General features: G+C 54.3%; 41 protein-coding genes, 1 pseudogene and 1 riboswitch (1 of these 43 cut by a window edge). Of the genes and pseudogenes, 25 read left to right on the top strand and 17 right to left on the bottom strand.

Going from position 1 to position 51,967, the window contains the following annotated elements; translation table 11 throughout:
• Positions 1-142: 142 nt before the first annotated feature.
• From ACZYUB_RS13840 to ACZYUB_RS13825, 4 genes are all read left to right on the top strand, one after another.
• Positions 143-1,672, top strand: a complete 1,530-nt coding sequence (locus ACZYUB_RS13840; protein WP_463948766.1) for a TerB N-terminal domain-containing protein — start codon at positions 143-145, stop codon at positions 1,670-1,672.
• A gap of 66 nt (positions 1,673-1,738) precedes the next feature.
• Positions 1,739-2,233 carry an N-acetyltransferase family protein gene (locus ACZYUB_RS13835; protein WP_463948765.1) on the top strand — a complete coding sequence of 165 codons (495 nt, stop codon included), beginning with the start codon at positions 1,739-1,741 and terminating at the stop codon, positions 2,231-2,233.
• A gap of 65 nt (positions 2,234-2,298) precedes the next feature.
• A complete protein-coding gene (locus ACZYUB_RS13830; RefSeq protein ID WP_463948764.1) occupies positions 2,299-2,646 on the top strand; it encodes a hypothetical protein in 348 nt (115 codons plus the stop codon).
• A gap of 537 nt (positions 2,647-3,183) precedes the next feature.
• Positions 3,184-3,510, top strand: a complete 327-nt coding sequence (locus ACZYUB_RS13825; protein ID WP_463948763.1) for a hypothetical protein — start codon at positions 3,184-3,186, stop codon at positions 3,508-3,510.
• A gap of 144 nt (positions 3,511-3,654) precedes the next feature.
• Here ACZYUB_RS13825 and ACZYUB_RS13820 read toward each other — a convergent pair whose 3' ends face one another.
• The 3 genes from ACZYUB_RS13820 to rdgC form a co-directional block, all read right to left on the bottom strand.
• The gene (locus tag ACZYUB_RS13820) at positions 3,655-3,966 is read right to left on the bottom strand and encodes a type II toxin-antitoxin system RelE/ParE family toxin (protein ID WP_463948762.1); all 312 of its coding nucleotides are present in this window, start codon (positions 3,964-3,966) and stop codon (positions 3,655-3,657) included.
• Positions 3,954-4,211: a type II toxin-antitoxin system Phd/YefM family antitoxin gene (locus tag ACZYUB_RS13815; RefSeq protein ID WP_463948760.1), complete on the bottom strand. Its 258-nt coding sequence runs from the start codon at positions 4,209-4,211 to the stop codon at positions 3,954-3,956. The genes ACZYUB_RS13820 and ACZYUB_RS13815 overlap by 13 nt, the downstream gene beginning before the upstream one ends.
• Before the next feature lie 174 nt (positions 4,212-4,385).
• A complete protein-coding gene (gene rdgC / locus ACZYUB_RS13810; protein ID WP_463948759.1) occupies positions 4,386-5,294 on the bottom strand; it encodes a recombination-associated protein RdgC in 909 nt (302 codons plus the stop codon).
• 155 nt (positions 5,295-5,449) lie between these two features.
• On the opposite strand from rdgC, the gene ACZYUB_RS13805 reads away from it, so the two are divergent.
• From ACZYUB_RS13805 to ACZYUB_RS13780, 6 genes are all read left to right on the top strand, one after another.
• Positions 5,450-5,950, top strand: a complete 501-nt coding sequence (locus ACZYUB_RS13805) for a GNAT family N-acetyltransferase (RefSeq protein WP_463948757.1) — start codon at positions 5,450-5,452, stop codon at positions 5,948-5,950.
• A 190-nt stretch (positions 5,951-6,140) separates the two neighbouring features.
• Positions 6,141-7,481, top strand: a complete 1,341-nt coding sequence (locus tag ACZYUB_RS13800; protein ID WP_463948755.1) for an exonuclease SbcCD subunit D — start codon at positions 6,141-6,143, stop codon at positions 7,479-7,481.
• On the top strand, positions 7,478-11,278 hold the full coding sequence (locus ACZYUB_RS13795) for an AAA family ATPase (protein WP_463948753.1): 3,801 nt from the start codon (positions 7,478-7,480) through the stop codon (positions 11,276-11,278). Before ACZYUB_RS13800 ends, ACZYUB_RS13795 begins: the two co-directional genes overlap by 4 nt.
• A gap of 146 nt (positions 11,279-11,424) precedes the next feature.
• Entirely contained in the window at positions 11,425-12,114 is a 690-nt protein-coding gene (phoB, locus tag ACZYUB_RS13790) for a phosphate regulon transcriptional regulator PhoB (RefSeq protein WP_460881338.1), read from the top strand.
• Between the two features lie 21 nt (positions 12,115-12,135).
• Positions 12,136-13,431: a phosphate regulon sensor histidine kinase PhoR gene (gene phoR, locus ACZYUB_RS13785; RefSeq protein WP_463948751.1), complete on the top strand. Its 1,296-nt coding sequence runs from the start codon at positions 12,136-12,138 to the stop codon at positions 13,429-13,431.
• A 200-nt stretch (positions 13,432-13,631) separates the two neighbouring features.
• Entirely contained in the window at positions 13,632-14,600 is a 969-nt protein-coding gene (locus ACZYUB_RS13780) for a PstS family phosphate ABC transporter substrate-binding protein (RefSeq protein WP_463948750.1), read from the top strand.
• 138 nt (positions 14,601-14,738) lie between these two features.
• On the opposite strand, the gene ansA is transcribed toward ACZYUB_RS13780, so the two are convergent.
• Together ansA and sppA are read right to left on the bottom strand one after the other, a co-directional pair.
• Positions 14,739-15,749: an asparaginase gene (gene ansA, locus ACZYUB_RS13775; RefSeq protein ID WP_463948748.1), complete on the bottom strand. Its 1,011-nt coding sequence runs from the start codon at positions 15,747-15,749 to the stop codon at positions 14,739-14,741.
• A gap of 108 nt (positions 15,750-15,857) precedes the next feature.
• The gene (sppA, locus tag ACZYUB_RS13770; protein ID WP_463948746.1) at positions 15,858-17,699 is read right to left on the bottom strand and encodes a signal peptide peptidase SppA; all 1,842 of its coding nucleotides are present in this window, start codon (positions 17,697-17,699) and stop codon (positions 15,858-15,860) included.
• Between the two features lie 156 nt (positions 17,700-17,855).
• Between sppA and ACZYUB_RS13765 the strand changes: the two genes are divergently transcribed.
• Positions 17,856-19,868 (top strand): oxidoreductase, encoded by a 2,013-nt coding sequence (locus ACZYUB_RS13765; RefSeq protein ID WP_463948744.1) that lies wholly within the window; start codon positions 17,856-17,858, stop codon positions 19,866-19,868.
• 4 nt (positions 19,869-19,872) lie between these two features.
• On the opposite strand, the gene ACZYUB_RS13760 is transcribed toward ACZYUB_RS13765, so the two are convergent.
• Positions 19,873-20,097, bottom strand: coding sequence for a hypothetical protein (locus ACZYUB_RS13760; RefSeq protein WP_463948742.1), 225 nt, complete (start codon positions 20,095-20,097; stop codon positions 19,873-19,875).
• Between the two features lie 58 nt (positions 20,098-20,155).
• On the opposite strand from ACZYUB_RS13760, the gene ACZYUB_RS13755 reads away from it, so the two are divergent.
• Complete coding sequence (locus tag ACZYUB_RS13755) at positions 20,156-20,704, top strand: NAD(P)H nitroreductase (RefSeq protein ID WP_463948741.1); 549 nt, start codon at positions 20,156-20,158, stop codon at positions 20,702-20,704.
• Between the two features lie 220 nt (positions 20,705-20,924).
• Positions 20,925-21,785, top strand: a complete 861-nt coding sequence (locus ACZYUB_RS13750) for a DMT family transporter (RefSeq protein ID WP_463948739.1) — start codon at positions 20,925-20,927, stop codon at positions 21,783-21,785.
• Between the two features lie 4 nt (positions 21,786-21,789).
• On the opposite strand, the gene ACZYUB_RS13745 is transcribed toward ACZYUB_RS13750, so the two are convergent.
• Both ACZYUB_RS13745 and xseA read right to left on the bottom strand, forming a co-directional pair.
• On the bottom strand, positions 21,790-22,803 hold the full coding sequence (locus tag ACZYUB_RS13745; RefSeq protein WP_463948737.1) for an ABC transporter substrate-binding protein: 1,014 nt from the start codon (positions 22,801-22,803) through the stop codon (positions 21,790-21,792).
• A 108-nt stretch (positions 22,804-22,911) separates the two neighbouring features.
• Positions 22,912-24,261, bottom strand: a complete 1,350-nt coding sequence (gene xseA / locus ACZYUB_RS13740) for an exodeoxyribonuclease VII large subunit (protein WP_463948735.1) — start codon at positions 24,259-24,261, stop codon at positions 22,912-22,914.
• Between the two features lie 174 nt (positions 24,262-24,435).
• Between xseA and guaB the strand changes: the two genes are divergently transcribed.
• Together guaB and guaA are read left to right on the top strand one after the other, a co-directional pair.
• A complete protein-coding gene (gene guaB, locus ACZYUB_RS13735; RefSeq protein ID WP_463948734.1) occupies positions 24,436-25,899 on the top strand; it encodes an IMP dehydrogenase in 1,464 nt (487 codons plus the stop codon).
• Positions 25,900-25,989: 90 nt separating this feature from the next.
• Positions 25,990-27,570 carry a glutamine-hydrolyzing GMP synthase gene (gene guaA / locus ACZYUB_RS13730; protein ID WP_463948732.1) on the top strand — a complete coding sequence of 527 codons (1,581 nt, stop codon included), beginning with the start codon at positions 25,990-25,992 and terminating at the stop codon, positions 27,568-27,570.
• 345 nt (positions 27,571-27,915) lie between these two features.
• Here guaA and ACZYUB_RS13725 read toward each other — a convergent pair.
• A pseudogene (locus ACZYUB_RS13725) lies at positions 27,916-28,651 on the bottom strand (ISAs1 family transposase); the annotation flags it as partial.
• 441 nt (positions 28,652-29,092) lie between these two features.
• Here ACZYUB_RS13725 and ACZYUB_RS13720 point away from each other — a divergent pair.
• Together ACZYUB_RS13720 and ACZYUB_RS13715 are read left to right on the top strand one after the other, a co-directional pair.
• A complete protein-coding gene (locus ACZYUB_RS13720; protein WP_463948729.1) occupies positions 29,093-32,791 on the top strand; it encodes an RNA-directed DNA polymerase in 3,699 nt (1,232 codons plus the stop codon).
• A gap of 8 nt (positions 32,792-32,799) precedes the next feature.
• Positions 32,800-33,234 carry a hypothetical protein gene (locus tag ACZYUB_RS13715; RefSeq protein WP_463948728.1) on the top strand — a complete coding sequence of 145 codons (435 nt, stop codon included), beginning with the start codon at positions 32,800-32,802 and terminating at the stop codon, positions 33,232-33,234.
• An 82-nt stretch (positions 33,235-33,316) separates the two neighbouring features.
• On the opposite strand, the gene ACZYUB_RS13710 is transcribed toward ACZYUB_RS13715, so the two are convergent.
• A complete protein-coding gene (locus ACZYUB_RS13710) occupies positions 33,317-34,447 on the bottom strand; it encodes a Fic family protein (protein ID WP_463948726.1) in 1,131 nt (376 codons plus the stop codon).
• A gap of 623 nt (positions 34,448-35,070) precedes the next feature.
• Here ACZYUB_RS13710 and ACZYUB_RS13705 point away from each other — a divergent pair.
• Positions 35,071-36,435 carry a leucine-rich repeat-containing protein kinase family protein gene (locus ACZYUB_RS13705; RefSeq protein ID WP_463948724.1) on the top strand — a complete coding sequence of 455 codons (1,365 nt, stop codon included), beginning with the start codon at positions 35,071-35,073 and terminating at the stop codon, positions 36,433-36,435.
• A gap of 123 nt (positions 36,436-36,558) precedes the next feature.
• On the opposite strand, the gene ACZYUB_RS13700 is transcribed toward ACZYUB_RS13705, so the two are convergent.
• The 4 genes from ACZYUB_RS13700 to argA all read right to left on the bottom strand — a co-directional run bounded on the left by ACZYUB_RS13700 (position 36,559) and on the right by argA (position 40,536).
• The gene (locus ACZYUB_RS13700) at positions 36,559-36,831 is read right to left on the bottom strand and encodes a DUF1289 domain-containing protein (protein WP_463948723.1); all 273 of its coding nucleotides are present in this window, start codon (positions 36,829-36,831) and stop codon (positions 36,559-36,561) included.
• An 8-nt stretch (positions 36,832-36,839) separates the two neighbouring features.
• Positions 36,840-37,160 carry a heavy metal-binding domain-containing protein gene (locus ACZYUB_RS13695; protein WP_460884299.1) on the bottom strand — a complete coding sequence of 107 codons (321 nt, stop codon included), beginning with the start codon at positions 37,158-37,160 and terminating at the stop codon, positions 36,840-36,842.
• 150 nt (positions 37,161-37,310) lie between these two features.
• A complete protein-coding gene (gene lysC, locus ACZYUB_RS13690; protein WP_463948721.1) occupies positions 37,311-38,663 on the bottom strand; it encodes a lysine-sensitive aspartokinase 3 in 1,353 nt (450 codons plus the stop codon).
• Positions 38,664-38,757: 94 nt separating this feature from the next.
• A riboswitch (Lysine riboswitch) is annotated at positions 38,758-38,930 on the bottom strand.
• A 277-nt stretch (positions 38,931-39,207) separates the two neighbouring features.
• Complete coding sequence (gene argA, locus ACZYUB_RS13685; RefSeq protein ID WP_460884301.1) at positions 39,208-40,536, bottom strand: amino-acid N-acetyltransferase; 1,329 nt, start codon at positions 40,534-40,536, stop codon at positions 39,208-39,210.
• Positions 40,537-40,881: 345 nt separating this feature from the next.
• Here argA and ACZYUB_RS13680 point away from each other — a divergent pair, with 345 nt between their 5' ends.
• Positions 40,882-41,352 carry a DUF4357 domain-containing protein gene (locus tag ACZYUB_RS13680; protein WP_463948719.1) on the top strand — a complete coding sequence of 157 codons (471 nt, stop codon included), beginning with the start codon at positions 40,882-40,884 and terminating at the stop codon, positions 41,350-41,352.
• 126 nt (positions 41,353-41,478) lie between these two features.
• Positions 41,479-43,920 (top strand): DNA polymerase II, encoded by a 2,442-nt coding sequence (locus ACZYUB_RS13675; protein ID WP_463948717.1) that lies wholly within the window; start codon positions 41,479-41,481, stop codon positions 43,918-43,920.
• Positions 43,921-43,938: 18 nt separating this feature from the next.
• On the opposite strand, the gene ACZYUB_RS13670 is transcribed toward ACZYUB_RS13675, so the two are convergent.
• A complete protein-coding gene (locus tag ACZYUB_RS13670) occupies positions 43,939-44,271 on the bottom strand; it encodes a stress response translation initiation inhibitor YciH (RefSeq protein ID WP_463948767.1) in 333 nt (110 codons plus the stop codon).
• 128 nt (positions 44,272-44,399) lie between these two features.
• Here ACZYUB_RS13670 and ACZYUB_RS13665 point away from each other — a divergent pair, with 128 nt between their 5' ends.
• From ACZYUB_RS13665 to tadA, 4 genes are all read left to right on the top strand, one after another.
• A complete protein-coding gene (locus tag ACZYUB_RS13665; protein ID WP_463948716.1) occupies positions 44,400-44,627 on the top strand; it encodes a FeoA family protein in 228 nt (75 codons plus the stop codon).
• Positions 44,624-46,894: a Fe(2+) transporter permease subunit FeoB gene (gene feoB / locus ACZYUB_RS13660; RefSeq protein ID WP_463948714.1), complete on the top strand. Its 2,271-nt coding sequence runs from the start codon at positions 44,624-44,626 to the stop codon at positions 46,892-46,894. Before ACZYUB_RS13665 ends, feoB begins: the two co-directional genes overlap by 4 nt.
• Positions 46,891-47,133: a FeoC-like transcriptional regulator gene (locus tag ACZYUB_RS13655; RefSeq protein ID WP_463948713.1), complete on the top strand. Its 243-nt coding sequence runs from the start codon at positions 46,891-46,893 to the stop codon at positions 47,131-47,133. The genes feoB and ACZYUB_RS13655 overlap by 4 nt, the downstream gene beginning before the upstream one ends.
• 162 nt (positions 47,134-47,295) lie before the next feature.
• Complete coding sequence (gene tadA, locus ACZYUB_RS13650; protein ID WP_463948711.1) at positions 47,296-47,865, top strand: tRNA adenosine(34) deaminase TadA; 570 nt, start codon at positions 47,296-47,298, stop codon at positions 47,863-47,865.
• A gap of 74 nt (positions 47,866-47,939) precedes the next feature.
• Here tadA and ppx read toward each other — a convergent pair whose 3' ends face one another.
• A complete protein-coding gene (gene ppx, locus ACZYUB_RS13645) occupies positions 47,940-49,430 on the bottom strand; it encodes an exopolyphosphatase (RefSeq protein ID WP_463948709.1) in 1,491 nt (496 codons plus the stop codon).
• A complete protein-coding gene (gene ppk1 / locus ACZYUB_RS13640) occupies positions 49,420-51,495 on the bottom strand; it encodes a polyphosphate kinase 1 (RefSeq protein ID WP_463948708.1) in 2,076 nt (691 codons plus the stop codon). The genes ppx and ppk1 overlap by 11 nt, the downstream gene beginning before the upstream one ends.
• 346 nt (positions 51,496-51,841) lie before the next feature.
• On the opposite strand from ppk1, the gene ACZYUB_RS13635 reads away from it, so the two are divergent.
• Positions 51,842-51,967, top strand: partial view of an ABC transporter permease subunit gene (locus ACZYUB_RS13635; RefSeq protein ID WP_463948706.1) — the 5' portion only. 2,112 nt of this gene lie beyond the right edge of the window; 126 of the gene's 2,238 nt are visible here — the first part of the coding sequence; it begins with the start codon at positions 51,842-51,844; its stop codon lies beyond the right edge, outside the window.

The following is a 51,967-nucleotide window of genomic DNA, read 5'->3' as shown; positions in this document are numbered from 1 at the left end:
AGCGAAGCGTAATCGCACGCATGTATTAACCAACTAGAAAGTCGGCAATAAATAGGGCTAATTACTACAAAATGGCTATCTGCTTTTATCGCAACACACTTGAAACCAATCTCATGAACATCATGAGTGATTAAGGTTAAATATGGGCATATTCGATTTTTTCCGGAAGAATAAGCCTGCTGAATCGCAGGTTGAAAAAACAGACGCGCCAATTAAAAACAAAGCAACAGAGATTGTTGTTCGTCAAAAGCCTGAGATTCGTATACATAACGATCTTGCTGGGTTGATATGGTTTGCTGATGGGCCTAATAAAAATTATGTTAATGAGAATGTCGCTAAGGATAGTTTTAATCTGGGTGGATTAACGTTCACAGTTCGCATGACCGGAGATGAAGAACCGAGCTTAATTTATGCCAGTCAAAAAATAACCATTCCAAATGATATATATTCAATCGAAAGACCTCCTTATTTTCCAACATACTGCGGATTAACTCCAGAGCAAAAAGGTGTTTACATTTCGTTTCTCAATAATCCATATGACGAACACATTGATATTGGTTTTGTTTTTATATTGTATTACGGGCTAGAAAGACACCTTCTTATCGGTGATTATGAAAGAGCATACAAGGTTATTCTTAAACTCAGAGATGTCCATTCAAATAAATCCTTTCAATCATATTCTGCTAATGCATTAGTTCTAACTAGCATGCTTCGCCAGAAAGGTGAAATTGCGCTTGAGTTTGTCAGGTCTCTAGATAAGTCATATGAGTATTTATTTTCTGATAACTTGTTTTTGCTCTGCTATTTTAGTTTTGGAATCCCATTAGGGGCAAATGATATAATGCGAATGGCTAGATCATTTGAGTTTACCAACATTAATTATATCAAGAAATATCCGGGTGTTTTTCAAGCTGCTGTATCGAATTTAATTATAGAAAAATATGGCAACAATACTGTGCTTTTATCTAACATTCTTTCAAGTTCGGAAATTTCAACGTTAACAACCCAAGATACACCTGTTTTCGCCAATAGCTCAATTCGAGATAAAAAATTTCCAGTCCCGCTTATGGTATCCAATCTAAAGCTAAAGGATACCTTTAATTCCATTTTAAGGTCAGCGCATATATCGGTTAAGCAAGAGATCGCTGAAATGAGACGGATGGGTAAACTTGAAGAAGTGAAAGCAGAAAAGAAAACAAAAAACCTGCCTGTTTTTAACTTAAAAGAAGAACAAGAGCTGCTAGATGCGCTTTGTGAGTCAGGGGATGATCTTGTGCAACGACATTTCATCTACATTAGCATTCAAGATTTTTATTATAAATATAGAGGTCTCGATGATAGATACTTGTCCCTCTGTATTGATTATTGCCAAAGAGACATTGAAAGCCTTCATGAAATGGAGGAGCAGTATATTCAAAAAGAGATAAACATAGAGAGGCGACGAGCAGGAGTTCTGGGTAATGAGTTTACCCATCAACAAGAAATTGAAATAAGAGCCACCGGTTTTATTGGTCGAATTCCTGCGTTTGGTCGCTTGGCAATAATTTTTGAAAAACAAAAGAAATATGAACAAGCTGTTGAGATATGCAATATTGCTATTTCATTTAAGCACGAAGCTGAAGAATATAAGAAAAGGAAAGAAAAGTTGCAGAAAAAGATGAGCTCGTTGTAACTATGTATTACACAGCACCCACAGCCATTAATAAATTGTTATTTTTTTTGAGAGTGCATTTAAATCATGATAACCATCAGAGAAGCAAAAATAGAAGATGCAGAAACAATATTAAAATTTGTAATTGAACTTGCTCGTTACGAAAAAGCGGAACATGAAGTAACTGCAACAGTTGATGATATAAAAAATTCATTTTTTGGTTTAAAAGTATCAACTTATGCGCTGATCTGTGAATACAATGATCTGCCTATTGGCTTTGCCGTGTATTTTTTCAACTATTCCACTTGGCAAGGTAAGAGCGGGCTGTATTTGGAAGATCTTTATGTAACACCAACAGCAAGAGGCCTTGGTGCTGGCAAAGCTCTTTTCCGTGAATTAGCCAATATAGCAAAAAACAATAACTGTGGCCGATTTGAATGGAGTGTGTTGGATTGGAATAAACCTGCTATTGAATTTTACGAAGCCCTTGGGGCAACGGCAAAATCTGAATGGCTTGGATATCGACTGGTAGAGCAACAATTTGATTCATTAATCACCACTGCGACCCTTGAAAGCAATTAGTCTTAATTGTAAAAGTGATAAGCAAATATTGTTCAACAAAAAATAACGTCAACAATGGATAATCTATGTACAAATTACCCCTGTTTTTGTTTATGGTGTCGACTCTTTGTTTTATTGTTATAGGTGTTCTCACGTTGATTTATCTTTCGAAAATTGTTTCTGTACAAAATCATTTAAAAAGAGAGCACGTTAAAGTATGGACTGAGCTAGGTAGCCCACATCTCATATGGAACAATGGCATATTATCAGGCCGCAGGTTTTTGAGGGTGATGAAAAACGGGGATCTAAAGGCATTAAATGATAGCAAATTAGATCAACTTGTTGCGGATGTTCTCTTGCTTAAAAAAACAATACCTATTTTATATGTAATAATGATAGCTTCATTTTCTTATGCATATTATCGGGCACCATAAATATCTATCCGGCATGACCCGATTGGGTTCGTCAGTGTAATTGGTCAAGCGTAATGACACGCGCACAGTATGCGTGCCATATCTTCCCATTATTATCTATGCGAGTTATTGGTTAAGCAGATCGATACACAAAATCGCATGTTGCGTAGGTGTTGATTGACTATAGATTCATCTTGATGGCTATCTCAAAATCAATCAAAGCTGATTGCTAGAGTCATGTCTGAGTAATTATTCTCCGTACCGCTTCTGCATGGTGCAAAGCCATGCGGGTTTATTAAAAATGAATAATTCATAAAATAAAGGGATCATATGCGCGTACGTTATCTGATAGCTGCTGCTGTAATGCTTATAACTGGGTGCAGTACTACGCACTATCAAGAACCAACATCCGGGCCTCGGGCTCGAGTCAGATTTGCAACAAATGGTCAAACCACTGTGTTAAGAACATACCAAGGCGAAGGTTGTTCGGGAGAGGAGACCGAGTGGTTACGCATTAGTGATGGGATTCAGCTATTTACCTCTACAAAAAGACTAGGCATGCCATTATTAAGAGATAATCAAGGTGCCGCTACTGAAATTTATGTCGATGCCAGCAAGCCTGTTCATGGCTTATTTGATGGGAGTAATATGATAGGCATAGAAACTCACCGCTGCGGTATTCCATTTGATTTCCAATTTGAAGATGGGAGCGATTACGAAGTGCGTTATTCATGGACTAATCAATACTGTGGTGTTCAGATCTTCAAGATATTAAAAGATGTAGATGGCTATTATCTATCTGACCCTGCAGGGGATTTCTCCTCTTACCTTGATGACAAAAACAAGGGCTGCATGGACGCATTCCATAAGGTCAGACTGTTCTGATTACGTCTAGGTGAAATTAACTTAAATTAGTTTCACCTAGTCTTTCAGGTCGGAAGTAAACATATAGAGAACCCCATCAATCTCAGAATAATAAGAGTTACTTGGTTATTTATTTGGCAGTTTATGGAGTTGGTGTTGTAATATTTAACCCGTGGCTCGCTCGTTTAAAATAAACTGCCTGAGTTCTCGTTCTTGTCGCATGATATAGATGATGAATACCTTGTCGTTTTCATATTTGTAAAATATACGGCATGGATTCTGGATCAGTTCCCGATAATACAGATGCTCAATTTCCGGTGGTTTCCGTTCAGACTCTGGGTGCACGGCTAGGCGTTCAGCCGAAGTAAAAATTGCAGCCACCAAATTTTTAGCGGCGGGTAAGTTGCTGACCGCGATATATTCGGCAATTTGATTCAGATCGGCGAGCGCATGTTCAGTCCAGATCACTTCAGCCATTTTTGCATTTTCTCTTTGGTGTCAGACTGGGAACAGGTTCTTCCTTCTCGAATATCCGTTTCACCTTTGGCAAGGCCTTCCAGGATCTGCATCCGCAATTGCATCAGCTCATAGTCCGCCACATCAATTAGATAAGCGGAAGGGAGACCATGCTCGGTGATCAAGATGGGCTCTTTGTTTTCATGCAAATCGGCCAGAATTTTAGTCGCTTGCCGTTTCAGTGAGGTCACTAGTTCAACTCGCATCTCAGGCTCCTATGGGGGCAATGTGTCACTATAGTAGCACTTGCTGCCGAGCGGCGAAATAACCGCATTGAATGGCCACTTATTGGGCCGATAACTTTCATCATCTCACCACCAAAAACTTCGCCGGGAGCTAGGCTCCCGGCGAATGGGGTGACACGAGAATACGCCCGAGGTTTAGTCGCGGTTTTCTCCGCCTAAGGCGGCGATAAGTTCGGGGATAAAGCGCGAGAATTCGCCGGTCATCAGCGCGAAGTCGGCGTCCAGACGGGCGGCTTTGTCTTCGGAGAGCACATCGTCGTTCTGCTCTTTCAGCTCTTCACTGAATTTCACCCGCTTGATGGAGAGATCATCACCCAGCAGGAAGCTCAGGCTATCGGACCAGTTGAGGGCCAGCTTGGTCACCAGCTTGTCGGCCAGCAGGTGGGCCTTCATCTCTTCGCTCAACAGATCCTGCTGCTTGGCGCGGATGATGCCGCCATGCTCCAGGGCGCTGCGCAGCTCGACTTCATCTTCCAGCTCGAAACCGGCAGGGGTGGCCGATTCGTTGAGCCATTCGGTCATGGTGATCTCCGGCGGGGTCTTGAGCGCCACCGGGATCACCGGCAGGGAGCCAATGCACTTGCGCAGCAGCGCCAGCACGTCATCGGCCTTCTTCGCAGAGCCCGCATCGACCACCAGATAGCCATCGGCCGGATTGATCCACACCGAGGTCTGGCTGTGGCGGGTGAAGGCGCGGGGCAGCAGGTTCATCAGGATCTCGTCTTTGAGTCCTTCCTTCTCCTTCTTCTTCAGGGCGCGGCCCTGCTCGGCTTCCAGGGCCTCGACTTTCTCTTGCAGCGCATCCTTGACCACGGTGGAGGGCAGCATCTTCTCTTCCTTGCGGGCGCAGAGCAGCAACTGACCTGCGGCCTCGTGCACCAGCGCCTGGGCCTGCTTGCCCAGTGGGCTGACCCAGCCGAATTTGCTCATGTCCTGACTACCGCACGGAGTGAAGGCAACGGTTTCCAGCATGGTTTCCAGCTGGTCGGCATCCAGCTCGAACGGACGGGTGAAACGATAGATTTGCAGGTTCTTAAACCACATGCGGACCTCGGTGAACGGCGAAAAATGGCGTCAGTCTACCAGAGTTGTGACCCTGACGGCATTTTGCCGGAAAAAAGCGGAGCTTGCTCACAGCCTCCGGGAGTCTCGCCTCGCGTCGACTATGGGCCTCTTACACTCGATGGAGGAAGAGGAGAATGACCATGTTGATCCGTCGCTGCGTTGCTGAAGATATGCCGCAACTGCTGGAAATCTGGCTGCAGGCTACCCTGCACGCCCATGATTACCTGCCAGCGGCTGTCTGGTGGCCGCGACAGGAGGCACTGCGTCAGCGCTTGCAACAAAGCGCCGATATCTGGGTGGTGGCCCGCAGCAGCGATGAGCACGAGGATCTGGCCTCCATCAAGGGCCCGATACCGCTGCCGACCCACACCGGGGTGGTCGGCTTCATGGCCATCCAGGAGGATGAGTTACTTGCGCTCTATCTGTTGCCGGAGCATCAGAATCAGGGCATGGGCAGTCTGCTGCTGGAGTTGGGGCAGCAATATCACGACTATCTGTTTCTCAATGTCTGCGTGCCCAATGGCGATGCCATCCGCTTTTATCAGCAACACGGCTTTCGCATCGTCCGCGAATCTCGGGATCCCCTGAACGCCTGTGACGAATATCGGATGGAATATCGCAAGCCTGCTCCATAGATCCCCGCTGATGCCTATCGACAGGGAAGCACAGCTTGTCGTGGGGGAGCGACTATTCGAAACCGCTCGCGAGTCAAGCCTTGATAACCGCAGGCGGAAACGCCATCTTGTAACGAATGCCGGGTGTGAGACCGGCATTTTTGTGGTTGCCACTTCTCAAGCGGCCTTTCTCTCTCATAACGGATTCTCTATGCGACTGTTACACACCGCAGACTGGCATCTCGGCCATCATCTGCATGGCCACGATCGAAGCTATGAACAGGGCTGTTTTCTCGACTGGCTGACGGATCTGATCCTGGAGCGCAGCATCGACGGCCTGTTGATTGCCGGGGATATTTTCGATACCGCCAATCCGGCCGCGGCCAGTTGGCAACTCTTCTACCGCTTCCTGGCCCGCCTGCGCGAGCGGGTGCCGCACCTGAATGTGATCGCCATCGGCGGCAATCATGATTCCCCCTCCAAGCTGGATGCACCCCACGAGCTACTCAAGGCCTTCGAGCTGCATCTCATCGGTGCCATCTCCCGGGATGCCCGGGGCGCACTGGAGCTGGAGCGGCTGATCGTGCCGCTCAAAGACCGCAGCGGGGCTATTCAGGCCTGGTGTGCGGCTGTGCCCTATCTGCGCAGTGCCGACTTGCGGCTTGAGGATGGGCTGGTGGATGAGCGTAATGCGGACGCGGGCAGCCCGGATGCGAATAGCTCGGATGCGGACAGCACGGACGCGGACAGCTTGGATGCGTCCAGCCATCCTGAGGAAGATCGTTTGATTGCCGGTGTGCGCGCCATCTATCGCCAGGTCATCGCTGCCATCGAGGCACGGCGCAGCCCCGGGCAGCCGATTGTGGCACTGGGCCATGCCTATCTGAGCCGCGGCGAGCTTTCTTTGCTCTCCGAGCGCAAGGTGCTTGGCGGTAACCAGCACGCCTTGCCGCTGGATATCTTCCAGGGCGCGGATTATGTGGCGCTCGGCCATCTGCATCTGGCCCAGGCCCTGACTCCGGCCAGCGGAAATCCGCTCGTGCACTACAGCGGCTCGCCCATGCCGCTCTCCTTGGCCGAAAGCCACTATAACCATCAGGTGCTGGAGCTGGAGGTTGGCCCCACAGGCGTGGCGCTGGCCCAGCGCCATCCGGTACCGCGGGTGGTGCCCATGCTGCGCTTGCCCCCCGAGCCGCTGCCGCTGGCCGAGGTCGAGGCCCACTTGCAGGCGCAGCCGTGGGCGCCGTGTCCGCCCGAGCAGCGGCCGTTTTTGGAGGTCCGGGTCAAGCTGGAGAAGCCGGAGCCACGGTTGCGGGAGCGGATTTTGGCGGCGCTGGCCGATCAGCCGGTGCGCTTGGCGCGGATCACCACCCACTATGCGGGGCAGGGGGAGGCGATGGCGGATCGTCTGGCGCGGCAACAGCTCGATGAGCTCACTCCCGAGCAGGTGTTTGCCTTGTGCCATCAGCGGGTCTACGCCACGCCGCCGGCGGCTGAATTGCAGAGTGCGTTTGCCGAGTTGCTGAACGAATACCAGGAGTCGTCATCATGAAAATTCTGGCATTACGGGGCGAGAATCTGGCCAGTCTGACCCGGCCGTTCGACATCGATTTTACCCAGGGCGTGCTGGGGCACAGCGGCCTGTTTGCCATCACCGGCAATACCGGCGCGGGCAAGAGCACCCTGCTGGATGCCATCTGTCTGGCGCTGTATGACCAGATGGCGCGCTTTGTCGCCAACCGCAAAAACCAGGCCGAGATTGGTCGCGAAGATGAGGCGGATCGGCTCAAGGCCAACGATGTGCGGCATATCCTCAGCCGCGGTAAATCCAGCGGTTTTGCCGAAGTCGATTTTGTCGGCACCGATGGCCTGCACTGGCGGGCGCGCTGGCAGGTGCGGCGCGCGCGCAATCGGGTGGATGGCAAGTATCAGAAGCAGGAGCGCTCCCTGGAGTGCCTCTCCAGCCAGCAGCTCCACGCCGGCACCAAGCGCGATGTGCAGGAGGTGATCGATCAGAAGGTGGGTCTGAACTGGGAGCAGTTCCGCCGCGCGGTGATCTTGCCCCAGGGCGAGTTTGCCGCCTTCTTGAAGGCCAGCGTGGATGAACGCTCGGCCCTGCTGGAGCGCATGACCGGCACCGAGCTCTACTCCGATCTCTCGGTGGCTGCCTTCGAGCGCGGCAAGCAGGAGCGGCAGAAGCTCGAATTATTGCAGAGCCAGCTCGAAGGAGCCGCCCCCCTGGATGCCGAGTCCCGGGCGGCACTGCAGGGGCAACTGGCGGCAGGCTTGCAGCAGTTGGCACAACTCAAACTGTGGCTGGAGCAGTGGCGCCAGCACGAGGCGTTGCAGCAGCAGGAGCATGAGCTGGCGCGCCATCTGCACGATGCCCGCCAGGCGTTGACCGAGCAAGAGCAGCAGTGGCAGGGCACCCACGAGGCCCGACTGCAACTGGCCCAGATCGAGAAGGCCCAGGTGGCGCGACCGCTGTTTGATGAGCTGGCGCGGACCCTGCTCGAGCTCGGTAGCATTGAAGCGGAAATGACCCAGCTGCAACAGCGCATGGAAGAGGCCAGTGGCGCCGATCAGCATTGGAGCCAGCAGTTGGCGTTCCAGCAACAGAAGCTGGTGCAGCTGGAGAGCGAGATCCGCCTGCGCCAGAGCGAGGTCAACGAGGCTCGCGAGCTCGATGGCCTGCTGCAGGAAAAAGAGCGGCAGTGGCGCGAGCTGGAGCCCCAGCAGCAGGAGCGGCAACGCCAGCTGACCGGAGTGCGGCTGACCCTGGAGGCCGGGCAGTTGCGGCAGCAGGAGCGGGTGCGTCAGCTCACCGAGCTCACCCAGTGGCTGGAGCGTCATCAGGGCACAGGCCGGGTGGCACACAAATGGCAGCCGCTATTCAATGTGCTGCGGGAAACCCTGCACGATCGGCGACGTCAGCAGCAGTGGCGTCTGGAGCTACGCGAGCTGGTGCGGCTGCAGGAAGATAAGCAGCAACTGCACACCCGGCTGGAGCTGGCCTGGAGCGAGGCCCAGGCGCAGCATCAGCTGCGCAGTGAACAACTGCAGCAGCTGGAGGCCGAGCATCCGATGACGGAGCTGGAAGAGGCGCAACTGAGTTTGCATCAGGCCCAGCGGTTGATGGAGCGCTCGCGCCACCTGCGCGAGCTGGCCGAGCAGGCCGGACAGGTGACCCGCTATTACCAGGAGCAGAAATTGCTGGCCAGCCATCTGGCGCTGCGTCGCCAGGAGCTGGCTACCCTGGAGCAGGAGTTGCAGCCGGAGTTGAGCCGCTTGCGCGAGCAACTGGCGCTGTCCGCCCATGAACTGCAGCAGGCCCATGCCAGCCAGAGCCTGCAGGATTACCGGGAGCATCTGATCGACGGCGAGTCCTGCCCGCTGTGCGGCTCGACCAGTCATCCCTGGGCCCATCAGCAACCGCAATCCGATAGCGTGCTGTTGCGCCTGATGGCCCAGCAACAATTCTTGCAACAACATGTCGAGCAACGGCAGCAGGCGCTGACCCAATGCCAGGTGCAGCGTCAGCAACTGGGTGAGCAGGAGCAACGCCAACTGCAACTGCTGGCGCAAACCGCGGCCCAACTCGAGCAGATGGCCCTGCGTTGGGAAGCGCTGCGCGAGGGATGCGAAGGCATTCTCCCGCCCTGGCCGGATCTGCATGCCGATTGGCTGACCCTGGTGGCGGTGCTGGCGCAACTGCAGCAGGAGAGTCAGCAGCGTTGGCAATTGCAGCGCGAGTCCTGGGAGCATCGCCGGCAGATCCAGGCCCAGCAGCAGCTCTTGCGTCAGCAGGTGGAGCAACTGCAGCAGCAAGCGCTGGCCGCCGAGCGTCATCTGCAGGACTTGTTGCGCCAGCAAACCGAGCTGCAAACCCTGCGCCAGGGGCTGGAGCAGCAATTAACCCATCTGGGGGAACGTCTGCTGCTCAACGAGCAGAGTCTGGATGAACAGCTGGGGCAATCGGAGTGGCGGGGCTGGTTGGAGCAGGCCGATGCCGAGCAGGCGATCCTGCTATGGCAGCAGGAGTGCCAGCACTACCTGCAGTATGAAGAGCAGTGGCAGCGTCTGGAGCAGAGCCAGCAACAGGCACAGCCGGAGCTGGCCGCCTTGAGTGCGCAACTGGAGGCCGGAACTCAGCAATTACAACTGCTGGAGCGGGATCTGAACCAGCTGCAGCAGCAGCGCCGGGATCTGCGCCTGCGACGGGAGCAGTGCCTGAGTGGCCGCGCCGTCAGCGAGGTCGAGGCCGAGTGGCAACTCAAGCTGGAGCAGTTGCGGGAGGCGGTGAGCCAGGCCCAGCGCCAGCGCCAGCAGAGCAGTGAACAAAAAGCCAGCGCCGGAGCCATGCTGGAGAGTCTGCGCCAGCGCCAGCAGCAGGTCACAGCCCAGCGCCGGGAGGCATTGCGTGGCTGGTTGCGTCACGAGCAGCAGTTAGGGATCCCCGAGTATGAGCTGCAGCGCTTGCTAAGCTTTCCGGTGGAGTGGATCCGTGAAGAGCGGCAGCGTCTCAAGCAGTGCGAGGAAGCCCGTCAGCAGGCGCAAACCCGGCTGGCCGAGCGCGAGCAGGCCCTGCAGCTGCAACAAGAGCGGACCCGGCAGGCGCTGTTGGCCTTGCCGGTTGCTGCGCAGAGGCCGGAAGGTCTGCAAGGAGCGGAAGGTGCTTTGAATCCGAATGGCACTTCGCCCGGTTGGCTGGCGTCGGTGCAACAGCAGCATCAACTGCTGGAGGCCGACGTTTTTGAATGGCGGCGGCAGCTACTGCAGGCCGATGAGGCACAACAAAAGCATCAACAGATCGCCGCACAGATTGCCAAACAACAGCTCGAAACCGATCGCTGGGGTGGTCTGGCCGAGCTTATCGGCTCGGCATCCGGCGCCAAGTTCCGCACCTTTGCCCAGAGTCTGACTCTGGAGCGACTGTTGCTGGTGGCCAACGAACATCTCAATGAACTGGCCCCCCGTTACCAGTTGCAGCGGGTTCCGGGAACCGATCTGGCGCTGCAGGCCATCGATCTGGATATGGGCGACGAGATCCGCGGCGTGGAGTCGCTCTCCGGTGGTGAGAGCTTCCTGGTGTCACTGGCCCTGGCCTTGGGGCTCGCCTCCTTGTCGAGCAAGGAGACCCAGGTGGAGTCGCTGTTTATCGATGAAGGCTTCGGGACTCTGGATCCGGAGAGTCTGGACACCGCGCTGGCCTGTCTCGATTCGCTGCAATCCAGCGGGCGGCAGATTGGCGTCATCTCCCATGTGCAGACGCTGATGGAGCGGATTGGGGTGCAGATCCGCATCGAGGCGCTGGGTGGGGGCGAGAGTCGGGTGCTGTTACCGGGGTAACCCTCGACTTCGCGGGAATGCTCGGCCTAAATGACTGAATGTGACAAAGAATTCGCGTATTGGCGGCGATGATCATAAAAGTGTCATGAAAAGTTCTAATAATGCCGCTAGCGAAAACAAGGAGCGTCACTTAAAAGGCTAACACCATGTCAAGAAGAGTATTGGTTGTCGAAGACGAAACCCCGATCCGGGAAATGTTGTGCTTTGTGCTGGAGCAAAAGGGGTTTGAACCCATTGAAGCCGCTGATTTCGAGCAGGGGCTGGCCAAGGTGGTGGATCCCTTTCCGGATCTGATCCTGCTGGACTGGATGTTGCCAGGCGGCAGCGGGATCCAGTTTATCAAGCAGATGAAGCAGGACGAGCTGACCCGCCAGATCCCGATTATCATGCTGACGGCCCGGGGCGAGGAAGAGGACAAGGTGCGCGGCTTAGAAGCCGGTGCCGATGATTACATCACCAAACCCTTTTCTCCCAAGGAGCTGACGGCGCGGCTCAAAGCGGTGATCCGCCGGGCCATGCCGACCTCCACCGAGGAGGTGATCGATGTCCAGGGGCTGAAGCTGGATCCGGTCTCGCACCGGGTCACGGCGAATGAACAGGCGCTGGATATGGGACCAACCGAGTTCCGCTTGCTACACTTTTTCATGACTCATCCCGAGCGGGTCTACAGCCGGGAGCAGTTGCTGAATAATGTCTGGGGTACCAATGTGTACGTCGAAGACAGAACCGTCGATGTGCATATTCGACGCCTGCGCAAGGCGATTGCCGACTCTGGCCATGATGTGTTGATTCAAACGGTGCGGGGATCCGGATATCGTTTCTCCACTCGTCTGTAAATCTGTCACTTAAGGAATACCATGCTGGAACCCTATTCCTGGGGCCGACTCATCAGAAAGAGTCTGTATGTCATCTACCCCCCATTTGTGTTGTTGGGGTTCATCTCGGGGCAGTGGGCTTATAGCTTGCTCACCGCCACCGTCTTGCACCTGATTTGGCTCTATTACTATCAGAAAAAATTGGCCGACTGGTTGTGGAAGGATCGCAGTCTGGTGCCGCCCCAGGGCCCGGGAACCTGGGAATATATCTTCAACGGTATCTACCGGCTGCAGCAGCGCCATCGCACGCGCCGTCGTGAACTGGCCAGCGTGATCCGTCGCTTTCGCGAGGGAGCTGAAGCGCTGCCCGATGCGGCCGTGGTGTGCCGGAATGATGGCAGCATCGTCTGGTGTAATCGGCTGGCGGGCCAACTGCTGGGATTTCGCTGGCCGGAAGATGCCGGGCAGAACATCAGCAACCTGATCCGCAGCCCGAGCTTTGTCGCCTATCTCAAGGGCAAGGAGTTCAATGACCCTCTCGAGATGCCATCCCCGGTCAACGAAGAGCGGATCCTGGAGTTCCGGATCATGCCCTATACCGAGGATCAGTCCATGATGGTGGTGCGGGATATCACCCACCTCAAGAGTCTGGATGCCATGCGCAAGAACTTCGTGGCCAATGTGTCCCACGAGTTGCGCACGCCGTTGACGGTGCTCAAGGGCTATCTGGAAATGGTGGAAGACGCGCCCTCGGCGGCGATGTGGGGCAAGATGCACCGGGTAATGCTGGAGCAGACCCTGCGCATGGATACGCTAGTGAACCAGTTGCTCGTGCTCTCCCGTATCGAGGCGGCGGCCGATATCGATCTCAACCGGGTGGTCGATGTGCCCGCCATGCTCAGTCTGCTGGAGCAGGAGGCTCGTGCCTTGAGTGGCGAGGCGGCGCACCAGTTCGAGTTCCGCGTCGACAAGAACTTGCGCATTCATGGTGATGGTGAGCAGTTGCGTAGCGCGCTGACCAATCTGGTCAATAACGCCATCAAGTACACGCCTCCGGGCAAGCGCATCCTGGTGGAGTGGCATAAAGAGGGGGGGCGGGCTGAATTTGCAGTCACCGATCAGGGTGAGGGGATCGCCAAGGAGCATCTGGGGAAATTGACCGAGCGCTTCTATCGCGTCGATCGGGCCCGCTCGCGGCAGACCGGCGGTGCCGGGCTGGGATTGGCGATTGTCAAACATGCCTTGAGCCACCATGACACCCACCTGGAAGTGAAGAGTGAACTCGGCAAGGGGAGTCGTTTCAGCTTCGAGATCCCGGCGCGCCTGATTGCCAAATAGGCGCTTGCGAGCGCTGGTTTCGATGGCCGTTTATGCAGGAATAAAGACAACAACGGTGGTTGCAAAACCACCGTTTTTTATTCATTAAAAATCGACCCGTCTGTCATACAACTGTCATCTAAGGTTATTAAATTTGTCACGTCAGCAGGCAATACTTGCTCACGTCAAACAAGGACATTCCGTTCTAGTGGAGAAAGTGGATGAAATTCAACAAGCTGGTTAGTGTTATTGGTTTTGCTGCCGCTGTGCTGTCAGCCAACAGCTGGGCTGCAGTTGATGCAGAGCTGCACGACTACGAAAAGGTTTCTGGTGTTTCTGGCAACCTCTCTTCTGTGGGTTCCGATACCCTGGCCAACATGATGACGCTGTGGGCTGAAGAATTTAAGCGTGTCTATCCGAACGTCAACGTTCAGATCCAGGCCGCAGGCTCTTCAACTGCTCCTCCTGCCCTGACCGAAGGTACCTCTCAGCTCGGCCCGATGAGCCGCAAGATGAAAGAGGGCGAAATCGAAGCCTTTGAAAAGCGTTATGGCTACAAGCCGACCGCTATCCCGGTGGCCATCGATGCCCTGGCCGTATTCGTGCACAAGGATAACCCGATCAAGGGTCTGACCATGCTGCAACTGGATGCCACCTTCTCCAGCACTCTGAAGTGCGGTGGTGCCATCAATACCGTGACCTGGGGCGATCTGGGCCTGACCGGTGATTGGGAGTCCAAGGACATTCAGCTGTTCGGTCGTAACTCGGTATCCGGCACCTACGGTTACTTCAAGGAGCATGCGCTGTGTAAGGGCGACTTCAAGAATACCGTCAGTGAACAACCTGGCTCTGCTTCTGTCGTTCAGTCCGTCTCCGCCTCGCTGAACAGTATCGGTTACTCCGGTATCGGTTATGTGACCTCTGGTGTACGCGCTCTGCCCCTGTCCAAAGATGGTGGCAAGACCTTTATCGAGCCGACCCATGACAATGCCATCAAGGGCACCTATCCGCTGTCCCGCTACTTGTACATCTACGTGAACAAGCAGCCGAACAAGCCGCTGGATCCGATGCAGCTGGAGTTCCTGAAGCTGGTGCTGTCCAAGACCGGTCAGGAAATCGCCGAGAAGGATGGTTACATTCCGTTGCCAGCCGCTGTGGTGAAAAAAGATCTGGAGCTGTTGGCCAAATAAGCGCGAGCGCTTGCAGGGGCAACACAACAACACAGGGAGGCGAAAGCCTCCCTGTGTTGTTTCTATTCCGTCGACGAAAAACTTGGTTGGACGGACTTTATCAGTGCGGATTACGGGGACAAGGTGGGAAGAGGCCGACTAGTCGGCGCTCAGCTCACCCCGTAAATCCTGCTGCATCAGCTCGCGGATCCGGGCGGCGTCATAGCCCTGGCTCAGCAAAAAATGCAACTTGGTCAGGGTCGCCTCTGTGGTCATATCGAAACCGGAAATCACGCCCGCTTCGGCCAAGGCATTGCCGGTGGCATAGCCGCCCATATTGACCTTGCCGCGCAGGCACTGGCTCAGATTGACGATGATGACACCCCGTTGCGACGCGGTGCGCAATTGACTCAGCAGCCGCTCATCCTGGGGGGCATTGCCAACCCCGTAAGTGAGCAGGATCAGCGCTTTCACCGGCTGTTGCAGCAGGTTGCCGATCACCTCGAACGAGATCCCCGGATACAGGGTGACCACGCCGATGGGCTGGGGCTGGATCGGATGCAAGGTCAGCGGCTGACTCTGGGTTTTGCCTAATTGCCCGGCGACCAGTTGAATATGGATACCGGCCTCCAGCAAGGGCGGAAAATCGGGCGAGTCGAAGGCATGGAAGCCGTCGGCGTGCACCTTGGTGCTGCGGTTGCCGCGAAACAACTGATTGTTGAAGAACAGGGTTACTTCATGGATTGGGTAATTGGCCGCCAGAAACAGCGCGTTGAGCAGGTTTTGCTGACCATCGGAGCGTAATTCGGCCAGCGGGATCTGGGAGCCGGTGATGATCACCGGCTTTTCCAATCCTTCTAGCATGAAAGAGAGTGCCGAGGCGGTAAACGACATGGTGTCGGTACCGTGCAGGACCACGAAGCCGTCATAGTCGTCGTAATGGTCGCGAATATCCTCGGCGATCCGTTGCCAGTCCGCCGGGGTCATATCCGAGGAGTCGATGAGCGGGGCATATTCATGGATATGGTAGGCAGGCATCTCGGCACGGTGAAACTCCGGCATTCCGGCCAGGCAGTCTTCCATGAAACCGGGCTGCGGTATATATCCTTGCTCCGAGCGCTGCATGCCGATGGTGCCACCGGTATAGGCGATATAAATTTTCTTTTTCATAGGGGAGTCCGAGGGGGAGCAAAGCTGAATTATATGCGGCCGCCGATAAAACAAAACCCCGGAATGCTCCGGGGTTTTGAGAAGGCCGTCACTCGTCCTCGGGCTTGCCTAAGGGGCAACCACCGGACTTAGAACATACTGTCCTTGGGGGTCATCCAGTCGGCTCAGCGGGGCCACCACCTGACGAGTCTGCCCGAACAGGGCGTTGAGCTGCTGCAGGGCTTCCGGTGCAAGAACATGAGCAGCCTTGGTAAACAGGCGTTGCATCAGCTGCTCGGAGGCCGAGAGCTCCGGCTCGACGCGCTCAATCTGATAGGATTTCAGCTTGGCCAATTTGGCGGCCGCCGCGAAGGCTTCGCGTTGGGAGCCCAGTTCATCCACCAGCCCCAGCTCCTTGGCATCGGCGCCGGTCCAGACCCGGCCCTGGGCGATCTTATCGACCGCCTGCGGGCTCATCTTGCGCCCTTTGGCAACCAACTCGATAAAGCGCTGATAGGTATTCTCGACGTTCATCTGGATGACCTGCTTCACGTGCTCCGGCAGGGGCCGACTGGGGTCGATACCGGCAAAATCTGTGGTGGCAATGCCATCGGTGTGCACGCCCACATATTCCAGCGCCTTGTCGAAGGAGGCGAAGAGGCCAAACACGCCAATCGAGCCGGTCAGCGTAGTGGGCTCGGCCAGGATCCGGTTGGCATCGGCGGCAATCCAGTAGCCTCCGGAAGCCGCCATGCTGCCCATGGAGACCACCACCGGTTTGCCTGCAGCCTTGATGGCCTGCAATTCAGCCCGGATCTGCTCGGCGGCAAAGGCGCTACCGCCAGGACTATCGATGCGCAACACCAGTGCCTTGATGGAGGAGTCTTTGGCCACGGCGCGCAGCAGCCGGGTCAGGGTTTCGCCGCCAATGCTGCCGGGGGTCTGCTCGCCATTCTGGATGGCGCCTGCGGCGACAATCAGGCCGATCTTGGGCTTATCCTGATCCGGGTATTGTTCTGGCAGAGTGCGCAGATAGTCGTTCAGGCTGACATGCCGATAGCCAACTTCATCATCGGCGGTACCGGCAAACTTGGCGATCACCTGGGTGCGCTCATCCTGGGTCGCCAGTTTATCGACCAGTTTCTGTGCCAGTGCATACTCAGCAGCATTACCGTTGGCGGCTTTCAGGCGACTGAGCAACTGCTCCTTGCTGGGGGAGATGGCATCCGCCGCGATTTTGCGTGCGGTGGCGGCATCCTGGACATAGGCCTGCCACAGTTGTCCCAACCAGCGGCTATTGGCTTCCCGGGCCTCGGGGGACATGTCATCCCGGGTGTAGGGTTCGACGAAGGATTTATAGGTACCGACGCGGAACACATGGGGAGTGATATTGAATTTTTCCAGCGCCGATTTGTAATAGAAGTTGTAGAGGCCCAGTCCCTGCAACATCACGGCCCCGGCAGGATCCAGCAAGATCTGATCGGCATGGGCTGCCAACAGGTACTGATGTTGGACGAAGTAGTCACCACTGGCGATCACCGGTTTACCACTGCGGCGGAAGTGATCCAGAGCTCGGTTGATCGGGGCTAATTTACTGAGATTGCTGGCCTCCAGATCTTGCAGTTGCAGCACTATGCCTTTGATTTTCGGATCGGTCGTGGCCTGCTCGATGGCATAGACCACATCACTGACCAGGGTCTCGGCCGGTTTTTCATCACCGGCCAGCCATTTTTTCAGAAGTTGGCTGGAAGGGTCGCTGACGCTGCTTTGCTCCACCAACTGTCCGGTCAGATTCAGGACCAGGGCCCCTTCCTTGAGTTGCAACTTGTCTTGTTCGTCCTGGCTCAACGCTACTATGACCACCAGGATGAACGCCAGGAAGAAGAGGTTAATCACCAATTGGCGGGTAAAATTCAACAGCCGCCAGATGGTCTGTAGCAACCATTTGAAGGGACGAAAAAGGGTAGCCATTCGTATCTTTCTCCGGAACAGTAAGAGCCCCATTATGGCGGCCTGGGTGGAAAATACCAAGGATGCGATCGTGACCACGATTGAGACCTGCTGTTTTGCGGTTATGGTCGGTGCCACCTATCCTCATGGGGCTACTGGATCTAATTCGGAGCCGTTATGTTTCATTTCCCCCATCTGTTTGCTCCGTTGGATCTTGGCTTTACCCAGCTGAAGAACCGCGTGCTGATGGGCGCCATGCACACCGGCCTGCTGGCGCAGTCTCATGGTGTCGAGCGTCTGGCCGCCTTCTACCGGCTGCGGGCCGAGCACGATGTGGCGCTGATCATCACCGGCGGCACGTCCCCCAATTTTCGCGGCCGTCTGCAGCTGGATGGCGAAGAGCTCAGCTCCTCCCGGCATCTGAAGCCGCACCGGGTTCTGACCCGCGCCGTTCATGAGGCGCAAGGCAAACTAGTGTTGCAACTGCTCCACGCCGGGCGGTATGCCAACCACCCCTTGAGTGTGGCACCGTCGGCGCTGCGCGCCCCGATTTCCGCCTATACCCCCCATGAACTGACTCGCGGACAGATACAGCAGCTCATTGCTGATTTTGCTCACTCGGCGAGTCTGGCGCGTGAGGCCGGCTATGACGGTATCGAGCTGATGGGCTCGGAAGGGTATTTACTGAATCAGTTTTTATGCCAGCACACCAATCAGCGCCAGGATGAATGGGGCGGTGAGCTTGCGAATCGGCTGCGGCTGATTGAGGCCATTATCCGGGCCATTCGTTTGGCGGTGGGTGAGGATTTCATCCTGATATACCGTCTGTCGATGCTGGATTTGGTGGCGCAGGGAGCGACGCTGGAAGAGGTGGTACAGATCGGGCAAGCGGTTCAGGCCGCAGGTGTCACGCTGATCAATTCCGGGATCGGGTGGCATGAATCTCGAGTACCGACCATCGCCAGTCTGGTCCCCAAGGCGGGATTCAGCTGGGTGACCGGTCTGCTGCGTGCCCAACTCAGCATCCCGCTGATCGCCTGTAACCGGATCAACTCTCCGGAACTGGCCGAGTCCATTCTGGCGCGCGGGGAGGCTGATCTGGTGGCTCTGGCGCGTCCATTTCTGGCCGATGCCGAATTTGCCAGTAAAGCGGCGCGAGGTGAGTCCAGCCGGATCAATACCTGCATCGCCTGTAACCAGGCTTGTCTGGATCGAGTCTTTATCGGGGAAGTCGCCAGTTGCCTGGTCAATCCCCAAGCGTGTCATGAAACCCTCCGGCTGCTGCCTGCGGTCTCGACCGCCAAACGAATAGCGGTGATCGGGGGGGGCCCGGCGGGGATGGCGTTTGCCGTTTACGCGGCCGAGCGGGGACATATAGTGAGCCTGTATGAACAGCTACCCGAGCTGGGGGGCCAGTTTCAGCTCGCTTGCCAGATCCCGGGCAAAGCCGAGTTTGCCGAGACGATCCGCTATTTCACCGGGCGCTTGCAGGAGTTGAAGGTCAAACTGGTGCTGGGGCAGGTTCAGGACGGCCATGCACTGTTGAGTCTACCGGTCGATGAGTACGTGGTGGCGACCGGGGTTACCCCGCGCATTCCGGATATTCCGGGCATGGATCACGCTAAGGTATTGACCTATCAGCAGTTGCTGCGTGAGGCTCCGACTCTGGGAAAACGCGTCGCCATCATGGGCGCTGGCGGTATCGGCTTTGATGTCGCCCATTATCTGCTGCAACCCCATGATCTCTCCCAAGAAGCCTGGTTGGCACAATGGGGAATTGATACTTCGGGACGGGAGCCAGGAGCCTTGTTGCCGGTGGAATGGCCGGCCTCATCTCATACCCTGTGGTTGCTACAACGCAAGGCCGGAAAACTCGGCGAGGGCTTGGGGCAGACTACGGGCTGGATCCAGCGTCTCCAATTACGGCGGGCAGGGGTACACCAATGGAGTGAGGTGCAATATCTGCAGGTGGATGATGCCGGACTGCATATCTTGCACAAGGGCGAACGCAAGATACTGCCCGCAGATCAGATCATTGTCTGCACAGGCCAGCAGCCTTGCGATGAACTCGCCACCTTGCTGGCGTTGTCCGGTCGTCCGGTACATCGGATCGGCGGTGCGCGAACCGCGATCGGTCTGGATGCTCGACAGGCCATCCTCGATGCTCTGGAGTTGGCGATGCGGTTGTAATTCCTTAACGCGGACGGGGGGGGCGGTTGTTCATCTGCGGATCCGAGGTGGAAGATTTTGGCGATGAGCCGGCTCCCAGCCAACGGCGGATGACCTGTAGGCACAACTCCGGTTGCTGTGAAAAGAGTTGCTGCAGTTGTAAGCGGGCTCGCCGTTCACTTTCCAGCGTCGGGAGTGCGGAGGCTTGCTTCGCCGGATCGGTCGATGCTTGCTGGGTTTTATTTTTCATGGATACTGCTCCGTTACTGCCCTGCACCAGGGCTTTCTGACTGGGTACGAGGATCATCATGGATGCATTGACATTATTATTGCAGCGTAACTCGGTGGCGCAACTGCAAGCACCAGCCCCGGAGGGCGAGGCGCTAGAGCGGATTTTGCAGGCCGGTCTACGAGCGCCGGATCATGGTGGACTGACGCCCTGGCTATTTCTGCTGGCCCAAGGGGAAGGGCTCTCCCGACTGGGGGAACAACTGGCGTTGTCCGCCCAAGCTCTTGGTGAGTCGGACGAGGCTGTCACCAAAGCTCGCCAGGCACCGCACCGTGCGCCTCTGGTGATTACCGTAGTGGCGCGGGTTCGACCCCATGACAAGGTTCCCCGGCTGGAGCAGGAGCTCTCGGCCGGTTGCGCCGTGATGGCGATGCAGATGGCGGCACAAGCGCAAGGGTTTGGTGGCATCTGGCGCTCCGGTGGCCTGATGTTTGATCGCGGCCTGCATGAGCGTCTGGGGCTGGGCGAACAGGATCAGATCGTCGGTTTTCTCTATCTGGGAACTCCGGCTGCGGAGCCCAAACGCTTACGCCCTCTGGCCGTGGAGTCGTTTGTTCGCTCGATCTAGGGGCGCATCAATGTGACCATGTCGAGGTGTAGCGGCTGGCTTGTGGCGGTTTAACCACTGCATGTTATATACACGTTGGTTTTTTATAACCGAATACTCTAGGTTATGCGGTTTGTCGCTTGATCCAGCCCCCTGAAACGGGCATGTTGGCAGCCAGTTTATGTGTAGGGTCCTCATGGTGATAAGCAACAGACAATCGCTCGTGGATATGGCTCTCCTGATGAGCCTCTGGCTTGTCTGGGGCTATAGCTGGGTTGCCAGCAAGTTGGGGCTGGAATATGCGTCGCCCCTGCAGATGGCTGAATACCGTCTGACCCTGGCGCTACTGACGCTGGGTGGCTTGCTGCTGTGGCGGCGAGGCCGTTTCAGCTTGCCACCGCTGTGGCCCACCTTCTGGCTCGGGCTGACCCAGACCACCGGATTTACGCTGCTCTCGACTCTGGCGCTGCTGAATGCAGGCACGGGCAAGGTTACTATCTTGTGTTACACCATGCCGTTCTGGACGCTACTGCTGGCTCGTTTCTTCTTGCAAGAGCACCTGAGGCCCGTGCAGTGGTTAGCCGTATTGCTGGCTTTTGCCGGCTTGATGTGCGTGCTGACGCCCTGGGAAGGCAGCATCGGCTGGCAAGGTGATTTGCTGGCGCTGGCTGCGGGTGTGTGTTGGGCTATCTCGGCCATCATTGCCAAGCGGCTGCGGGAGCAGCACCAGATCGAAACCCTGGATCTGACCTTCTGGCAACTGCTGTTCGGACTGCTGCCCCTGTATGTTCTCTCCTGGTTGTGGCCACAACCCGATGTGCAGTGGCATCCAACTTTCTGGTTGATCCTGATCTTTAACGGCTGCATTGCGGCGGGTCTGGGCTGGCTGGTCTGGCTGCACCTGCTGTCGCGTCTGGCGGCAGGAACCGCAGGCCTGAATGCACTGGCGATCCCGGCAGTGGCGCTGATCTGTGCCTGGTTGCAACTGGGGGATGTACCGTCGTTGGCGGAGTGGGTCGGGGTAGCGCTGATTGCTATTGCATTGGGTTTGCTGGCGACCATGAGTTACCTGTTTGAGCGCCCCTCACTTCCGGGGCCCTGAGCCATTAGTCGGTCCACTGGGCCTGGCGGGCTATATCGGCAGGCAGGCGCAAATTCCAGCGGTTCAGTGCGGCGTGGCTGAACCAGTAATCACCTCGTGAGGCGGTGCGAGGGGGCAGTGAGTGGGCACTTTGCCCGGCGAGAATGGCCTCTGCCAGATTGGCCGCCGCATCCCCTTGAATAGCGCCACTCATCACCAAACCACCGCAGGCCTGTTTCGGGCCGACGGTAAAATCCCAAAAGCTGAACAGCGGCAGCGGGGTTTTTTCACCGGTCCAGCTTGCAACTCGTTCCGGTTCAACATACAGGCCCTGAGCATCCCGCAGGGTATGGTACAGGCCGATGAAAATCATATCGTAGCCTTGGGCCTTGGCCTGTAGCACGCTTTGTTGCCAAGACTCAAAATTGGATAACAAACGGATATCGACAGTGATCGATCCTAACGTCAGGCTGTTGCGACCCCGAAACTCCTCATCAATGGCGGTCATCGAGACTTCGCTGCTATCAAACAGCACTAATGCCTGCCTTGCTTGGGGTAACAACTCGCTCATCTCCCGAATATTGCGTTTCATCAAGGGGCGCTCCAGAACCCCGGTCATATTCTTCAGACCATACAGGTTGGTGCGTCTGGGATTGCCGTTCATACCCAGGTAGACCACGGGCGTGCCGTGTGCCGAAATCCGCGGTGCGAGCAGGTTGATGGCATTATCATCGCCGATGATGACCAGTTGCGGTTGCAACGCCAGGTACTGCTGCCATACCCCTTCAGCCTGAGTCGCAAACTGTTCACGGGGAATGCGTTTGGTATCCAGATGTCGGAAGTGAAGGGTGTGGTTTTTGCCGAGACGTTGTTGCAGGGCCTGGCGATAGCTGGCGTCCCAGGGGTGTTCCGGATGATAGCTTTCGATGACCAAAATTTCTGCGGCGACTGTGTCCGCTTGCCAGCACAGGCCCAGCCCACAGAGCAGGCACAAAAAGCCGATGTGACGCAGCCAGCCTGCTGGGGGAGTGTTCAGCATGGAAACAGAATACCCTGATGCATGGATAGTGCTAGTGATAGCAGAGTCGGGGTCTGTTTACTCTGAGCTACTTCGCGTTACTCGGTATTCGAAACGTCTGCGGGCCGTTTAGTGAGAGATGACGCGCACCTGTTGTACCTCGACCTGTAGCTCACCATCGCCGAGTCGAGTCGTCAGGAGTTGTCCGGGTGCAGTTTGCGTCACCGATCTCAGCACCTGACCTTGCGTATCTTGAGTGATGCTGTAGCCACGAGCTAGCGTGGCCAAGGGACTGATGGCATCCAGACGGGTCAATAGCAGGCCGTGGCGGTGACGCAATTGCTCCAGTCGTTGTTGAACACAGCGTTGCAACAACTGCTGTTGTTGCCCCAAGCGCTGTCTTGCCTCCCGCAAACGAACGTTCGGTGATTGCTGATGTAGCCGATGGTCGACGCGCTCCAACTGCCGTCCAGCATCGACGAGTCGCTGCCGCAGAGCGAGCCTCAGTCGGCCCTGCAGTTCATCCAGTCGTTGTTGCTGCTGTTGCAGTCGGCGCTCCGGATGCTGATGTTGCAGGCGCTGCTGCAGCATGTGCAGGCGATGAGTGCCGAGAGTGAATGCTTGTTGGTTCGCCCGAGTCAAACGCTGACTGAGGGCCTGAAGGCGTTGCAGCTGTTCGCTCTGATCCGGGCTGACCAACTCGGCCGCCGCCGAAGGCGTGGCCGCCCGCAGGTCGGCGGCAAAATCACTCAAGGTGACATCACTCTCGTGGCCCACCGCACTGACAATGGGTAGCAGACTATTGGCAATGGCTCGCACCAGACGTTCGTCATTGAAACACCACAAGTCCTCACTGGCTCCGCCGCCCCGGCCGATGATGAGTACATCACACTCATCCCGCTGGTTAGCGCGCTGCAAAGCCGCTATCAGCTGATCGGCTGCTTGCGCACCTTGGACCTGGGCCGGATAGAGGATGACGGGAATTCCCGGCGCCCGGCGCTTGAGCACCGTCAGCATGTCGTGGATGGCCGCCCCGGTGGGCGAGGTAATGAGGCCAATCTGCTGCGGCTGACGAGGCAGGGGACGTTTGCGTTCGGCGGCAAACAGCCCTTCAGCCTGCAAGCGCTGTTTGAGTTGCTCCAATTGGAGCTGTAGTTGGCCATCGCCGGCCGGTCGCATGCTCTCGATGATGAGCTGGTACTCGCCTCTGGGCTCATAGAGGGATAGCCGGGCCTGAACCAGAACCTGTTGACCATCCTGTGGCCGGAAGGCGACCCGGCGATTGTTGCCGCGAAACATGGCGGCTTTGACCTGGGCTGATGGATCCTTTAATGAGAAGTACCAATGGCCGGAGCTGTGCAGTACCAGATTGGATATTTCACCCACTAACCACACCAATCCCATCTCCTGTTCGAGCAGGATGCGGACGGCGCTATTCAGACGGGAAACGGTGAAAATCGTTTGCTTGGCTTCTGGCACTGGGTTTTCCTCACAGGAACATCGACCGCCATTTTACCGAACCGCCAAGTCATTGGCGAAACTGGTTTTCGTAAAAAAACAACAAAAAGAGCTTTACCAACGGGGATCAACTGCCTAGAATCTCGCTGCAATATTTTACCCACCCCTCAACCTCCCTAACGGTGAGATATTGCCATGTTGCGTATAGCCAAAGAAGCCCTGACCTTCGACGATGTTTTGTTGGTTCCGGCCCACTCTCAAGTGTTACCCCATACCGCTGATCTGCGTACTCGCCTGACCAAGGATATTGTTCTGAATATTCCTATGGTCTCTGCTGCAATGGACACTGTGACCGGTGCCCGTCTGGCAATTGCCCTGGCGCAGGAAGGTGGTCTTGGTTTTATCCACAAGAACATGTCTATCGAGCTGCAAGCCGAAAAGGTGCGCCGCGTGAAGAAGTTCGAAAGTGGTATTGTTGCCAGCCCTGTTACCGTGCATCCCGAGATGACTATTGCCGAGATCAAGGAGTTGACTCACTCCTGTGGTTTCGCCGGTTTCCCGGTGGTGACCCATGCCGGTGAACTTGAAGGCATCATCACGGGTCGTGATGTGCGTTTTGTCACCGACCTGTCCATGAAAGTCCATGAAGTGATGACCCCGAAAGCTCGTCTGGTCACGGTGCGCGAAAACGCCTCCCGTGAAGAGGTACAGAGCCTGATGCAAAAACATCGCATCGAGAAGGTCCTGATCACCGACGAGTTGTTCCACTTGCGTGGCATGATCACCGTCAAAGACTTCCAGAAGGCCGAACGCAAGCCCAATGCCTGCAAGGATGCCCTGGGGCGTCTGCGAGTTGGTGCGGCTGTAGGTGCGGGCGCCGGTAACGAAGAGCGTGTTGCCGCGCTGGTGGAAGCCGGTGTGGACGTGCTGCTCATCGACTCCTCCCACGGTCACTCCCAAGGCGTTCTGGATCGTATCCGTGCGACCCGTCTGGCTTATCCGGATCTGCAAATCATCGGTGGTAACGTGGCTACAGCTGCTGGTGCGCTGGCGCTGGCCGATGCTGGTTGCAGTGCGGTCAAGGTCGGTATCGGTCCTGGCTCCATCTGTACCACCCGGATCGTGACTGGGTGCGGTGTACCGCAAATTACCGCGGTTGCCGATGCGGTGGAAGCTCTCAAGGGCACCGGCATCCCGGTCATCGCCGATGGTGGTATCCGTTTCTCAGGCGACATCGCCAAGTCAATTGCCGCTGGTGCGCATCTGGTGATGGTCGGCTCCATGTTTGCCGGTACCGAAGAGTCACCGGGCGAGATCGAGCTGTTCCAGGGCCGCTCCTTCAAGTCCTACCGCGGTATGGGTTCGCTGGGCGCCATGTCCAAGGGCTCCTCCGATCGCTACTTCCAGTCCGATAACGCCGCTGACAAGCTGGTTCCGGAAGGGATCGAGGGTCGAGTACCCTATAAGGGACTGGTCAAGGAGATCATCCATCAACAGATGGGTGGTCTGCGCTCTGCCATGGGCCTGACCGGTAGCGCCACCATCGAGGATCTGCGGACCAAGGCCGAGTTTGTTCGTATTACCGGTGCTGGTATCAAGGAATCCCACGTCCACGACGTGACCATTACCAAGGAAGCCCCCAACTACCGCATGGGTTGATGGGCAGACAGGGCGCTTGGCGCCCTGTCTTCTTTATGTTTCGTGGCGCTGCTGTCAGCGTCGCCATTACAGTGTCAGATCAGGAAGACCATGAGCAAAAACATTCACGATCACCGTATTCTGATCCTGGACTTCGGTTCCCAGGTTACTCAACTGATTGCCCGTCGCGTGCGTGAAATCGGCGTCTACTGCGAATTGTGGGCGTGGGACGTCACCGAAGAGCAGATCCGCGAATTTAACCCGAACGGCATCATTCTCTCTGGCGGTCCGGAGTCCGTGACTGAAGCAGGCAGCCCGCGTGCGCCGCAATATGTGTTTGAAGCCGGCGTACCCGTCATGGGGATCTGCTACGGCATGCAGACCATGGCCGAGCAGCTCGGTGGCAAGGTGGAAGGATCGACGACTCACCGCGAATTTGGCTATGCCCAGATCGAGGTGAAGAGCCCCTGTGCCCTGTTTGACAAAATTGAAGATGCACTGAGCGACACTGGCACCCCCTTGCTGGATGTCTGGATGAGTCACGGTGACAAGGTCACGGCCATTCCCGAAGGCTTTGTCACCACAGCGGCCACGCCTAGCTGCCCGCATGCCGCCATGGCCGACGAGAGCCGCCGCTTCTACGGCGTACAGTTCCACCCTGAGGTGACCCACACCCGTCAGGGCGCACGCATGCTGGAGAACTTCGTCAAGCACATCTGTGGTTGTGAGGCGCTCTGGACTCCGAGCACCATCATTGATGATGCCATCGCCCGTATTCGCGAGCAGGTGGGCAGTGATGAGGTGATCCTCGGTCTTTCCGGTGGTGTCGACTCCTCCGTGGTGGCCATGCTGCTGCACCGCGCCATTGGCAAGCAACTGACCTGCGTCTTTGTGGACAACGGCTTGCTGCGCCTGAATGAAGGCGAGCAGGTGATGGAGATGTTCGGCGATCATTTCGGTCTGAATATCGTCCACGTTAAGGCCGAAGATCGTTTCCTCTCCGCTCTGGCGGGCGAGGCTGATCCGGAAGCCAAGCGCAAGATCATAGGCCGTGTCTTCGTCGAGGTCTTCGATGATGAGTCCAAGAAGCTGACCAACGTCAAGTGGCTGGCCCAAGGCACCATCTACCCGGATGTTATCGAATCTGCCGCCTCCAAGACCGGCAAGGCTCATGTCATCAAGTCCCACCATAACGTTGGCGGTCTGCCGGATGATATGAAGATGGGTCTGGTGGAGCCGCTGCGCGAGCTGTTCAAAGATGAAGTGCGCCGCGTCGGTCTGGAGCTGGGCCTGCCTTATGACATGCTCTACCGTCACCCCTTCCCGGGCCCGGGTCTGGGTGTGCGCGTGCTGGGCGAAGTCAAAAAAGAGTACTGCGATCTGCTGCGCCGCGCCGATGCCATCTTTATCGAAGAGCTGCGCAAGGCCGATCTGTACCACAAGGTGAGCCAGGCCTTCGTGGTCTTCCTGCCGGTACGCTCCGTGGGCGTAATGGGCGATGGCCGCAAGTACGACTGGGTTGTCTCCCTGCGTGCCGTGGAAACCATCGACTTTATGACAGCCCACTGGGCGCACCTGCCCTACGAGCTGCTGGGTCATGTATCCAACCGGATCATCAATGAAATCAACGGCATCAGCCGCGTGGTCTACGATGTCTCCGGCAAACCACCCGCAACCATCGAGTGGGAATAATCCCGCGCTGATCGCACAGAGTTAGATAAAAAGCCCATGGAAACATGGGCTTTTTTATTCTGGCTGCACTGGCATTGCAGAAGTTCATCGATCAGAAGACGGCGCAACAGCTTGCTCCAGCGAGGATTCGCCAGGCGGTAGCCAACTAACCGCACAACCCAGTACAGCAAAGGCGGCCAAGGCCGCCTTTGGTTTTCTTGTCTACAAATACAGGAATTTAGGTTTTAACGTGGGGATGTTTCTACGCCACAATGCAAGACTGTTCAACTACCTCAAATGCAATACGGAGTTCTTGGGGCCGGTACCTCTACCGAGAACAGGGCGGGAGCATACTTTGTTGGTTATTTAACCAAAGAATAGTTGTGCCCGATAATTATTATCCCTGCTTGCTTTTTTAGCTTGTTTCTCTGGCTCGGCGCGCTGCAATCACTCTGTTTTACGATGTTCAGAGCAAACCGTCCAAATAGCGCCATATTCTTGATCGCATCCTCCATCGCTATCATTGATGTATCCTCGTTGAACACAACATCAAGAATGTGATGCTGGCTGTTCTCGATCCGCCAATGCTGACGAATATAGTGCCCTAGCAACTTGTGCTTGGGGGATAACGAGCTGACATAGTAGGAGGTATCTACCGTTCCTTTTCCGCTGGCGCTGCGGTGACACTCAACGGCACCCTTGAGTTCAAGAATGTCCAGCATTTCTTTGACGGTTTCGATCTCCCCCTTCTTGCTAGGGGTTGCTCTCTGACTTAACACCAGACCATTTTCTGTATCGTAGGCCGTGACCAACTGAAGAGCATCCTTGGTATTTCCCCTAAATGAGCCGCGTAACACCTTGCCATCAAAGGCAATTATGGGTTTTCCCTGATGGGTGCGCTGTTCATTGACCCAGCACAGCCATGCTTCAAGCAGGGAATCGATGACAATGCAACGCAGAATGCGGGCAGTGGTGTGACGGCGCGGGATACCATTGGCAAAAGGGCGATACTGGCGCAGCCAATCGGCCTTTGAATTTCCATAGGTTTCTATGTCCCGCAGCCCTCGGCACCACTCATTATGGCGCTGATGACAAGAAACATGAATCAACAAGGTCATAGAGCGTGCCTCCTGCATGGAGACGCGATTAGATCACAGACGATCAGTCTGTTCAAATTTCATTAACAAAGTGCGATCCCGCTCTGCTACCGAGAACTGTTAGGAAGAGCGGACATTGATGACCAAGTTTAAGTATCATCCTCGGAGCGAATTAGAAGGGAACTGATCAGGCGGTCAGTAAAATGTGATTTTTTCATAAAAATTTCCCCAGTTCAGATTACGAGAAAATTCTACTTATAAAACAACCTGCTTTATGGCCTGAAAGAAGCGCCTAATGTACCAGGGGGGCCATCTTTTGACACGACAAAATATTTTAACTTATCGTGGATTATACGATAATATACCTATTTGGGGTGATACGAGCAGTGAGTGTAAATGCTGTAGTTGAAGTGAGTAAGAGTGCTTAAGATTAAGTTGAGAAAAAAATGAAACTACTTGATAAAAAGTATTACAACCTCGAACCTAACTTTGAGTACCTTAAGGACTCATTTATTTTAGGGCTAGCATGGAAAAAAACAGATGGTTTTGTAAGAACTCACAATTGGTATGCAGATCTTTTAGCGCTAGACAAGTGTGCGTTTGATATTAGTGATGAAGTCACTAATTGGTCAAGTGAGATTGAAAATGGCATCCTTAACAAAGATGATCTTGAATTGATACCTGCTCCCAAAGGAGCAACCTGGTACTTTAATAAAGGGAAGTGGACTACTAATAAAGTTGATAGAAAGCTAAGGCCTTTGGCTAATATATCAATTAAGGATCAGTCTTTTGCTACAGCCGTAACAATGTGTCTTGCTGATGCGATAGAAACGAGACAGAAAGACTGCTCATTGGGTAATCTTGGCTATGCCGGGCATGTAAAAAACAAGGTTGTTAGTTACGGGAATAGGCTTATCTGTGATTGGGACAATGAAAGGGCAAGATTTCGTTGGGGAGGAAGTGAGTATTATAGGAAGTTCTCCGCCGATTATCGAAGCTTTCTACAAAGGCCTATCTATATGGGCAGGGAAACCATAAGTAAGATTAGTGAAATTGATGATGTTTATATTGTCAGCTTGGACCTAAAAAATTTTTTTAGCTCTATAAAAATAGATCTTTTATTAGAAAAAATAAAAAAGATATCCTCTAATCACTATGGTTTAAAATTCATAAATGATAATAAATTTTGGAGTTTGGCGAGTCAGGTTTTAAATTGGAAGTGGACGGAAGACTCTTTATCATTACTTGAGCTTTTGGATTTAAAAGAAGAAAATGTTGGACTTCCTCAAGGTTTATCGTCTGCTGGAGCTCTGGCGAATGCATATCTCATTGAGTTTGATGAATCTTTAATTTCTAAGCTTCGTAATAAGATAGAAGATAGCAAAATTGTACTGCATGATTATTGTCGATATGTCGATGATATTAGATTGGTAATTTCTGGAGAGGCACTAACAAATGAAACTATTAAAGAGTCCATTCACGGATTGGTTCAGAGTGTTCTCGATGAAACATTGGATCAAGATGAGTCAGATAATGAGCCATACTTAAAAATTAACGATGAAAAAACTTATATTTTTGAGCTTTCTGATGTTGATAACGGAAGTGGCCTCACAAATCAAATTAATGAAATTCAGCATGAAGTAGGAGTTTCGAGCATCCCAGAGCGTAACGGACTAGATAATAATATACCGGCACTTCAACAATTATTACTGGCCGAACAAGATAATTTTTCAGATGATATTGATGATTTATTTCCTGGGTTTAATAATGACAAGTCGATTAAAGTAGAATCTTTACGTAGATTTTCTGCTCATAGGCTGGAAACAAGTTTGGCTAAAAAAAGCAAGCTAATTTCTCCTGAAGAGAGAAAGCAATTCGATAATGAATCTGCACTTATTGCAAAAAAACTATTAAAAGCTTGGCTAAAAGATCCATCGATTATGGTCATCTTTCGCAAAGCGATCACAATAAATCCTAATTTAGATGCTTATAGTACCATTCTTGAAATTGTTTATTCAAGAATACGATCTAATCGTGACAGTCGTGATAAATATATCATGTTATATCTTCTTTCTGATATATTCCGCAGCGTCGTTGACATCTATCGAAATCTACGCCCAGAAAACGTTGCTGATTATCAAAAATTGATGAGTGAAGTTACATCATTTGCCCAAAAACTACTTTCTTGTAAATCTGTTATTCCAAACTATGCATATCAGCAAGCACTACTTTATCTCGCAGTGATCAATAGGCCGTTTATATCTAGTAATAAATCTTCTCCTGATCTTGCAAAGCTTCAAAGCGTCTTAATTAAACAGCAGTTAGAACCTTTGAATAGTAGCGATGGATACCTATTTGAGTTATCTGCTCAGATTAGTAATGACTACCAAGCAAATGCCGCTTTTCTACTTTCTCATGCAAATACGAACAAAGTAGTAGATTCAATCATAAAGAAATTTGCTTTCCGTGGAGGTAAATTCTGGAATACAATTTGGAAAGAAATTATTCGGATGCAAAATAAAGACAGGATTAACGAATTTAGGTGGGCTATATCAAAATATGAGTCAAAACCAAATAGTTCGGAGCATTATCTTTCATCAGTGATTAGTTTCAAGGAAAACCCATTTAAATACGAACATGCGCTTCTCAAGCTAGGCATGGCATTAGTTGATATTTTTAATGATACAGAGAGTCACGCATGGCCACCTGATGGTAAGCAGTATTCCCCACATGAAATAAAAGTAAAATTAGACGGTAACTCAACCTCATGGAGTGAATTATGGCGTCCAAATGTTAGTATTTCATGCTCGATAGATAAAAAAGGTGAAATAGCTAAAGACCCACGCTATGAAAGCCCTAAGTGGTTGGTAAATTATCCACACACCCAAAAAGAGGAACAAAAAATTTATTGGGTTTGCAGTGTGCTAAGAAGTGCTGCTTTAGGTAATGTAGATTATACCCAGCGAAATGATTTAAAGCTCGATAGAGAAAAATATGATGGTATCCATTCTCAGTTTTACAAGCGACGTATGGGTATGTTACACACGCCAGAGTCAATTGTTGGTTCGTATGGAACTATAACTGATTGGTTTGCAAGTTTTCTTCAGCATGGATTGCAATGGCCCGGCTTTTCTTCTTCGTACATAAACCAAGAAGATATATTGTCAATTACTAGCCTTGGTGAGTTTAAAGACTGTTTGTCGAAAAGGCTAGGTTACTTAAACACGCAGATATGCAATTCATCGAATGTTCCGACCTTACCGACTGTTGTTAATAGGCCTGAATTAGCATCTAACCATTTTAGAATTGTTACGGTTCAGCAATTATTTCCTAAGGATAAGAATTTTCACCCTTCTGATGTGACACTGGATAATCCCGATGTGCGCTGGAGGCATAGAGAGCATCTTGCGGAAATTTGTAAGATAACGGAGCAGACTTTAAATGCAAAACTTAAAACTGAGTCTAGGGATCATGCAAGCACTGCTGATTTGATTGTCTTTTCTGAATTGGCCGTTCACCCAGAAGATGAAGATATAGTAAGAGCACTTGCATTTAGAACCAAAGCCATCATTTTTTCCGGCTTTGTCTTCTGTGAACAAGATGGTCGAATAGTTAACAAAGCTCGCTGGATTATTCCAGACTCTTCCGAGTTTGGTGCTCAATGGCGTGTTCGTGATCAGGGGAAGTATCATATGACCAGTGATGAAGTGACTCTTGGCGTTCAAGGATATAGACCATCCCAACATATCATTTCAATTGAGGGTCACCCCGAAGGGCCATTTAAATTAACTGGTGCGATTTGCTACGATGCAACAGATATAAAGCTTGCTGCAGATCTGAGAGATTTGACTGACATGTTTGTCATTGCCGCGTACAACAAAGATGTAGACACATTTGATAATATGGCTTCAGCTCTGCAATGGCATATGTATCAGCATGTTGTTATTACGAATACGGGAGAGTATGGAGGTTCAACTATGCAAGCCCCATATAAAGAGAAACATCACAAATTGATTTCTCATGCTCATGGAACTGGCCAAATAGCAATTAGCACTGCTGATATAGATTTGGCAGCATTTAGGCGAAAGCTGGAAATATATAAAAAGACCAAAACTCAGCCTGCCGGATTTAATCGAAAACATTGAGGGTTATTATGGATACATTAGTTAATTTAGCTACGATTGCTTCCCCGTTAGTGAGTGCTGGGGTAGCTATTTGGGCGATTTTAGTTGCAAAAAAAACCATAAGTGAAAGCAAAGAAATTGCTAAGAAAACCATTGCAGATACGGCCTACCAAGCATATTTGCAATTAGCCATGGACAACCCACAGTTTTCGAAAGGCTACCGTGCAGATTGTAGGCAGGAGCGAGACCCAATGTATGACCAATATGTTTGGTACGTGGCCAGAATGATATTCTGCTTTGAGAAAATCATTGAGGTTGAAGGAAACTTGAAAGATAGCTCTTGGGCAAATACGTTGGAAAAACATTTGAAGTTTCATGCAGAACATTTTAAGAAAACTAAAGTTGTCGAAGAGACGCTCTATATTGCCCCAATTCTGGATCTCATAAAATGTGCGGCTAAGTGAGAATTGTACAGATCTAGTAATCACCTGACACGGCATGGTTTCGTTTTATTCTGAGAAACGGTGATGACTGAAAACTGGTTAGCTATCCTATCATCTTGATCTGATAGCGGGTATTTCTGCCGCCACCCGGTAATTTCTCAATACAGCCTTTCTCCAACAAGTCGGCCAGATGGCGTGTGGCGGTGGCTTTACTGACCTTGGCTACCTTCTGATAGTGGCTGGCGCTAATGCCTTGTAAAAAGCCGTTCTCGCCACCGTCTAGCAGCCGATTTAGCACCTTGATCTGCTCGGCACTCAGGGGATCACTGGCGTGTTGTTGCCAGAACCGGCTCTTGGCCAGGGTGCGGGTGATCGCCTGCTGGGCCTGTTCCAATGTCGCATTCAATGTATCCAGAAACCAGACCAACCAGGTGGTGATACACAGGCCACCTTTCTGGGTCTGCTCCAGAACGCGATAGTAATTGGCACGTTGTTCCAGGATCGCCACCGACATGGCATATAGACGGATACTCTGGCTATCAGCCTGGGAGAGTGCCAGATCGGTGAGGGCGCGGGTGATGCGACCATTGCCATCATCAAATGGGTGCAAGGTGACAAACCAGAGGTGGCAGATGGCGGCGCGCAGCAGTGGATCTTGGCTGGGGTCGTTCAGGCTGGTATTAAACCAGTCGATAAAGGCGGCCAGTGCCTGCTCAAGCCCCTGGCGTGGTGGGGCCTCGAAATGCACGGTCGGGCGATCCAGTCGTCCGGATACCACCTGCATCGGCTCTTCACCGCGCAGCTGGCCCACGCGCACTCGCTGTACTGTCCAGTCAGCGGCGGGAAACAACCACTGATGCCACTGTAGCAGGCGCTCCAGCGTCAGCGGCTGATGTCGATTGTCGATGGCATCGAGCATCATCGCGGCCAGGCCTTCGGAACGATCCGAGATGGGGTAGGGCTGCTCTTCGGATACGCCAAGCCGGCGGGCCAGAGATGAGCGCACCGATTGGGCATTGAGCCGTTCATCTTCAATGGCCGAGGAGGCGAGGATATTCGCCAGCAGGGTATCGAGCGCCTGGTCTTGTTGTGCCAGTGTAGAGCCGTAAGCAGAATGGGTGCCCAGCAGCAGGCCCAGATTGCGTTGCGCCGCCCGTAGCCGTGACTGTAGCGGTTCATCCTGCCAGCAAAAGTGCGGCCAGCCTTGCTGTTGCCAGATCCAGTTAGCGGTCATCTGCCTGCCCATTCCTTTTCGGTTACACGATCACGCCAGATGAGCCGAATCAAACGCATATTCGGCTCACGCAATGAGCCGATAGTAACGGTGATTCGGCTCACGACACAACTGGCATAGCGGAATTAATCACTGTGATTGCCTATTTCTGTATTAGCCAAGCGATTCAATCGGCTGTAGCTATGGCGCATACCTCGGCGTGTATAATTCCATTATCTTGTGTATTAACTCCAATAGTTAAGTTTAAGGCCCCATATGTGGGATTTAATTGTCAGCAAAACAGTGATGGTGGCTAGCTTTCCAGCCAGCTGTAATTGGCTTAAAAATGATCTCCCTGAGCCATGATGAGGAGGGAATCTTTGGTATTCCCGCATGGATGTTGAGCCGATAATGGTGCTGATTCGGCTCACCGCACATCAGGCGTCACGACAGGTATTACGAATACTCCGGACATGATTCGCCTCGATGGTGTGGGTTTGAATGTCCCGGGTAACAAAATAGGCGATCCGCATCACGATTCTCTATAATGCTGGTCCTTTAGTGGCCGCGGGGTATTGCCCGCTAGCCTGCCTGGCCGCTGGTCTGCCTATCTAATTAGTGGCCGCCCCAATTGAGAAACTGTTATGCATACTCTCGAGTTGTTGCGCTCAGGTGCGTTGAGCGGTGCTCGTCGCTTGACGTTGAGTGAAAATCTCACCTCCTTTCCCCTGGAGATCCTGAGCCTGAAGGATTCACTGGAGGTGCTGGATCTGAGCGGCAATCAGCTCTCCGAATTGCCTGATGTGCTGGCCGAGTGTCGCAAGCTGCGCATCATTTTCTGCTCCGAGAATAACTTCACCCGCTTGCCTGAAGTGTTGGGGTCTTGCCCGGCACTGACCATGATCGGTTTTAAGGCCAACCGCATCCGCGAGGTGCCGGCTGCAGCGTTGCCGGCCAATTTGCGCTGGCTGGTGCTGACCGATAACCAGATAGAAACGCTGCCCGATGAGTTGGGCCAGTGTCATCAGCTGCAAAAATTGATGCTCTCTGGTAACCGGCTCGAGGGCTTGCCAGCGAGCTTGGCCAATTGTCAGCGCCTTGAGCTGGTGCGCTTGGCGGCTAATCGGCTGACCGTACTGCCAGCCTGGCTGCTGGCGCTGCCGCGCCTGAGCTGGCTGGCATTTGCTGGCAACCCTTGCTGCGAACCGCCCCGGCGAACCGAGGCGGTAACGAGCGTTCCGTGGGCCGAGCTAAACCTCGGGGAGCAGCTCGGAGAGGGCGCCTCGGGCCGGATCATCTCGGCCAACTGGCAGCAGGCGAGCGCTCTTCAGCCGGTGGCGGTGAAATGTTTCAAGGGTGATATGACCAGCGATGGCTTGCCGCAAAGCGAGATGGCGGCGGCGCTGGCGGCGGGGCTTCACCCGGGCTTAATCGAGCTGGTTGGTGAAATTGGCGATCATCCTGCAGGTATCCCGGCGTTGGTGATGGCCCTGATTGCCCCGGAGTTTTCCGTTTTATCCGGGCCACCGAGTCTCGACTCTTGTACCCGTGATATCTACGATCCCGGATTTGCCCTGTCGCTCCCGGCAATGCTGGGCATCGCTGAACAGGTGGCCTCGGTGGCGGCACATCTGCACAGTCGTGGCATCCTGCATGGCGATCTCTACGGCCACAATATCCTGCACGATGGCCAAGGTAGAGCCTTGCTGGGTGATTTCGGGGCTGCCTCGTTCTATCTGGCGGGCAGTTCCGGAGCGGCGCTCGAGCGTCTGGAGGTTCGCGCCTTCGGCTGTCTGCTCGAAGAGCTGATGGCTCACTGCCAACTGCCAGTTTCCCTACGCCACGAGCTGACGGTGCTGATGCATGACTGCTTGCAGGAAGTGGTGACGGCTAGACCGGATTTTGCCAGCGTGCATGCCCGATTACTGCGGATGGCCCGTTCAGCATGGGCTGCAGCTTCAACCCCTGTTGGAGAGATAGTAGAGACGGATTCCGTTCTCACTGGTTGATAGCAACCTTATGGGCTGCGATTTGAATTAACGCGCCATCCCGATTGGCTCGTAGCCCGGCAGGTTCGCGCTGTCGCACCTGAGCTGTGGCAAGAGGGCGTGGAGCCCCATGCGTTTGACGCGTTAACCAGCCGTGCCTGGTCCTGGGTCATCCAGACCAGCAAGAGGCAATTGTGTCGGTGACAACGAGGAGGGATCTGCGACTGGCCGCCGTTTCCGACGCGATCGGTCGCGGCACAGGCGCATCACCTCCTGTTGCTCGGCGCTCGTCATCTTTTGCCAGTTAAAGCGCTCCTGCCGCGAGCGAAAACAACCAAGACAGTAGCCTCGCTCATCCATCTGGCAGACCCCGATGCAGGGGTTGCCTAGCTCGAACAGCTCTAGCTGGCTGGCCATGTCGTGGGTTAGCGGATCACGACAGCGGTGCCGCTGATGCTGACCATCAGCATGCCACCGTTGGGACCGACCACTTCATAATCCAGATCGATACCAACCACGGCATTGGCACCAAGTGCCGCAGCCCGTTCAGATAGCTCTGCCATGGCGATTTCGCGTGCCTTGGCCAGCTCTTTTTCATAGGCGCCAGAGCGTCCACCAATGATGTCGCGGATCCCGGCAAACAGATCCTTGAAGATATTGGCACCCAGAATGGCTTCACCGACGACAATGCCGCGGTAGTCGATAATCTGCTTACCTTCAAGAGTCGGTGTGGTAGAGAGTATCATGATGGCTCCTTGATCTGAGGGAATGAGATGTGAGGCCAGCATAGCAGCCTGGCCGGACGGCGGGAATGCTGCCGACAACGGGAATGATGGGTAGAAAAAAGGCGCAGGGGATACCTGCGCCGAAACGGAGTAAAGGACTTAGTCTTACCATCAATCCAGCAGTTTGCGATGCAAACGCTGAATGATCTCCTCAGCCTGATCCTCGCGAACCAGAAAGCAGAGATTGTGGGCGCTGGCACCGTAGCAGATCATGCGGATGTTGACGTCATCGACGGCAGCAAACACACGGCTTCCGGCGCCGCTGATCTCGCTCATCTGATTTCCGATGAGGGCGACCAACGCCAAATTATGTTCCACCTTGACCTTACACAGGGCGCCCAACTCGGCGAGGACGTCTTCGCCGAGCACGGATTTGCCACTAGATTGGCTACCGGTGTGATCCAGGGTCAGCGCGACGCTGACTTCAGAGGTAGTGATGAGGTCCACTGAAATGCGATGGCGGGCCAGGATCGAGAATACTTCGGCCAGAAAGCCGCACGCGCCGAGCATATTCGGGCTCTGCAGGGTCAACAGCACCTGGTTGCGACGCAGTGCCACGGCACGGAATAGGGGGGTGGATTCGGTACTGGAGCGCACCCAGGTGCCGCCGGCTGCCGGATCTTTACTCGAACCGACAAATACTGGAATGTTGCGGCGTACCGCGGGTTGCAAGGTGGAGGGGTGCAAGACCTTGGCACCAAAAGTGGCCATCTCGGCCGCCTCCGCAAAGCTGATTTCAGGGATGGGGCGCGCGCTTTTCACCATCCGCGGATCCGTGGTGTAGATACCCGGAACATCGGTCCAGATCTCCAGTTCGCTGACATTCAAGGCTTCCGCCAGCAGGGCGGCGCTGTAATCGCTGCCACCACGCCCCAGGGTCGTGGTCTGGCCTTCGGCGTTAGCACCGATGAAGCCCTGGGTGATGACGAAATGATCGGCTAGCAGCGGCGCCATTTCCTGTTGTGCCAGAGCTCGCAGCGCTTCAATGGCCGGGGTGGCTTTGCCGAACCGGCTGTCGGTACGCATCACTTTGCGTACGTCAAACCAGACTGCAGAATGGCCTTGCTGGTTCATCAGTTCGGTGAACAGGCGCGTGGACATCAGCTCACCCTGCGCCACCATGCGATCGACCAGGGCGGCATCGGTTGCGACTGTGGCTTGAGCCGACAGATCGCGAACCTCGTCCAGCATGTCACGGATCGTTTGCGTCAGCGCTGCGGGTTGGCCCAAGGCATCCAGGATATGGAATTGAATATCGGTGAGTCGTTGCAGGCGATCCTCGCGTTCCGCGACATCCAAGGTGCCCTGGGAGAGATCGACCAACAGATTGGTCACGCCAGCGCTGGCGCTCAGGACAACGACGCGGGTCTTGGGATTATTGACGACGACTTGAGCACAACGGCTCATGGCGTCGGCATTGGCAACACTGGTACCGCCAAACTTGGCTACGCAAAGCTGGTTCACGACTGAACTCCTGAATAAAACCGTTAAAAATTCCGTTTAACTTTTAAACCAGGTGTGACCAGAAAGACGCGGCTGTACGGCGGGAAAGAAAATTCCTGCCAGAAGCACTTCACCCTAAGGGTGACAGCCCGAGGGATTCAGCCCTCGCAGCCGACTCATCAGCGATTCAGTCACTGACTGGTCTCGGCGTTGCACCCCCTGGGCGGTTATCGATGGAGACTGACCTCCTCCTACCGCTGACCTGGGCAACGCGCCTCTTCTGGTCCCCGCTGGCGCGGGGTGTCTGACAGAAATAACCGGTCTGGCTATCAACTGTCAATCTTCAACTCACATCTGTTACCAAAAAATGATGTAACCGCATCCAGAAAGCCATTTCAAATCGTGATCTGGATTGTATTTTTATGTTAATCAGATGAAAACATGACTGATTTATGTGACCGGTTCCACGATTCATTCGGTACTGCGCTGCTATATTACGCCGCGTGGAAACCAGAAATCTCCATTGCCAAAACGGGGCCGGTAAATTTGTCGGCCCCGTCTTTTTTTATATGGTTTTCAACAAGATTTTCGAACGACGCTGATAGTTATACAGCTTCTGCTTCGCCACGGGCAGGTCTGTCACCTCGACCGGTTCGAAACCGCGCTCACGGAACCAGTGAATGGAGCGCGTGGTCAGCACAAACAGTTTCTGGATGTTTTGCCGCCGAGCGTGTTCTTCAATCTTGGCCACCATGCGATCCCCGCGGTTTGAGCTGCGGTACTCCGGATGGATCGCCACACAGGCCATTTCCGCCATAGCTTCTTCCGGGAACGGGTAGAGCGCAGCACAACCAATCACCAAGCCATCCCGCTCTATGATGCAGAAGTGGTCAATTTCCATTTCCAGCTGCTCCCGCGAGCGACGAACCAGAATGCCTTCCTCTTCCAGGGGGCGGATTAGATCCAGAATGCCGCCAATATCATCAATGGTTGCGCTGCGAGCCTGTTCGGCACTCTGCCGTACGATCTGGGTGCCTACGCCATCCCGAGTAAACAACTCCTGCAACAAGGCGCCATCTTCCTTGTAACTGACCAAGTGGCAGCGTGGTACGCCGGCCCGGCAAGATGCGATCGCGGCATGGAAGTAACGCGCCGTTCCCGAGCTGTCATCACCTTGTTGTTCCAGCGCGACCAGATATTCTTCAGCCTGCTCGGGGAACAATTCGGAAACCACCTGACCGGACTGACCGATGACCCCTTGTGACGAGCAAAAGGCGATTAACTTGTCGGCCTTGAGGTGAATGGCGACCTGAGCGGCAATCTCTTCGGCGTTGACGCTGAAGCTTTCTCCGGTCACCGAGAAACCCACCGGTGAAATCAGCACGATGGCATTTTGTTCCAGTTGGCGACGGATGCCTTCACTGTCGATCCGGCGTACCCGGCCACTATGGCAGTAATCGATACCATCATCGACGCCAATCGGCTGGGCGGTGACAAAGTTGCCGCTGACCACATTCAGGCGGGCACCCTGCATCGGTGTGTTGATGAGTCCCATGGAGAGACGAGATGTGATCTCCAGCTGCAAGCCACCGCAGACCTGCTTGATGATGCGGAAACTGTCGCTATCGGTGACGCGGATACGTTTGTGAAAGCGAGAGCGAATACCGGCATTTGCCAAGGAGCCATCGATTTGCGGGCGCGCACCAAACACCAGCACCAGGCGAATGCCCAGGCTTTGTAGCAATGCGATATCGGCCACTATGTCATTGAAGTTATCATCGGCAATGGTTTCACCGCCGATCATGATGACAAAGGTGGAACCTCTATGATGATTGACATAGGGGGTCGAGTGGCGAAACGCATTAACCAGCACCGCATCTCTTTCGCGAACCATCTGTGTATCCCTTTATCCCTGCGCTAAAATTTGGCGTTATCATCGGGAAAAAACGCCGACTCTGCAAGTATAAATAATCATTAAAAGTGATTTTTTATGTGACTGCGAGCTTCAGCCTGAATGTTCGAACATCGTGCGGCTGACGAGCGGGATCCGCGGCAATGGACGAGGAGGAGCCCGATGGCCGGATATGATCCGCTTCACCGCAATCAGCTTTTCACAAGCGTATGATAATCCGATATAAATATGATGTTGTGATTTCAGCCGCCACGACTTGGTTCTGTTACCAAGACAGGGCAAACTAAGTTCAGTATTGAATTCAGCACCGACGCAAAGGACTACAGGATGTTAAGCAAACACGTCAGCTTTATTGTCGATCAGAAGGGGCAACGTCGCGCGGCCGTGGTTCCTATTGAAATATTCGATGAGTTGATGGCGTTGCAGCGAGCATTGGCAACGAGTACGCCGGGGGAGCGCGAGCGCTATTATTTTAGTGTGAAAGGTGCTGAAGCCTGTGGTTATCCGGTCGGCGCGCGGCAAAAGCCGGGGTTCGTGGTGATGTCCGGTTCGCGGGTCAATAACGAACAGGCGGATTCCTTGCGTGAGCCCGTGATTGAGCTCAAGCGGACACTGCTGGACAAGGGGGTTTTGATTGCCGAAGGGGAGGGCTATCGCTTCACCCAGGATCAGCTGTTCAACAGCCCGAGCCTGGCTGCCAGCTTGATCGCCGGCAATAATCGCAGTGGACTGGATGCCTGGAGTAACCAGGAGGGGTTCACCCTCAAGCAGTCGGGGTTTGGGAAAAAGGAGCCATAGGCTCGAGCCTGTTCCTGTTGATTGCTCCTTAGTGTGCCTCTGATGGTCTCCCATGAGGGAGGAATGACTCGCCTGGTGCGGTCTGTACTCCCCTCTTCGTATATCCCCAACTGATGGAGCCCTCTCTTGCCCCACGTCGTCGCTCATCAGACCTTGGATGGTTTTATTCTGACGCGGCAGGCGCTGGATCAGCCGTCGATATCCTCTCCTGAACAGGACGAACACTGTGCGATCGTGCTCTGGTTGGCGACTGCGCAGGGGCCAGTTCGGGTCGTTTATGCACAAGAGCCGGTGCAATTTTTCATACCACTCGCCCGACAGGAAGAGGCGTTGCAGTTATTTCGGCAGCACGGGATCCGGGGCCGTTTGCGACACACCGGGTTACAGACGTTTGCTGGTGATGCCGTACTCGCCTGCTGTTTTCCTACCTTGGCTCGTTTCTATCGCGCCCTTGAGCTTCTACAGGTACAGCGTATTCCGGTTTTTGAAGGCGATGTGCGACATGCCGAACGAGTACTGATGGAGCGTTTTATCACTGGCGGGATCCGGGTGAGCGGTGATGTCACCCGCCACCCGGGCTATCTACAGATGCAAGCCCGAATGCTGGAGCCTTGCGATATGCAGCCAACATTTACCCTGCTGTCGCTGGATGTGGAATGTGCCATGTCCGGCCAGCTCTACTGCGTTGGTTTGCAAGGGATCCGGCGTGATGGCTCGCTGCTTGAGCAAGTGATCATGGTGGGGGAGCCCGAACCCCATCAGGAGACGTTTACTATCCAGTGGGTGGCGGACGAACGGCAGCTGTTATTGGCATTGGCGCCCTTCTTTCTGCACTTCGATCCGGACATCATCATCGGCTGGAACGTGGTCAACTTTGATTTTCAGCTACTGCTTCGCCGCGCCGAATTACACCACCTGACCCTGCGTTGGGGACGAGCCGGTGAGCCGGTCCGCTGGCGACCGGCGCGGGATGAGCGCCAACAGGGGCAAGTCATCTTTCCCGGTCGCGTGGTGCTGGATGGGGTTGCCACCTTGAAATCGGCAACTTGGCAATTTGATAGTTTCAGCCTGGAGTCTGTGGCCCAGAGCCTGCTCGGTCGCGGTAAGGCGATCGATGAGGTTGAGGATAGAGGTGAGCGGATCAGCCAATTATATCAACAGGATAAACTGGCTCTGGCCCGTTACAACCTCGAAGATTGTCGCTTGGTCACCGATATCTTTGCCCTTTGCCATTTGCTGGACTTTGCTCGCTTGCGCAGTCAGCTCACCGGGCTGGAGCTGGATCGCTACGGTGGCTCGGTGGCGGCATTTTCCCATCTCTACATCCCTCACTTGCATCGTCGCGGCTTTGTGGCGCCGAGCCTGGGAACTATCGAAGGCGCACCCTCACCGGGCGGTTATGTGATGGACTCGCGTCCCGGGCTTTATCGACACGTATTGGTGCTGGATTACAAAAGCCTCTATCCCAGTATTATCCGCAGCTTTGGTATTGATCCGTTGGGGTTGATCCTCGGGTTACGAGAGCAGCAAGTATCACAGCAGGAGGATCTGCATTTGGCGCCGATCCCGGGATTTCTGGGGGCTTGTTTCTCGCGCCAGGATCCGATCCTTCCCGGGCTTATTGCTTCCCTGTGGCAAGAGCGGGATAAGGCCAAGTTGCAGCAGGATGATGCCCTGTCGCGCGCTATCAAGATCTTGATGAACTCCTTTTACGGGGTATTGGGCTCCAGTGGTTGCCGCTTCTTTGATCCCCGTTTGGCATCCAGTATCACCTTGCGTGGACAGTGGATCATGCTGGAAACCCGGCGCTTGATTGAGACTGCTGGTTTCCAGGTGATCTATGGCGATACCGACTCCACCTTTGTCTGGTTGGATCGCGAGGTAACGCCGGAACAGGCTGACTCTATCGGGCGGCAATTGGCTCGTCAGGTCACCGAGTATTGGCAGCACCATCTGCAGCAGAACTGGGGACTCGATTCCTGCCTGGAGCTGCAATATGAGCGTCATTATCGGCGTTTTCTTATGCCGACGATCCGCGGTGCCGAGGTGGGCAGCAAGAAGCGGTATGCCGGTCTGGAAGGTGAAGGGGAGCACGAGCAGATCATCTTCAAGGGGCTGGAGACGGTCCGTACCGACTGGACCGAGCTGGCCAAACAGTTTCAGCGCGGGTTATACCAGCGTATTTTCCACGATGAGGATCCGGCGCCTTTCATTGCCGAGATGATTCGGAAAACCCGGGCTGGCGAGGTGGATGACTGGTTGGTCTATCGCAAGCGGTTGCGACGCAAATTGAGCGACTACCAAAAAACTCAACCCCCCCATGTCCGGGCGGCTCGATTGGCCGATGAGGCGCGCCGGAGCGCAGGATTGTCCCCTCGCTATCAGCAGCGTGGCACCATTGCCTACCTCATCACCACCCAAGGGGCTGAGCCGGTAGAACATCAAACCGCACCACTGGATTATGAACACTATATCCAGAAGCAACTCAGGCCCGTGGCCGATGCCATACTACCCTTCATTGGTCGTCAGTTTGATGAGTGGGCCGAGGGGCAGTTGCCGCTGTTTTAACGCGAATCACCGAGCGGACTAACCACCCGCCAATTTGACGGTAAAACCCGCCTTGATGAGCTCTGCCTGGATCAAATCCCGCTTCTCACCTTGAATTTCAATGATCCCTTCTTTGATGGCGCCTCCGGTGCCGCATTTTTTCTTCAGCAGACTGGCTAGCTCCTTTTGTCGTTCAGTGGGAATGCCGTGAATGGTGATCACCCCTGCACCTTTACGGCCTTTATTTTCGCGGCGCAATCTGACGATGCCGTCATCGGGGAAGGGGGATGCAGATGCGGCCTTGGTGGTCGGCTCGGGAACAAAACCGCTAGCCGTGGAGTAAACAAGACGGGAATTGGTATCGGACATGATGAGGCTCCTTATCACTGGTCGGGAGTATAGCCAGAGCCGAGGCTAAAAAACTGCTTTATTTTGTGGGTATTCGCTCTATAATTGGATTCAGTGATAACCATTATCAATAAGATCGCGGAGCACGGCATATGCATTTGAGTGATATCCTGCCGGGCCAATCGGCTCGGATTGTGAGCCTGGGAGCATTGGATGCTCCGGTTCGCCGCAAACTGATGGCTATGGGCTTACTGCCCTGTAGTGAGGTGCGTTTTATTCGGAATGCGCCCTTGGGTGATCCACTACAAATTTCCACAGGGGGTATCACGCTCTCGGTTCAGCGTACATTGGCCATGCAGATCGAGGTAGAGAGCCTATGAAATGGAATTTGATGACGGTTGGCAATCCCAACAGCGGCAAGACCTCGTTGTTCAATGCCTTGACCGGGGCCAATCAGCAGGTCGGCAACTGGAGTGGTGTTACCGTGGACAAGAAGCGCGGTTACTTCAGCCAGGGTGATGACGAGTATCAGTTGATGGACTTGCCGGGCATCTATGCGTTGGAGAGCCGGGACAGCTCGATCGATGAGCAGATCGCATTCCGTTACGCCATGACCCATAAGCCGGATCTGGTGATTAACGTCATCGATGCCACGGCCCTGGAGCGCTCCTTACTGCTGACCCTGCAACTGCGTGAGTTGGGGCTGCCGGTGCTGGTGGTACTGAACAAATACGATGTGGTACAAAAACGGCGGCAATCGATTGATGCCCAAGCCCTGAGCGGGGTGCTGGGCTGTCCGGTGGTGGCGTTATCCGCCTACAACCGTAAAGAGATCCAGCACCTCAAAGCTCAATTGCCGTTGCTGATGGCGCAAGTTGATCCACAGCCTCTGGTTCTGGATTACGGCGAGGTCATTGAGGCTGCTGTCGCTCAGTTACAACCGCAGATCCATCATGGTCACCTGGCTGCTCGTGGCTGTGCCATTCGTTTGCTGGAAGGCGATGAAGTTCTGGATGAAGTCTTGCAATTGACGGCGCGACCGGATGTTGCGGCGCTAATCCGCGCGACGCAAAGTCAGGTGGATATGGATCTGGCCGTGGCGGATATTCGCTATGGCTTTATTCATGAGCAGGCTCGTCCTTGCCAGATCCAGCATGGAAAACTCGGCATCAAGGGTTCTGAACGTCTGGATAATATTCTGCTCAACCGCTGGATTGGCATTCCGTTTTTCCTCGGCGTCATGTACCTGATGTTCCTGTTCGCCATCAATGTGGGCAGTGCCTTCATCGACTTTTTCGATGTCTTGGCCGGTGCTTTGTTTGTCGATGGACCTCGGCACTGGCTGGGTCTGGTTGATACCCCGGAGTGGTTGATATCCGTGGTTTCCGACGGGATCGGTAGTGGCATACAGACGGTCGCCACCTTTATTCCGGTCGTCGGTTTTCTGTATTTGTTTCTGGCGGTGCTTGAAGCGTCAGGTTACTTGGCCCGAGCCGCATTTGTCGTCGATCGGGTGATGCGCAAACTGGGGCTGCCGGGTAAAGCTTTCGTGCCGATGCTGATGGGATTTGGCTGCTCGGTTCCGGCTTTCATGTCCGCCCGGACGCTGAGTGCGGAGCGTGAACGCCTGATGACCACCGCTATGGCGCCCTTCATGTCCTGTGGGGCTCGCCTGCCGGTCTATGCCTTGTTTGCAGTCGCCTTTTTTCCGCAATCGGGGCAGAACGTGGTGTTCTTGCTGTATCTGATTGGTATCGCAATTGCGGTGGTGACCGGTTTGGTGCTGCGCAAGACCCTACTGCCTGGACACAGTGAATCCATGCTGATGGAAATGCCGGATTATGAAGTCCCGCGGCCAACCTATGTGCTGATCAAGACCTGGCACAAACTGCGTAGCTTTGTGCTGGGGGCCGGTAAGACCATTGTCATCATGGTGGCGGTGTTGAACCTGTTCAACTCCTTGGGCTCCGATGGCAGTTTCGGTAACCAGAATACAGACAAGTCCTTGCTGAGCCAGGCTGCTGCATTTCTGACGCCTGTGTTGTCGCCGCTGGGGGTGCGTGAGGATAACTGGCAAGCAACGGTCGGTATTGCTACCGGTATTTTTGCCAAAGAGGCGGTGGTGGGGACGCTCAACAGTCTCTATCAGTCCCCGGCAGACGAAGAGGGTGCTGAGTTCAGTCTGACTGACGCCTTTAACGAGGCAGTAGCAACCATTCCAGATAATCTGGCAGCCATCAATCCATGGGATCCTGCTGGTCTGGAGCTGGGCGATCTGCAGGACCAAACTGCCATGGCGGAATCCCAGGAGGTTGATCTGTCGACCTTCGCCAACATGCAGACCCATTTTGATGGTCAGGTTGGCGCCTTTGCTTACTTGCTGTTCATCCTGCTGTATATGCCATGTGCGGCGGCAATGGGGGCACTGATCCGGGAGTCGGGTCGTAACTGGGCCATCTTCACGGCTATGTGGTGTAACTTGATGGCGTTTATGCTCTCCTCTCTCTATTACCAACTGGCGACCTTTGCCGCCCATCCGGCCCAGAGTCTGGCCTGGGTCGCGTTCTATGCCATGGTCGCGGTGCTGACCTGGTGGGGCATGCATCGCAAGGGCAACATACTGGCGCGTAAGGTGGTGCTGGTATGATCGTTCGTGATGTGGGAACCCTGCTGGCCGATCGTCAGCGTATGAGCCTGGGGGAGCTGGCGCGGCACTTCCATACGGCGGAAGACACCATGGATGCCATGTTGGGTGTCTGGATGCGCAAGGGGCGAGTTCGCAAGGTGACGCAGAGTGGTTGTAGTGGCCGCTGCTGCGGGGCCCGCGAGGAGACCCAATACGAATGGTTACCGGAAGGACAGATAGGGCTAATCCAGCGCTGCTGATCGCTGTTTAGCTGCCTCAACTGCACACATCGCCCGCGACTGCGGGCGATTTTTTTGCGTCGCCCAACCATAACTGTTTTGTGGTGTGTCGGGTTAGCCGATAGGGTTTGGTAGGCAGTGCCAAGCCGTTTGGGCATAATAGCCGCCAGTTCGGGAGGGGGCATGCAATCACAAACCACAAAATCACAAATCACGCCATCACAAGCCATACAACAGCAAGAGGATGAACGCTGGATGCGTCACGCCATAGCACTGGCGGACCAGGCGGAGAAGGCTGGTGAAGTTCCGGTGGGAGCCGTATTGGTGCGAGCGGGCCTGATGGTGGCAGAAGGCTGGAATTTATCGCTGTGTGAGCATGACCCAACGGCTCATGCCGAGATCCGGGTTTTGCGTCAGGCGGGCCAGCAACTGAGTAACTATCGGCTGCTGGATACGACTTTGTACGTGACCTTGGAGCCTTGCATCATGTGCACGGGAGCCTTGATCCATGCCCGGATCGGACGCCTGGTGTATGGGGCTTCTGATTTGAAAACCGGAGCCGTACAGTCGGTATTCCCGCTGTTGGGCGATGCGCGCCACAATCACCAGATCCCGGTTACCGCAGGGGTTTTGGCGCAGGAGTGCAGTCAGCAACTCAGTGCGTTTTTTGCCCGTCGCCGTCAGGAAAAACGTGCCGCTCGCGAGGCGCAGCGGCAGGCATCAGGGGATGAGAAAGCCACTAGCTCCCGGTAAGTGCTGCCAATAAACAGGATGGCTTTCGCCACCCTGCCGTGCGGGATGTGCGGAAGATGAGCTTTAGCTATGGCTTAGCTTGTGGTTTGCAGATCCAGCTCCCAGCCCAGAGCTTCCATATACCGCTGTTCCCGTATCAGGTTTTGCACCAGCAGCCGGTTAGCCTCGGCCCAGCTGGCAGGCAGGAACAAACGACATAAGTTGCCTTCGGCTTCAAGGCGAAGCGTGGGCAGCAGGTTATCCAACCGTCGATGGTGCAGTGCCACGGCCAGACGCAGAATGCGAATGGCGCGCCAGATCGATTCATCGACAAAGTTGGGGATGGAGTAAAATTCCTGCTTCTTGATGGCCTTGCGGTGAAACCGGACCAAGGTTGCCAGCAGTTGCTGCTCTTCCTGATCGAACCCCGGTAGATCCGAGTTTTCCAGTATGTAGGCGGAATGACGCTGGATGGCGGTATAGTTGATGGCAAGGCCCGTCTCGTGCAGCATGGCCGCCCAGCAGAGCAGGGGGCGATAGAGTTCGGCGTCCAGCTGCCAGCGGGTTGCAACCTGATCAAACAGTTGTAAGGCGGTGGCCTCGACCCGAGCGGCTTGCTGTTTGTCGATATGGTAGAGATCGGCAATGCCGAAGGCCGTTCGGGCGCGAATATCCTGATGCTGTTGCCGCTGTTCGAATTCATACAGCAAACCTTCGCGTAAGGCGCCGTCCGAGTAGTCCATGCGCTCGATGCCCAAGCCTTGGAACAGGGCAATCAGAATGGCAACACCTGCGGCAATCAGCGGGCGACGATCCTCGGTCAAACCGGGAAGATCGAGTTGTTCAATCCGCTTTTGAGCAATCATGCGCGACTTGAGTTGCTCGAGCTGCGACAGGGTGATGACGCCATCGTCATCATGGGCGACCAGCAGTTCCCGTACCGCCTTAATGCTGCCCGAGCTGCCCAGGCAGCTTTCCCATCCCAACGTCTGGTATTGAGTCAGGATTGGCTCCAACTGGTGTAACCCTTCCAAGATGGCGGCATTGAAATTCTTGTCGCTGAGTTTACCGTTGGTGAAGAATTGTTTGTTGAAGGTGACGCAGCCCATCTTGCGGCTGGTCAGAGCGAGCGGCGTGAAACGCTCACCGATGATCAGCTCGGTACTACCGCCCCCGATATCGATGACCAGCACCCGGCCATCCAGATGCTGGGTGTGCGCGACCCCCTGATAGATCAGCCGAGCCTCTTCCTGACCGGAGATAATATTGATCGGGTGATGGAGCAGCGCGCGGGCTCGATCCAGAAACACTTGGGCGTTGCTGGCGGCTCTGAGGGTATAGGTACCCGTGATGCGCACCGCATCCGGTTTGAAGCCGCTCAACCGTTCGGCGAACAGGCCGAGGCAATTCAATCCCCGTTGCATGGCCTCTTCACTCAGGCATTTATTTTCATCCATGCCTTCGGCGAGGCGGACCCGCTCTTTGAGGCGATCCACGATCTGCATGCGACCGTCGAGAACGCGTGCCACCACCAAGTGGAAGCTATTAGAACCTAAATCAATGGCCGCCAGCAGATTACTCGGCATTTAGTTGTTGCTCCCACTGTTTGAGGTAGTCATAGATGGCGATTTGCGAGCGAACCTTCTTGCGATTGCCCCGCGGGACATAGCGGTTGCTTTGGTCGGCATCAATGTAACGAGCCTTGGTGGTATCGCTGAACTGCAGTTCCAGAATGTCCAGGATCCGCTGGCGCAGCTTCTCATCATAGATGGGAACACCGACTTCAATACGAAAATCCAGGTTCCGGGTCATCCAGTCCGCCGAAGAGATATAGACCCTGGGTTGACCATTGTTATGGAACACCATGACCCGCGGATGTTCAAGGTAGCGATCGACGATGCTGATGACCTCGATGTTATCGCTGATGCCAGGTAATCCGGGGACCAGCGAGCACATGCCGCGGATGATCATGCGGATCTTGACCCCGGCCTGGCTGGCGGCATAGAGCCGGCTGACCATGCCCTTATCGACCAGATTATTGATCTTCAGGGTGATGCGTGCCGGTAGCCCGCTTTTAGCGTTGTTGATTTCGCTGTCAATCAGGCTGTAAAGGTTACGGCGGGAGTTGATGGGCGAGACCAGCAAGTGATTGAATTTGAAACGCTGGAACGGATGTTCGATAAACTCGAAGACGCTGTAAACTTCGGCCGCGATTTCCTGATTGCAAGTGAACAAGGAGAAGTCCGTGTAGATCTTGGCGGTCTTCTCGTTGAAATTACCGGTGCCAATATGGGCGTAGCGGACCGTCTGGCCATTCTCCTTACGGCTGATAAGGCACAGTTTGGAGTGGATCTTCAGGCTCGGTACCCCGAACATGACCTTGACCCCAGCCTCCGTCAGGCGATTGGCCCACTGGATGTTGGCGGCCTCGTCAAAACGTGCTTGCAGCTCGACTACTACGGTGACGCGTTTGCCGTTGTTGGCGGCATCGATGAGGGAGTCGATGACCCGGCTCTGACTGGCGACCCGATAGATGTTGATCTTGATCGAGGTGACGGCCGGATCGTAGGAGGCCTGGCGTAGCAACTCGGTGAAGTATTGAAACTTGTGGTAAGGGTAATACAGGAGTATGTCCTGCTCGGCGATGGCCTGAAACAGGGTCAGATGTTGGTCAAACTCATGGCTGTTGAGAGCCGAGAGCTTGGGGTTTTCCAGATAATCACGGCCTACATTGGGGAACCCGATGAAATCCTTGAAGTTGTGATACCGCCCGCCAGGCATGATGGAGTCGTAGAAACTCATCTTCAGTTTGGCGGTGAGGAAGGTGACCATGCTCTGTGGCGTTTCCCGGTCATAGGCGAAGCGGACCGGCATGGCCTTGAGGCGCTGTTTTAACCCTTCACTCATATTGTCCAGCACGCTGCGGTTGAGTTGAGCGGAGAGGTCGTATTCGGCATCCCGGGTCATTTTGACCGAGTAGGCGGCGATTTCGTCATAATCAAAAAAGCCACGGAAAATATCATCCAGACAAAAACGGATGACGTTATCCAGAATGATCAGAGCCTTCCGGCGCTTGTTGGATTCATCGGGGGGCATGGGCACGAAACGGGGCAGATAATCGGTCGGCACTTCGATGAGGGCGTATTGCACCAAGCGCCCCTCTTTTTTCATCTTCACCGCCAGATAGGTGTACTGATCCTTCAAGAAGGCGATGGGATCACTATCTTCCGTCAGCAGGATCGGGCTGATGTGGCGCAGCACCTTGTCCTTGAAATATTTTTTGATCCACGCCTGATGGCCTGGAGAAACCTGACTTTCATTGATGAGGAAAATATTGTGTCGCGCCAGGGAGAGCATCAGTTCCCGATAGGTGGTGTCGAAGGTTTCGCCCAGCCACTTGACCTTATCCTGAATGGCATGCAGCAGATCCTCGGCTTCCGGATCCCCACCATGCTCCTTATGGATCAGCACGCGGCGCTTGACGTCGGCCACTCGGACTTTGAAGAACTCATCCTGATTGTTGGAGAAAATCCCCAGGAAGCGCACTCGTTCGATCAGCGGCACGCTCTTGTCCATGGCTTCTTGCAGAACCCGCTCATTAAAGGAGAGCCAGCTCAGCTCTTTTTCAATCCAGAGATTGTCACTACTCATTGCTACCCTCGGAATCATGTTACTGGAGTCACGGCCACCCGTTGCGAATTAGCTTAAACGGCCTTGGGTGATAGTGGCTTGCTCGTGACACCCTTATATGTCAATAACATGACATATTTATGGCATCAGTGCCAAACCTCGGCGTATGGAAATGGCCAGCTCATAGCACCAGAATGTGAGAGCAGGGGGCGGATGATGAAACTGCAGCCAGCAATGACGATCGGCTGTCATAAACCGGCGTCATACTTCCGGTACCTGCAAACGGATGTTTAGTTCGCGCTGTAACAAAACTGTCATGGAATGGACATACAATCCGCCCATGCCTAGAACCAGTCGAGGTTTTTTGATGTCAACCCAAACCGTCAATGTGACGATGTCCGGCAGTCGCAAACGGCGAATCAAGGACAAACTAGCCAGTGTCAGTGTTACCGCCGGGGGTATCCTGGTATTGGTGGCATTGCTGCTGATTTTC

It is taken from the genome of Pseudaeromonas sp. HNCC25DJ182 (assembly GCF_055413365.1).
This window is presented reverse-complemented; position numbering and strand designations above follow the sequence as displayed.

What these genes read in the sequence shown, in the direction of transcription:
- ACZYUB_RS13840 (WP_463948766.1), top strand. Translation starts at nt 143, where the DNA reads ATGGGCATATTCGATTTTTTCCGGAAGAATAAGCCTGCTGAATCGCAG.
- ACZYUB_RS13835 (WP_463948765.1), top strand. Translation starts at nt 1,739, where the DNA reads ATGATAACCATCAGAGAAGCAAAAATAGAAGATGCAGAAACAATATTA.
- ACZYUB_RS13830 (WP_463948764.1), top strand. Translation starts at nt 2,299, where the DNA reads ATGTACAAATTACCCCTGTTTTTGTTTATGGTGTCGACTCTTTGTTTT.
- ACZYUB_RS13825 (WP_463948763.1), top strand. Translation starts at nt 3,184, where the DNA reads ATGCCATTATTAAGAGATAATCAAGGTGCCGCTACTGAAATTTATGTC.
- ACZYUB_RS13820 (WP_463948762.1), bottom strand. Translation starts at nt 3,966, where the DNA reads ATGGCTGAAGTGATCTGGACTGAACATGCGCTCGCCGATCTGAATCAA.
- ACZYUB_RS13815 (WP_463948760.1), bottom strand. Translation starts at nt 4,211, where the DNA reads ATGCGAGTTGAACTAGTGACCTCACTGAAACGGCAAGCGACTAAAATT.
- rdgC (WP_463948759.1), bottom strand. Translation starts at nt 5,294, where the DNA reads ATGTGGTTTAAGAACCTGCAAATCTATCGTTTCACCCGTCCGTTCGAG.
- ACZYUB_RS13805 (WP_463948757.1), top strand. Translation starts at nt 5,450, where the DNA reads ATGACCATGTTGATCCGTCGCTGCGTTGCTGAAGATATGCCGCAACTG.
- ACZYUB_RS13800 (WP_463948755.1), top strand. Translation starts at nt 6,141, where the DNA reads ATGCGACTGTTACACACCGCAGACTGGCATCTCGGCCATCATCTGCAT.
- ACZYUB_RS13795 (WP_463948753.1), top strand. Translation starts at nt 7,478, where the DNA reads ATGAAAATTCTGGCATTACGGGGCGAGAATCTGGCCAGTCTGACCCGG.
- phoB (WP_460881338.1), top strand. Translation starts at nt 11,425, where the DNA reads ATGTCAAGAAGAGTATTGGTTGTCGAAGACGAAACCCCGATCCGGGAA.
- phoR (WP_463948751.1), top strand. Translation starts at nt 12,136, where the DNA reads ATGCTGGAACCCTATTCCTGGGGCCGACTCATCAGAAAGAGTCTGTAT.
- ACZYUB_RS13780 (WP_463948750.1), top strand. Translation starts at nt 13,632, where the DNA reads ATGAAATTCAACAAGCTGGTTAGTGTTATTGGTTTTGCTGCCGCTGTG.
- ansA (WP_463948748.1), bottom strand. Translation starts at nt 15,749, where the DNA reads ATGAAAAAGAAAATTTATATCGCCTATACCGGTGGCACCATCGGCATG.
- sppA (WP_463948746.1), bottom strand. Translation starts at nt 17,699, where the DNA reads ATGGCTACCCTTTTTCGTCCCTTCAAATGGTTGCTACAGACCATCTGG.
- ACZYUB_RS13765 (WP_463948744.1), top strand. Translation starts at nt 17,856, where the DNA reads ATGTTTCATTTCCCCCATCTGTTTGCTCCGTTGGATCTTGGCTTTACC.
- ACZYUB_RS13760 (WP_463948742.1), bottom strand. Translation starts at nt 20,097, where the DNA reads ATGAAAAATAAAACCCAGCAAGCATCGACCGATCCGGCGAAGCAAGCC.
- ACZYUB_RS13755 (WP_463948741.1), top strand. Translation starts at nt 20,156, where the DNA reads ATGGATGCATTGACATTATTATTGCAGCGTAACTCGGTGGCGCAACTG.
- ACZYUB_RS13750 (WP_463948739.1), top strand. Translation starts at nt 20,925, where the DNA reads ATGAGCCTCTGGCTTGTCTGGGGCTATAGCTGGGTTGCCAGCAAGTTG.
- ACZYUB_RS13745 (WP_463948737.1), bottom strand. Translation starts at nt 22,803, where the DNA reads ATGCTGAACACTCCCCCAGCAGGCTGGCTGCGTCACATCGGCTTTTTG.
- guaB (WP_463948734.1), top strand. Translation starts at nt 24,436, where the DNA reads ATGTTGCGTATAGCCAAAGAAGCCCTGACCTTCGACGATGTTTTGTTG.
- guaA (WP_463948732.1), top strand. Translation starts at nt 25,990, where the DNA reads ATGAGCAAAAACATTCACGATCACCGTATTCTGATCCTGGACTTCGGT.
- ACZYUB_RS13720 (WP_463948729.1), top strand. Translation starts at nt 29,093, where the DNA reads ATGAAACTACTTGATAAAAAGTATTACAACCTCGAACCTAACTTTGAG.
- ACZYUB_RS13715 (WP_463948728.1), top strand. Translation starts at nt 32,800, where the DNA reads ATGGATACATTAGTTAATTTAGCTACGATTGCTTCCCCGTTAGTGAGT.
- ACZYUB_RS13710 (WP_463948726.1), bottom strand. Translation starts at nt 34,447, where the DNA reads ATGACCGCTAACTGGATCTGGCAACAGCAAGGCTGGCCGCACTTTTGC.
- ACZYUB_RS13705 (WP_463948724.1), top strand. Translation starts at nt 35,071, where the DNA reads ATGCATACTCTCGAGTTGTTGCGCTCAGGTGCGTTGAGCGGTGCTCGT.
- ACZYUB_RS13700 (WP_463948723.1), bottom strand. Translation starts at nt 36,831, where the DNA reads ATGGCCAGCCAGCTAGAGCTGTTCGAGCTAGGCAACCCCTGCATCGGG.
- ACZYUB_RS13695 (WP_460884299.1), bottom strand. Translation starts at nt 37,160, where the DNA reads ATGATACTCTCTACCACACCGACTCTTGAAGGTAAGCAGATTATCGAC.
- argA (WP_460884301.1), bottom strand. Translation starts at nt 40,536, where the DNA reads ATGGTTCGCGAAAGAGATGCGGTGCTGGTTAATGCGTTTCGCCACTCG.
- ACZYUB_RS13680 (WP_463948719.1), top strand. Translation starts at nt 40,882, where the DNA reads ATGTTAAGCAAACACGTCAGCTTTATTGTCGATCAGAAGGGGCAACGT.
- ACZYUB_RS13665 (WP_463948716.1), top strand. Translation starts at nt 44,400, where the DNA reads ATGCATTTGAGTGATATCCTGCCGGGCCAATCGGCTCGGATTGTGAGC.
- feoB (WP_463948714.1), top strand. Translation starts at nt 44,624, where the DNA reads ATGAAATGGAATTTGATGACGGTTGGCAATCCCAACAGCGGCAAGACC.
- ACZYUB_RS13655 (WP_463948713.1), top strand. Translation starts at nt 46,891, where the DNA reads ATGATCGTTCGTGATGTGGGAACCCTGCTGGCCGATCGTCAGCGTATG.
- tadA (WP_463948711.1), top strand. Translation starts at nt 47,296, where the DNA reads ATGCAATCACAAACCACAAAATCACAAATCACGCCATCACAAGCCATA.
- ppx (WP_463948709.1), bottom strand. Translation starts at nt 49,430, where the DNA reads ATGCCGAGTAATCTGCTGGCGGCCATTGATTTAGGTTCTAATAGCTTC.
- ppk1 (WP_463948708.1), bottom strand. Translation starts at nt 51,495, where the DNA reads ATGAGTAGTGACAATCTCTGGATTGAAAAAGAGCTGAGCTGGCTCTCC.